The organism is Bradyrhizobium sp. S3.7.6 (assembly GCF_054061875.1).
The window spans coordinates 2,192,296-2,249,586 of sequence record NZ_JBSSEQ010000001.1 but is presented as its reverse complement, the minus strand read 5'-3'; the positions used below and the strand labels follow the sequence as shown (position 1 = coordinate 2,249,586).

50 protein-coding genes and 3 pseudogenes (1 of these 53 only partly in view) are annotated in these 57,291 nt (G+C 62.6%); 24 read left to right on the top strand and 29 right to left on the bottom strand.

All coding sequences use genetic code 11. The features are described 5' to 3' along the window. Positions 1-769, top strand: partial view of an ATP-binding protein gene (locus ACVJ5M_RS10675; RefSeq protein ID WP_063981256.1) — the 3' portion only. It extends 743 nt beyond the left edge of the window; 769 of the gene's 1,512 nt are visible here — the last part of the coding sequence; its start codon lies off the left edge, out of view; its stop codon occupies positions 767-769. A 6-nt stretch (positions 770-775) separates the two neighbouring features. Here ACVJ5M_RS10675 and ACVJ5M_RS10670 read toward each other — a convergent pair whose 3' ends face one another. From ACVJ5M_RS10670 to ACVJ5M_RS10620, 11 genes and pseudogenes are all read right to left on the bottom strand, one after another. Then, positions 776-3,091: a TonB-dependent receptor gene (locus ACVJ5M_RS10670; protein ID WP_063986109.1), complete on the bottom strand. Its 2,316-nt coding sequence runs from the start codon at positions 3,089-3,091 to the stop codon at positions 776-778. Continuing rightward, positions 3,072-4,145: a HoxN/HupN/NixA family nickel/cobalt transporter gene (locus tag ACVJ5M_RS10665; RefSeq protein ID WP_063981255.1), complete on the bottom strand. Its 1,074-nt coding sequence runs from the start codon at positions 4,143-4,145 to the stop codon at positions 3,072-3,074. Before ACVJ5M_RS10665 ends, ACVJ5M_RS10670 begins: the two co-directional genes overlap by 20 nt. Positions 4,146-4,399: 254 nt before the next feature. Further along, the gene (locus tag ACVJ5M_RS10660) at positions 4,400-5,140 is read right to left on the bottom strand and encodes an ABC transporter ATP-binding protein (protein ID WP_063981254.1); all 741 of its coding nucleotides are present in this window, start codon (positions 5,138-5,140) and stop codon (positions 4,400-4,402) included. Beyond that, entirely contained in the window at positions 5,137-5,985 is an 849-nt protein-coding gene (locus ACVJ5M_RS10655; RefSeq protein WP_063981253.1) for an ABC transporter ATP-binding protein, read from the bottom strand. Before ACVJ5M_RS10655 ends, ACVJ5M_RS10660 begins: the two co-directional genes overlap by 4 nt. After that, positions 5,985-7,809 (bottom strand): annotated as a pseudogene (locus tag ACVJ5M_RS10650) (ABC transporter permease). Before ACVJ5M_RS10650 ends, ACVJ5M_RS10655 begins: the two are co-directional and overlap by 1 nt. A 56-nt stretch (positions 7,810-7,865) precedes the next feature. After that, positions 7,866-9,023, bottom strand: coding sequence for an ABC transporter substrate-binding protein (locus ACVJ5M_RS10645; protein ID WP_063981251.1), 1,158 nt, complete (start codon positions 9,021-9,023; stop codon positions 7,866-7,868). A gap of 55 nt (positions 9,024-9,078) precedes the next feature. Further along, the gene (locus ACVJ5M_RS10640) at positions 9,079-9,663 is read right to left on the bottom strand and encodes an alkylhydroperoxidase domain protein (RefSeq protein ID WP_063981250.1); all 585 of its coding nucleotides are present in this window, start codon (positions 9,661-9,663) and stop codon (positions 9,079-9,081) included. Between the two features lie 12 nt (positions 9,664-9,675). Beyond that, a complete protein-coding gene (locus tag ACVJ5M_RS10635; RefSeq protein WP_063986108.1) occupies positions 9,676-10,299 on the bottom strand; it encodes a CMD domain protein in 624 nt (207 codons plus the stop codon). 37 nt (positions 10,300-10,336) lie between these two features. Next, a complete protein-coding gene (locus tag ACVJ5M_RS10630) occupies positions 10,337-11,371 on the bottom strand; it encodes a putative FMN-dependent luciferase-like monooxygenase (RefSeq protein WP_063981249.1) in 1,035 nt (344 codons plus the stop codon). A 123-nt stretch (positions 11,372-11,494) separates the two neighbouring features. After that, a complete protein-coding gene (locus ACVJ5M_RS10625) occupies positions 11,495-12,289 on the bottom strand; it encodes a MetQ/NlpA family ABC transporter substrate-binding protein (RefSeq protein WP_028153283.1) in 795 nt (264 codons plus the stop codon). Between the two features lie 410 nt (positions 12,290-12,699). Then, the gene (locus ACVJ5M_RS10620) at positions 12,700-14,145 is read right to left on the bottom strand and encodes an MATE family efflux transporter (protein WP_063981248.1); all 1,446 of its coding nucleotides are present in this window, start codon (positions 14,143-14,145) and stop codon (positions 12,700-12,702) included. Positions 14,146-14,287: 142 nt separating this feature from the next. Between ACVJ5M_RS10620 and ACVJ5M_RS10615 the strand changes: the two genes are divergently transcribed. Then, the gene (locus ACVJ5M_RS10615; protein ID WP_063981247.1) at positions 14,288-14,866 is read left to right on the top strand and encodes a TetR family transcriptional regulator; all 579 of its coding nucleotides are present in this window, start codon (positions 14,288-14,290) and stop codon (positions 14,864-14,866) included. A gap of 23 nt (positions 14,867-14,889) precedes the next feature. Here ACVJ5M_RS10615 and ACVJ5M_RS10610 read toward each other — a convergent pair whose 3' ends face one another. Beyond that, on the bottom strand, positions 14,890-15,444 hold the full coding sequence (locus ACVJ5M_RS10610) for a hypothetical protein (protein ID WP_187387932.1): 555 nt from the start codon (positions 15,442-15,444) through the stop codon (positions 14,890-14,892). 263 nt (positions 15,445-15,707) lie between these two features. On the opposite strand from ACVJ5M_RS10610, the gene ACVJ5M_RS10605 reads away from it, so the two are divergent. Then, on the top strand, positions 15,708-17,495 hold the full coding sequence (locus ACVJ5M_RS10605) for a peptide ABC transporter substrate-binding protein (protein WP_063981245.1): 1,788 nt from the start codon (positions 15,708-15,710) through the stop codon (positions 17,493-17,495). Here the strand turns inward: ACVJ5M_RS10605 and ACVJ5M_RS10600 are convergent. After that, positions 17,458-18,435 carry an AraC family transcriptional regulator gene (locus ACVJ5M_RS10600; protein WP_187387931.1) on the bottom strand — a complete coding sequence of 326 codons (978 nt, stop codon included), beginning with the start codon at positions 18,433-18,435 and terminating at the stop codon, positions 17,458-17,460. The genes ACVJ5M_RS10605 and ACVJ5M_RS10600 overlap by 38 nt on opposite strands. Positions 18,436-18,655: 220 nt before the next feature. Here ACVJ5M_RS10600 and soxC point away from each other — a divergent pair, with 220 nt between their 5' ends. From soxC to ACVJ5M_RS10565, 7 genes are all read left to right on the top strand, one after another. Next, a complete protein-coding gene (gene soxC / locus ACVJ5M_RS10595) occupies positions 18,656-19,927 on the top strand; it encodes a sulfite dehydrogenase (RefSeq protein WP_063981243.1) in 1,272 nt (423 codons plus the stop codon). Next, positions 19,914-20,462: a c-type cytochrome gene (locus ACVJ5M_RS10590; protein WP_063981242.1), complete on the top strand. Its 549-nt coding sequence runs from the start codon at positions 19,914-19,916 to the stop codon at positions 20,460-20,462. Before soxC ends, ACVJ5M_RS10590 begins: the two co-directional genes overlap by 14 nt. 10 nt (positions 20,463-20,472) lie before the next feature. Further along, the gene (locus ACVJ5M_RS10585; protein WP_063981241.1) at positions 20,473-20,940 is read left to right on the top strand and encodes a DUF302 domain-containing protein; all 468 of its coding nucleotides are present in this window, start codon (positions 20,473-20,475) and stop codon (positions 20,938-20,940) included. A gap of 32 nt (positions 20,941-20,972) precedes the next feature. After that, positions 20,973-21,308, top strand: coding sequence for a hypothetical protein (locus ACVJ5M_RS10580; RefSeq protein ID WP_063981240.1), 336 nt, complete (start codon positions 20,973-20,975; stop codon positions 21,306-21,308). 153 nt (positions 21,309-21,461) lie between these two features. Beyond that, the gene (locus ACVJ5M_RS10575; protein ID WP_456679282.1) at positions 21,462-22,523 is read left to right on the top strand and encodes an HlyD family secretion protein; all 1,062 of its coding nucleotides are present in this window, start codon (positions 21,462-21,464) and stop codon (positions 22,521-22,523) included. Then, positions 22,520-24,850, top strand: a complete 2,331-nt coding sequence (locus tag ACVJ5M_RS10570; protein WP_283017536.1) for an ABC transporter permease — start codon at positions 22,520-22,522, stop codon at positions 24,848-24,850. Before ACVJ5M_RS10575 ends, ACVJ5M_RS10570 begins: the two co-directional genes overlap by 4 nt. Further along, a complete protein-coding gene (locus ACVJ5M_RS10565; protein WP_063981237.1) occupies positions 24,837-25,811 on the top strand; it encodes an HlyD family secretion protein in 975 nt (324 codons plus the stop codon). The genes ACVJ5M_RS10570 and ACVJ5M_RS10565 overlap by 14 nt, the downstream gene beginning before the upstream one ends. Positions 25,812-25,927: 116 nt before the next feature. Here the strand turns inward: ACVJ5M_RS10565 and ACVJ5M_RS10560 are convergent, their stop codons facing one another. Next, positions 25,928-26,074 (bottom strand): hypothetical protein, encoded by a 147-nt coding sequence (locus tag ACVJ5M_RS10560; protein ID WP_187388109.1) that lies wholly within the window; start codon positions 26,072-26,074, stop codon positions 25,928-25,930. Between the two features lie 383 nt (positions 26,075-26,457). Here ACVJ5M_RS10560 and ACVJ5M_RS10555 point away from each other — a divergent pair. Further along, positions 26,458-27,051 (top strand): annotated as a pseudogene (locus tag ACVJ5M_RS10555) (GAF domain-containing protein); the annotation flags it as partial. Positions 27,052-27,627: 576 nt separating this feature from the next. Beyond that, entirely contained in the window at positions 27,628-28,440 is an 813-nt protein-coding gene (locus ACVJ5M_RS10550) for a sigma 54-interacting transcriptional regulator (protein WP_283018934.1), read from the top strand. A 94-nt stretch (positions 28,441-28,534) separates the two neighbouring features. On the opposite strand, the gene groEL is transcribed toward ACVJ5M_RS10550, so the two are convergent. The 10 genes from groEL to ACVJ5M_RS10500 all read right to left on the bottom strand — a co-directional run bounded on the left by groEL (position 28,535) and on the right by ACVJ5M_RS10500 (position 38,451). After that, complete coding sequence (gene groEL / locus ACVJ5M_RS10545) at positions 28,535-30,163, bottom strand: molecular chaperone GroEL (protein WP_354099872.1); 1,629 nt, start codon at positions 30,161-30,163, stop codon at positions 28,535-28,537. Positions 30,164-30,240: 77 nt separating this feature from the next. Further along, complete coding sequence (locus tag ACVJ5M_RS10540) at positions 30,241-31,029, bottom strand: metal-sulfur cluster assembly factor (RefSeq protein ID WP_256376462.1); 789 nt, start codon at positions 31,027-31,029, stop codon at positions 30,241-30,243. Between the two features lie 5 nt (positions 31,030-31,034). Beyond that, positions 31,035-32,078, bottom strand: coding sequence for an amidohydrolase family protein (locus tag ACVJ5M_RS10535; protein WP_354099871.1), 1,044 nt, complete (start codon positions 32,076-32,078; stop codon positions 31,035-31,037). A gap of 111 nt (positions 32,079-32,189) precedes the next feature. After that, positions 32,190-32,546: an MmoB/DmpM family protein gene (locus ACVJ5M_RS10530; protein ID WP_028150059.1), complete on the bottom strand. Its 357-nt coding sequence runs from the start codon at positions 32,544-32,546 to the stop codon at positions 32,190-32,192. Positions 32,547-32,592: 46 nt separating this feature from the next. Further along, a complete protein-coding gene (locus ACVJ5M_RS10525) occupies positions 32,593-33,696 on the bottom strand; it encodes an aromatic/alkene monooxygenase hydroxylase subunit beta (protein WP_063981232.1) in 1,104 nt (367 codons plus the stop codon). Between the two features lie 49 nt (positions 33,697-33,745). After that, positions 33,746-34,786, bottom strand: a complete 1,041-nt coding sequence (locus tag ACVJ5M_RS10520; RefSeq protein ID WP_063986107.1) for a 2Fe-2S iron-sulfur cluster-binding protein — start codon at positions 34,784-34,786, stop codon at positions 33,746-33,748. Between the two features lie 105 nt (positions 34,787-34,891). Beyond that, positions 34,892-36,562: an aromatic/alkene/methane monooxygenase hydroxylase/oxygenase subunit alpha gene (locus ACVJ5M_RS10515; RefSeq protein ID WP_028156528.1), complete on the bottom strand. Its 1,671-nt coding sequence runs from the start codon at positions 36,560-36,562 to the stop codon at positions 34,892-34,894. 150 nt (positions 36,563-36,712) lie between these two features. Beyond that, a complete protein-coding gene (locus ACVJ5M_RS10510) occupies positions 36,713-36,982 on the bottom strand; it encodes a hypothetical protein (protein ID WP_283017538.1) in 270 nt (89 codons plus the stop codon). Next, complete coding sequence (locus tag ACVJ5M_RS10505) at positions 36,979-37,350, bottom strand: hypothetical protein (RefSeq protein ID WP_187387930.1); 372 nt, start codon at positions 37,348-37,350, stop codon at positions 36,979-36,981. The genes ACVJ5M_RS10510 and ACVJ5M_RS10505 overlap by 4 nt, the downstream gene beginning before the upstream one ends. 57 nt (positions 37,351-37,407) lie before the next feature. Further along, a complete protein-coding gene (locus tag ACVJ5M_RS10500; protein WP_063981231.1) occupies positions 37,408-38,451 on the bottom strand; it encodes an NAD(P)-dependent alcohol dehydrogenase in 1,044 nt (347 codons plus the stop codon). A 336-nt stretch (positions 38,452-38,787) separates the two neighbouring features. Here ACVJ5M_RS10500 and ACVJ5M_RS10495 point away from each other — a divergent pair, with 336 nt between their 5' ends. From ACVJ5M_RS10495 to ACVJ5M_RS10455, 9 genes and pseudogenes are all read left to right on the top strand, one after another. After that, the gene (locus ACVJ5M_RS10495; RefSeq protein ID WP_063986104.1) at positions 38,788-40,665 is read left to right on the top strand and encodes a sigma-54-dependent Fis family transcriptional regulator; all 1,878 of its coding nucleotides are present in this window, start codon (positions 38,788-38,790) and stop codon (positions 40,663-40,665) included. 99 nt (positions 40,666-40,764) lie between these two features. Next, on the top strand, positions 40,765-41,187 hold the full coding sequence (locus tag ACVJ5M_RS10490; RefSeq protein WP_063981230.1) for an SseB family protein: 423 nt from the start codon (positions 40,765-40,767) through the stop codon (positions 41,185-41,187). A gap of 137 nt (positions 41,188-41,324) precedes the next feature. Continuing rightward, positions 41,325-41,925, top strand: a pseudogene (locus tag ACVJ5M_RS10485) (transposase); the annotation flags it as partial. 286 nt (positions 41,926-42,211) lie between these two features. After that, positions 42,212-43,213, top strand: a complete 1,002-nt coding sequence (locus ACVJ5M_RS10480; protein ID WP_354099870.1) for an autoinducer 2 ABC transporter substrate-binding protein — start codon at positions 42,212-42,214, stop codon at positions 43,211-43,213. A gap of 112 nt (positions 43,214-43,325) precedes the next feature. After that, complete coding sequence (locus ACVJ5M_RS10475; RefSeq protein ID WP_063981229.1) at positions 43,326-44,810, top strand: sugar ABC transporter ATP-binding protein; 1,485 nt, start codon at positions 43,326-43,328, stop codon at positions 44,808-44,810. Further along, complete coding sequence (locus ACVJ5M_RS10470) at positions 44,803-45,807, top strand: ABC transporter permease (RefSeq protein ID WP_063986103.1); 1,005 nt, start codon at positions 44,803-44,805, stop codon at positions 45,805-45,807. Before ACVJ5M_RS10475 ends, ACVJ5M_RS10470 begins: the two co-directional genes overlap by 8 nt. Continuing rightward, a complete protein-coding gene (locus tag ACVJ5M_RS10465; RefSeq protein ID WP_063981228.1) occupies positions 45,804-46,811 on the top strand; it encodes an ABC transporter permease in 1,008 nt (335 codons plus the stop codon). Before ACVJ5M_RS10470 ends, ACVJ5M_RS10465 begins: the two co-directional genes overlap by 4 nt. A 6-nt stretch (positions 46,812-46,817) precedes the next feature. Then, positions 46,818-48,233 (top strand): carbohydrate kinase, encoded by a 1,416-nt coding sequence (locus tag ACVJ5M_RS10460; protein WP_354097134.1) that lies wholly within the window; start codon positions 46,818-46,820, stop codon positions 48,231-48,233. After that, positions 48,230-48,943, top strand: a complete 714-nt coding sequence (locus ACVJ5M_RS10455; RefSeq protein ID WP_063981226.1) for a class II aldolase/adducin family protein — start codon at positions 48,230-48,232, stop codon at positions 48,941-48,943. Before ACVJ5M_RS10460 ends, ACVJ5M_RS10455 begins: the two co-directional genes overlap by 4 nt. 90 nt (positions 48,944-49,033) lie before the next feature. Here the strand turns inward: ACVJ5M_RS10455 and ACVJ5M_RS10450 are convergent, their stop codons facing one another. Together ACVJ5M_RS10450 and ACVJ5M_RS10445 are read right to left on the bottom strand one after the other, a co-directional pair. After that, positions 49,034-49,210 carry a hypothetical protein gene (locus ACVJ5M_RS10450; RefSeq protein ID WP_167768162.1) on the bottom strand — a complete coding sequence of 59 codons (177 nt, stop codon included), beginning with the start codon at positions 49,208-49,210 and terminating at the stop codon, positions 49,034-49,036. 427 nt (positions 49,211-49,637) lie between these two features. Continuing rightward, positions 49,638-50,477: a DUF1194 domain-containing protein gene (locus ACVJ5M_RS10445; RefSeq protein WP_283017540.1), complete on the bottom strand. Its 840-nt coding sequence runs from the start codon at positions 50,475-50,477 to the stop codon at positions 49,638-49,640. On the opposite strand from ACVJ5M_RS10445, the gene ACVJ5M_RS10440 reads away from it, so the two are divergent. Continuing rightward, positions 50,469-51,488, top strand: coding sequence for a hypothetical protein (locus ACVJ5M_RS10440; protein ID WP_187387929.1), 1,020 nt, complete (start codon positions 50,469-50,471; stop codon positions 51,486-51,488). The genes ACVJ5M_RS10445 and ACVJ5M_RS10440 overlap by 9 nt on opposite strands. Before the next feature lie 45 nt (positions 51,489-51,533). Continuing rightward, entirely contained in the window at positions 51,534-53,165 is a 1,632-nt protein-coding gene (locus ACVJ5M_RS10435) for a winged helix-turn-helix domain-containing tetratricopeptide repeat protein (protein ID WP_187387928.1), read from the top strand. Between the two features lie 1,758 nt (positions 53,166-54,923). Here ACVJ5M_RS10435 and ACVJ5M_RS10430 read toward each other — a convergent pair. After that, the gene (locus ACVJ5M_RS10430) at positions 54,924-55,109 is read right to left on the bottom strand and encodes a hypothetical protein (protein WP_063981223.1); all 186 of its coding nucleotides are present in this window, start codon (positions 55,107-55,109) and stop codon (positions 54,924-54,926) included. A 1-nt stretch (position 55,110) separates the two neighbouring features. After that, positions 55,111-55,362 carry a hypothetical protein gene (locus ACVJ5M_RS10425; RefSeq protein WP_135215647.1) on the bottom strand — a complete coding sequence of 84 codons (252 nt, stop codon included), beginning with the start codon at positions 55,360-55,362 and terminating at the stop codon, positions 55,111-55,113. A gap of 824 nt (positions 55,363-56,186) precedes the next feature. Here ACVJ5M_RS10425 and ACVJ5M_RS10420 point away from each other — a divergent pair. After that, on the top strand, positions 56,187-56,378 hold the full coding sequence (locus ACVJ5M_RS10420; protein ID WP_028150075.1) for a ParB N-terminal domain-containing protein: 192 nt from the start codon (positions 56,187-56,189) through the stop codon (positions 56,376-56,378). A 515-nt stretch (positions 56,379-56,893) separates the two neighbouring features. On the opposite strand, the gene ACVJ5M_RS10415 is transcribed toward ACVJ5M_RS10420, so the two are convergent. Beyond that, the gene (locus ACVJ5M_RS10415) at positions 56,894-57,082 is read right to left on the bottom strand and encodes a hypothetical protein (RefSeq protein ID WP_223153873.1); all 189 of its coding nucleotides are present in this window, start codon (positions 57,080-57,082) and stop codon (positions 56,894-56,896) included. Positions 57,083-57,291: the final 209 nt, after the last annotated feature.

Genomic DNA, 57,291 nt, shown 5'->3' with positions numbered 1-57,291 from the left:
TTTGCATATCGGCCCGACCGACACCCACGCGCGCAATTCCACGCCGCGGCTGATGCCGATGCCGGAAGCCGCACTCGAGGATATGCGCGCCGTGATCCTGGCCGCACCGCCGCCCGATGCCAGCCGCCCGCAGCGCCGGCCCGCGCCCGATCTGCTCGAGCAGCTCCGCGCCGCGAAGGCGGCCGCGCCGGAGATCCGGCCTGAGGTGACCGAGGTGCCGATCAGCGCCGAGGAGCTCGCCGAGCGGCGCGAGCGCGTCGATCGTACGCTTCGCGCCGTGCTCGCCGAGCCCGATGCCGGCTTCCGCGCCGTCGGCGTGCTCTATCAGGAGTTCGTGGTTCGCTGCCGAATCGAGGGCCTCGGCTCCGCGGTGCCCGATCTGAACGAATTCCGCCGCATGCTGACACGCGCACGCGCCGGGCTCGGCGCCGAGCATGCCGAGGACGACGTCTGGCAGGACGTGTCGCTGCGCGCCTCGATCCTGCCCGACGACATGCAGGGCGTGTTCATGATGATCGCACGCGCGGCGAAGGAAGGCTGGCCCTGTCCCGGCGACGCCGCGATCGCGCGCGCCTACGGCTCGCATTCGCTGCGCCGCGCCCAGCGCCTGCTCGGCTATATGGAGGAGCAGGGCCTGATCGTCTGCCAGCTCGACGGCGCCGGCCGCCGGATCGTGACGCTGGTGGAGCTGGCCTGGGCTACCGCGCCGGGTGATCCCAACGGCGACGATCTGCCGGCCGAGCCGGTTCCGAGCGCGGCCTCGGCTTGAGATCGCCTAGAACGTCCCGGCGACAGTCAGGCGAAAGGTCAGCGGCTCGACCGGGTGCAGCACGTAATCCATCACGCCATTCTGGCAGACCGCCGTCGGCGCGACGCCGCCGGTGCAGAGATTGTACAGCGTGTCGGTCTTGAGCAGCAAGCCATAGGCATAAGTGATCTGGTTCGCCTGCGTGTTGAAGAGATTGAGCACGTCGAGCTGGATGCGCCAGCCATTGTCGATGCGATAGCCGAGGCGGCTGTTGAAGATGCTGGTCGCGGACGAGCGGAACGCATTGTCTTCCGTCAGCGGGCTCGACGCCAGATATCGCCAGCGCAAAGACCCGAACCAGCCGGTCTTCTCGCCGAGCGTGATGCCCGCTGAGGCCACCATCGCCGGCGCGTTCGGAATGTAGTTGCCGGGCGCGTTGCCGATCTGCGCTTCGGGATAGCCCGCGAGCGAGGCATAGACCTCCGCCTGCTCGCTGTCAGTGCCGCGGAAGCGCGCATGCGTCATGGCGAGATCAGCATCGATGTCGATCCACGAGCGCGGACGGTAATGATTGGTCCACTCGAAGCCGTAGCGGCGGCTGGCGCGGGTCGCCGAGGTATCGCCGGCATCGCCGGAGAACAGGATCTCGGAATCCTGATCGAGGATGAAGAGGCTGAACGAGGTGTCGAGGCCGGGCACGATCTTGCTGCGGACGCCAACCTCCGCGCCCCTGGTACGCACCAGCAGCGGCGACGGCGTCAGTCGCGTGGCGGGATCGCTCGGATCTTCCGTCGTGGTCGCGCCGCGCGCGTCGTTCGAGTGCATGCCGGTGCCGGCGCCGAGGAAGAATTCGGTCTGGTTGAACGGGCCGAGCGCCACGCGGAATTTCGGGCTGCCGAGCGCGGCGTCAGTGCGGCCGGAATTGTTGGCATTGAACAGCGAGGTGACGTCGGCCGCATAGTAGTCGCCGCGCAGGCCGACAGTGGTCCTCAGCCAATCAGTCCAGCGCACGGTGTTCTCGGCGAAGACACCGACGCTGCCCTCGCCGACCTTGTCGCTGCGAATGCTTGAGAGGAAGCCGCGCTGGAACGTGTTGCTCAGCGCCAGATCGATCGAATCATAGCGCGATTGCAGGCCGATCGTGGTCTGCATCGGCAGGCCGGCGAACGAGCCGTTCAGCGTGCGCGAGATGTTGGCGCCCGCCATCAGGCGGTCGTCGTGCTGGTGGAACTGGTCGCCGAGCACGGGATCGCTGAGGAAATAGGTGAAGTTGTTGAAGAGGTCGAGCTGGCTCTTCACGACATAGGCGTTGGCCTGCCACGACCCCACATCATCGCTCTGCGCGGTGCGGCCCGAGAGCGCAAAGCGGTTGGTGTTGCCGCCGTCGCTCGGATCTTCCGAGCCGAACCGATCGAGAAAACCGCCGGTGATCGCGCGCTGCGGCACCTGGTCGGTCGAATTCCATTTGTTGGCATAGGCCATGCCGGTGATGGTCAGGCCATCCGTCGCGGTGCCCCGGCTGTAGCGCACGAGACCGTTCAGCTTGCGCACGTTGTCCGGATTTTCCCAGGGGCCGTTGTAGGTGCCGAGCTCGCCGGCGACGAGCAGCGAACCGTCACCGACTTTCGCTGAGTCCATGCCGAGAAGACGACGATAGCCAAAGCTGCCGGCGGTCACCTGCGCGAGACCCTTTTCGGTACGGTCGATCAGGCCGATGCGCACGCTGCCGACAGAGGCGAAATCGCTCTCGTCGGCGAAGTACGGCCCCTTGCGCACATCCATCGCGCTGATGGTTTCCGGGATCAGCCAGTTGAGATCGGCATAGCCCTGGCCATGCGCGTGGGTGCGCATGTTGACGGGGACGTCATCGACATAGATGGCGAGATCGGTGCCGTGGTCGAGATTGTAGCCGCGCAGAAAATACTGGTTGGCTTTGCCTTCACCGGAATGCTGGGTCACGATCAACCCCGGCACGACTTCGAGCGCCTCACCCGGCCGCATGAAAGGGCGCGCGTTGATCTCATCGCCGGAAACGGTGATCTCGCTCGCCATGCCTGGCGGGCCCTTTGCGCCGGAGGCGACGCTGCGGGCGTCCGAGGCCGGGGCTTGCGTCGACTGAGCTACGTGACGGCGATTGGCCGGGACCGGCTTGCTGGCTCGCCGCGATGCGGGCAGTCGCTTGTGAGGCTTCGTCTCGCCGCCGGAGACCTGGATCGGCGGCAGTTCGCGCGAGGCGCCACTGCTCTGCGCGAAGGCGCTGCCGTCATCCGCGAGAAGCATGATGGCCGAAAATGCCGTCAACGCTCCGCGACGACGGCCAGACTCAGGCCGCCTCGGTCGCATCGGCGCCCCGAAGTACATTCGCGCGGGACGCGGCGCCCGCAAACATGCGGCGATAGAGCACGATCGAAACGAGCCAGGCGATCGCAAACAGCGCGATCACGGCGAAGCCGACATTGGCGAGCGACTCGTTGAGGCCGTCGACCAGCGCCCACACGCCGCCGGTTCGACCAAGCCGATCGGCGATCAGGCCGAGCGCCTCGATGCCGCCGATCAACAGCGCCACCGCGACGGACGCGCCGGTGATGGTGAGGTTGTACCAGAGCTTTCGCAGGGGATCGACGAAGGCCCAGCGATAGGCGCTGACCATCAGCGCCGAGTCGGCGGTGTCGACCAGCGCCATGCCCGACGCGAACAGCGCGGGAAAGACCATGACGTCGACGAGCGAAGCGCCGCGCGCGGCTTCCGTCGCGGAGATGCTGAGCAGGCCGATCTCGGTCGCGGTGTCGAAGCCGAGCCCGAACAGGAACCCGAGCGGGAGCATGTGCCAGGGCTTTGTCACCAGGCGGAACATCGGGCCGAGCAGGCGCGCCAGGAATCCGCGGCTCGCCAGCAGCGCGTCGAGCTGCGCGGCGTCGTGGATGCCCTGCGCGCGCGCGATGCGAAACGTCCGCCACAGGCCGACGAAGATGGCGAGATTGATGGCCGCGATCACGAGCAGGAACAGCGCCGACACCGATGTGCCGATGAGGCCGCCGATATCCCTGAGCAGGCTGTCGCCGCCGAGGCTTACCACCCCGAGTGCCAGCAGCATGGTCGCGACCACGACCACGGTGGAATGGCCGAGGGCGAAATAGAGGCCGACGCTGCGCGGCGCACCGCCCGCATGCATCAGCTTGCGCACGACATTGTCGATGGCGGCGATGTGGTCGGCATCGACGGCATGGCGGAGGCCAAACACCCAGGCCAGCAGCGCGGTCGCCATCACCGTCGGCCGGTCACCGAACGCCGCGAAGGCCCAGGCCCATGCGGCGACGTTGGCGGCGATGAGCCCGCCGAACAGCAACACGGTGGCGGGCTCCACCGCCCGTAGGGACCATTTCGTCACGACAATCATTCCGTTCGCACGCCCCTTCGCGGCAACGGTATGATCTTTTCATAGAATGATCACACTAACCAATGCAATTCCAGGGGGCCGCTTTGCAGGAATGCTTGTAACCATCCTTCGAGACGCCCACTGCGCGGGGTCCTCAGGATGAGGCCTGGATTCGCGGCCACGTTGCGAGCAGACCCTCATGGTGAGGAGCCCGCGCAGCGGGCGTCCGGACGATGCTCTGCATCGCCGGGCGAACCATGCAGGCCGAGATGGTGCTACGCGGCCTCGGAACCACCAAGATAGGCATCGCGGATGCGGGGGTCGTCCTTCAGCGCCCGCGCCGGGCCTGAGAGCACGATCTTGCCGGTCTGGAGCACATAGGCCTCGTGCGCGATCTCGAGCGCGAGGCTGGCGTTCTGTTCGACCATGAAGACCGACACGCCTTCCTGGTTGATGGTGCGGATCAACTCCAGCACGCGGTCGACATAGAGCGGCGACAGGCCCATGGTCGGCTCGTCCATCACGATCATCCTCGGACGGCTCATCAGCGCGCGCGCCATCGCGACCATCTGCTGCTCGCCGCCGGAGAGCGAACCGGCACGCTGCGACAGCCGCTGACCAAGCTTCGGGAACAGCGTCAGCATCTTGTCGAGATCCTGCGCCACCGCATCGCGGTCGTTGCGCACGAAGGCCCCCATCAGGATGTTTTCGCGCACGCTCATGTCCGCGAACAACCGCCGCGCCTCGGGAACAGATGCGATACCACGGCGGACGATCTGCGGCGTGGTGAGCCCGAGCAGCGAGGCACCGTCGAAGGTCACGTCACCCGAGCGCGGTTTCACCAGGCCCAAGATGATCTTCATCGTGGTCGACTTGCCGCTGGCATTGCCGCCGAGCAGGCAGACGATATGGCCGCGGCCGACCGTGATCGACAGGTCGAAATGCACCTGCGCCTGGCCGTAGAAAGTGTTGACGTTCGAGAGCGCCAGCAGCGGCTCGGATGCGCCAGTCGTCATACCACGCTCTCCCGCTCCGGCGTCTCCGACAGGCCATGGCCGAGATAGGCCTCGATCACCTTGGGATCGCCACGCACCACTTCACCCGGCCCTTCCGCAATCTTCTTGCCCTCGTCCATGACGATGACGCGGTCGGAGAGGCGCATCACCATTTCAAGCTTGTGCTCGATCAGGAGGATGGTCAGCCCCTCGGCCTTCAGCTCGGCGACGAGGCCCTGCATCTCCGCGGTCTCGGTCGGGTTCATGCCGGCGGTCGGCTCGTCGAGCAGCAACAGGCGCGGCTTCAGCGCAAGCGCGCGCGCGATCTCGACGCGGCGGCGGTTGGCATAGGACAGGCTGTAGGCCGGCTGGTCGATCCGCGGCAGCAACCGCTCGCCGAAGCGTGCGAGAATAGTCTTCATCTCCTCGCGCAGCCGTTCCTCTTCGTCCCTGACGCTGGCCGGACGCAACAGCGCCAGCCCCAACTCCAGCAGCGGGCCGATCACCGGCACCGCGGGCTTCACCGCGCGCAGCCGCGTGTGCGCGCCGATCAGGACGTTGTCCATGACGCTGAGATTGCCGAAGACACGGCCGAGCTGGAACGTGCGCGCGATGCCTCCGGCCGCGAGCCGTTCGGGCGAGAGACCCGTGATGTCCTGCCCTTCGAAGTGGACATGGCCGGCATCGGGCCGATCGAGCCCGGTCACGAGGTTGAACAGCGTCGTCTTGCCGGCACCGTTCGGGCCGATGATGCTGATGAGCTCACCCCTGGCGAGATCGAGGTCGATGGCATCCACTGCAGTCAGGCCGCCAAAGCGACGCGTCAGCCCGCGCAGGGACAGCATGGGTGTGTGCTGCTCTGCCATCATATCGTTCCCAACAGGCCCTGCGGCCTGAACCGCACGAGCAGCAGCAACACGATGCCGTAGATCAGGATGCGATACTCCGCCGCGATCCGGAACACCTCCGGCAGGCCGACCAGCGCGACCGCTCCGACGATGGCCCCGACGACGTTGCCGAGGCCGCCGAGGATCACGACGGTCAGCGCCAGGATGGATTGCTGCGTGTTGAAGGTCTCGTGGTTGATGTAGGAATAAAGATGCGCGGCGATGCCGCCGCTGACACCGGCCGCGAAGCCGCCGAAGATGAAGGCCAGCGACTTGTAGCGGTTCAGGCTGAGGCCATAGGCGCGCGCGGCGATGTCGTCGTCGCGGATGGCGCGGAAGCTGCGGCCGAGATGCGAGCCGAGCAGCCGCCCCTGCAGCAGCGCCAGCACGACCATCACGACAAAGCTGAACCAGTAGATCGAGGTCGGGCTGACCAGATCGTAGCCAAACAGCGACAGCGGCGGAATGCCGGAGATGCCGATCGGGCCGCGGGTGACGCTCTCCCAGTTCAAAATCACCAGCGACACGATCTCGCCGATGGCCAGCGTCGCGATCGACACATAATGCCCGCGCAGGCCGAACGACGGCGAGATCAATGCCGTGCCGAGCGCGGCACTCATCAGGCCGCCGGCGATGATGGAGAGGCCGACGGGGACGGAGAAATTCAGCGACAGCAGCGCCGAGGTGTAGGCGCCGATCGCGAGCAGCGCGGCATGTCCGAGCGAGACCTGTCCCACCGTGCCCGCAACCAGCGTCAGGCTGAGCGCGAGCATGCCGAGTAGCCAGGCGTTGATCAGGGTCTGGAGCACGTAGAAGGACACCGGGAAGAACGGCAGGATCGCGAACACGCCAACGGCGACCAGCAGCGCCCAACGCGGAATCCGCACCGGGCGGCTCGGCGCGATGAAAGTGCCGGTGAGCGGCTCGGGTGGCGCCTGCCGCGCGCTGGCGAACAGGCCGTTCGGACGCAGCACGAGCACGACGACCAGCAGCAGGAACGCGAATAGATTGCGGTAGCTGGTGCCGAACACGGCGACGCCGTAGCTCTCGACCAGCCCGAGCAACAAGCTGCCGATCACGGCGCCCGGGCACGTTGCCGGCACCCCCGACCACTTCCGCAACGACGCCCTTGAGCGTTGCCTGCAGGCTCATCGCGGTGTCGATCTGGTTGTAGTACATGCCGACCAGCAGGCCGGAGACGCCACCGAGCGCCGCCGCAATGCCAAATACGGCCTGATTGACGCGGTTGACGTCGACGCCCATCTGCATCGCGGCATCGCGGTCCTGCGCGGTGGCGCGCACCGCCCAGCCGAGCTTGCTGTAGCGCAGGAACACGAACAGCAGCAGCGCGCTGGTGAGGCCGACGCCGGCGATCAGCAGATCAAGAGGTCCGATCGTGCCGCCACCAACCTGGAAGCGAACGTCGGGCAGCTGGCTCGGCAGCGCGCGCGGGTTGGGCGAGAAGGTCAGCATCACCAGCTGATCGAGCACGAAGCTGATGCCGATGGTCGCGAGCAATGGTGCGATGCGCACGGAGTTCTGGAGCGGACGCAGGCCGAACCGTTCGATGATCAGTCCGACGATCGCGGCCGCCACCGCCACCACGATGATGGTGAGCGGCAGCGGCGTATGCAGCTGCACCACCGCGACCCAGCCGATATAGGCGCCGACGAGATAGATCGAGCCCTGGGCAAAGTTGATCAGCCGGCTGACGCCGAAGATCAGCGCAAGCCCGACCGCAACGAGCGCGTAAACATTGCCGACGATCAGCCCGTTGATCGTGTAGTCGAGCCAGGAAGACACGCTGATATCACCACGTAGAGAGGAAAGCGGCCGGAGCCCCCGCTCCGGCCATCATGTCAGGTCGGCTTGCCGTCCCAGAGCGCGAACTGGCCCTTGCGCACGACGAGCTCGGCGTTCATGGCGCCCTTGACGCGGCGGGTCGCGACGTCGAACGTCGCGGCGCCGAAGATGACGCTCGGCACGTCCTTGACCTTGGTGAAGGCGTCACGGACCGCCTTGCGGTCGGTGCCGCCGATCTTCACCACGGCAGCCGCCATGTTCATCGCATCATAGGCGTAGGCGTTGAAGGCGTCGGGCTCCAGACCGTTGTACTTCTTCTTGAAGCCGGCGATGAACTTCTGCACTTCGGGCCGCGGGTCTTCCGGGAAGTAGCGCGTGCCGACATGGACCTCTTCGACGGCCTCGCCGCCCAGCTCCAGGAATTTCGGCGAGTAGACCGAGCTCGCCGCGCAGATCACCTGCTTGAGCCCGACCTGTCGCGCCTGACGCGCGATCAGCGCGCCGTCGGAGTAGTAGGAGATCAGGATCAAGCCATCTGGGTTGGCGTCGCGGACGCGCACCAGGGTAGAGCGGAAGTCGCGCTCCTCCGCGATATAACCCTCGGTGACCGCGATTTCCGCGCCATATTCCTTTGCAGCATTGACGAAATAGTCGCGGCTGGTGCGGCCCCAATCCGTGTTGAGGTGCAGCACCGCGAGCTTCTTCAGGCCAAGGCGCTTCACGGCATAGGACGCCAGCAGCGGCTGCTCGTCGGCCTGGCTGACCGAGGTGCTCCACATGAAGTCGCCGCCCTTGGTGAAGTCAGGATGCGAGTTGGTGAAGCCGAACTGCACGAGGCCCGCGCGCTGATAGATCGGCGAGGCCGCCATCGAGGCCGGGCTGGAGAAGTCGCCGAGCTCAAGGACGATGCGGGGATCGGAGACGAATTTCTGCGCGATCGCCACCGACTGGCGCGGATCGCTCTGGCTGTCCTCGAAATTGTAGGTGAGCTTGCGGCCGTTGATGCCGCCGGCCGCCTGGATCTCGTCCAGCGCGAGGTCGAAGCCCTGCTTCCACTGCGTGCCATATTGCGCGTTCGGCCCGGTCAGGGGGCCGCTGACGCCGAGCAGGATCGGCTCGGAGGATTGCGCGAAGGCGCCGCGCGAACCGGCCGCTCCCGCCATCATGGCGGCGAGCGAGCCCTTGACCAGGGTACGACGATCGATGTTGCTCATGCACGGCTCCATCCAGTGTTGAAACAAGCAGCAATTCTTGTGCCGGTGAGATCGCCTATTTCGAGGGCTCACCGAGTGACAGCATCAGCCGGTTCGCCCAATTGAAGAACGACGCGCCGTTGATGACGTCGACGATCTCGGCATCGTCGAGGCCGGCGCGGCGCAGCTCTTCGACATTCTCAGGGCCGAACGCGATCGGCGTCGCGGCCAGCGCGACCGAGGCCTTGACCACCGCATTCCAGCGCTCGCCAAGGTCGGCCTTGACGCCTTCGTCGAGCAGACGCTGCACGTCGTCACGGCGCTTGGAATAGGTGCTGGCGAAACGCGCATGCACGGAGGCGCAATAGATGCAGCCGTTGTAGCGCGACGTCGCGGCCGCCGCGAGCTCACGCTCGGCGCGCGGCAGGCCGTCGGCGACGTTGTAGAAGATATCCTTGTCCGTCTTGGTGCGGGCTTCCAGCACCTCGGGATCACGCACGAGAAGGCGGAAGTATTCGGACTTGGCACGGGAGCGATCGACCAGGCCCGCGAAATGCCGCTCGGCCAATTCGGCCTCGGGCAGCGGGTCGATCCACGACACCCAGCCGAGCTCGTCCTGGGTGAAGACGACGGGCGGATTGACGTTGTTTGCAGCGCTCATGATGCAGTCTCCTTACGCGCCAGCCGCCGCGCTTGCGGTGCCCAGCGAGGCGCCGAGCACGCGCAGGCCCGTGACGACGCGCACCTGGAACGACAGGAACGCGACGAGCTGAGAGAAAGTGACGATGCCGGTGTCGGACCAGCCGGCGGCCAACAGCGCCTTCATATCGGCGGACGCGGCATCGCGCGGGCGGAACACCAGCAGATGCGCATGCTCCAGCGCTGCGGCGAGCCTGGCGCCAAGGACGGACTTGCCCTCCGCGCTCGCGCGATAGATCAGGCCGGCCGTGTTCTCGACTGACAGCGGTCCGGCAGGATACGCACCGTACGGGCCTGACGTCTCGCCGCGCCCGATTTCGACCTCGATCGCCTTGGCCAGGCGCGCACCATCGGCGGTCGCCGCGAGCTTCGCCCGGTAGAAGGCGGCCATGGTGGGCTCGCGGTGAAGGCCGATCACGAAGAGCCCGACTGCGGCGCGCTCCACAAGCGAAAAATCGCCGGCGTCGATCGGCTCGAACAGCGAGAGATAGCTCTTCTGCGCGTTCTCGCGCGCCTGCACGCGGCGTGCCCGAATGCCATCCAGAGCCGTGCCCGGTTCGATCCCGGCGAGCGTGTCGATGATATCTTTCGTAGCCATCATTCAGCCTCGTGCAACGCGATCATGTTCGCTCCGATCAGCCCGCCAGAGCCACGTCAGCCGCCGTCCGGGTCCAGCCCAGCGCCGGCGCGACCTTCTCCGCGACAAGCTCGATCGAGCGCAGGATATGAGGATGCGGCGCGTCCACCGAATGCGCCTGGAAAACGAGGTCGGTCACCCGCTCCAGCGTGGCGTCGGCGCGGAGCGAGGCGATGACGTCGTCGGCCGCGCCGACATGCGTGTCGAATGCGGTGATCATCTCCTCCAGCGTCTCGCCAGGCCTGGCGTGACCGCCCTTGAGGAACTGCGGCAGCGCGCGCCGCAGCCCGATGTCGGCAAGGCGCATCGCTTCAGTCCGGTCGTCGGCGACGAAGACGCTGCGTGAGGCCATGATCCGGGGCTCGCATCCCGGCGGCAGCGCTTCGAGATAGGCATCGATGACCGGATTCTGGATCTCGGCGAGCGTGGCCTTCGGCGCCTCCTTGGTCCGGGGCTGGGTGCGCGACAGCAGCAGGCCATCGCCGGCCTTGCCCGCGCGCGCACCACCGGCGACCGAGAACGTCGCCTGCCAGATCCGCTTGTCCAATTGGGGCCGTTGCGGATACAGCGTATCGCCACCAGTGAGCGGCTTGCCGACCAGGGCGGTGCGGACCACGTCAAGATTGCGGGCAAAGATCTCGTTGCGCAGGGCACTGTCGAGGCCGAAGGCGGCAAAGGCCGACGGATTGCCGCCGGTGCCGACGCCGAGCTCGAAGCGGCCGTTGCAGAGCAGATCGAGCACGGCGGCATCTTCCGCCACCCGCACCGCATTCTCCAGCGGCAGCGTGACGATGCCGGTGCCGAGACGGATGCGCGAGGTTTGCGCCGCGACGTAACCGAGGAAGGTGAAGGGCGACGGCAGGCCGCCCTCGCGTTCGTGAAAATGATGCTGCGCGATCCACGCGGAATCGAGGCCCGCTTTCTCTGCGCGCACGATCTGCTCGGCGGCAAAGCGGTAGCGCTCCGCGGGCGGGGCTTCATCGAGGAGGCGCGTGAAGAACCCCAGTCGTTTCAGGTTTGCAAAGCGTTTCATACGACCCCTGTCGGGCGAGGATGGGCCCCGATGATGTCGGTTGCCGCAGCTCCAGACAAGCGGGCATTGCGCAAGGCTGCCCGCCGGATCGCCCCCGCGCTGGACCTTGGCTAGGCAGATTGCCTACCAGCTCGGCAGCACCGCGCCCTTGAACTTGGTCAGGACGAACTCCTTGACCTCGGGCGTATGGTAGCTGTCGACGAGGATCTTGACCCAGGGCTTGTCCTTGTCGGCGGCGCGTACCGCGATCAGGTTGACGTAGGGGCCCTTCGGGTCCTCGCGCAGGATCGGATCCTTGACGGGATCAAGGCCCGCCTGGGTTGCATAATTGGTGTTGATCGCGGCGGCATCGACATCGTCGAGCGCGCGCGGCGCCTGCGCCGCATCGACCTCGATGAATTTCAGCTTCTTGGGATTCTCCGTGACGTCGAGCACCGTCGGCTTGAAGCCCGTGCCGTCCTTCAGCTTTATCACGCCCTTGTCGCGCAGCAGCAGCAGCACGCGGCCGCCATTGGTCGGATCGTTCGGGATCGAGACCTTGCCGCCTTCAGGGATATCGGCGAAGGCCTTGTGCTTCTTCGAATAGACGCCGATCGGGAAGTTCACGGTCAGCCCGACGGATTCGATCTTGTAGCCGCGGTCGGCCTTCTGGTTGTCGAGATAAGGCTGGTTCTGGAACGAATTGGCCTGGATCTCACCGGCATCGAGCGCGGCATTCGGCACGACGTAGTCGGAGAACTCGATCAGCTGAATGTCGAGGCCCTGCTTGGCTGCGATCGGCTTCACCGCCTCGAAGATCTGCGCATGCGGGCCCGGCGTCACACCGATCTTGATCGTCTCGGCGGTTGCTGCGGCCGACCAGGCGGCAAGCGCGGTTGCGAGGATCAGGGGGAGGCGAAACGACATCTTGGTCTCCATCACGCGGGCGGCAATCAGTGGAACCGTATTCGCTTCTCCGTGAGGCGAAATCAATGAAATGAAAATCCATAATGACTACCGGTGGCGGACTCTCGTTCTCCATTTGGCGCAAAATAGGAAACGAATTCGCAGGTCATGGGGCGCGTTGCGCAAGCGTGATGGGCATCACGGCAAAGTGTCACCCCGGATGCGAGATAAGTAGCAAGGCTAGCAAGGAGCTCAGCCATGACCGCCCTCGCCGCCCCGAAGTTCGCCAGCCCGAAGCGCCTCGGAGCCTCTATGCCCTGCTCCAGGGCGTGCCGTTCAATTCCGGCGTCGCCCTGACGATGAAGCTGATCAACGCGTCGTCGCTCAAGTTGCTGAGCAACTTGCTGCTGCTGTCGGCGCTACCGGCATCCAGTGATGCCTGTTTACTCGGAGCGCCACGTCCACGGTGACAGCATGATCAGGACGCAGATCGCGGCATAGGCGGCGAGCGAGGCCGTGACCATGGTGGCGAGACCCGCCATGCCCGCGCCAAAGCTCGCCACCGCGATCCAGCCGCCGCCGGCCGCGATCAGGATGCGCGCAAAGGACGAAGCGAGCGGCCCCATCGCTCGGCCGGTGCCTTGCACCGCGAACGAACTGACAAAACCGAAGCCGAGCGCGGCATAGGCCGGCGCGACGATGCGCAAATAGGTCATGCCCTCGCTGACGACGTCCGCGTCATGGCTGAAGAGGTGCAGCCAGGCTGTCGGGAAGATCGCGACCAGCAAGCCGATCGTGCCGGTCATGATCATGCCGACCACACCGCTGATCCAGCCGATCTTTCGTGCCCGCGCGGTCTGGCCCGCGCCCATGTTGACGCCGACCATGGTCAGCGTCGCCGTGCTGATCCCGAACAGCAGCGGAATCATGATGTAGTCCAGCCGCGAGGCGATGCCGTAGCCGGCGAGCGCGGAGGTGCCGAACAGGCCGACCGCGCCGGTGACGAGAATGACGGTGAGGTTGGTCAGCACCGCGTTGAACGCGGTGGGGATGCCGACCTTCAGCATGTCGCCGAAGATTTTTGCGCGCAACGGCACGATGTGCAGCTTCAGGCCAGTCGCGCCCGTCGACATGTAGCGCAGCAGGAACAGCATCGCCGCGCCGTAATAGAGGCCGAAGGCTATGCCGGCGCCGCCGATGCCGAGCCGCGGGATCGGCCCGAACCCGAAGATCAGTGCCGGCGAGACCGGAATGGTCACGATGGCGCCGACCAGAGTCACCAGGGCCGGCACTTTGACGTTGCCGGCGCCGCGCAGCGCGGCAGCCTGGAGGTTGACGATCCACACCGGGATGGCGCCGGCGAACAGATAGTTGGAATAGGTGGTGGCAGCGCTAAGCGCACCGTCGGTGCCGCCGAGGGCACGATAGAGATGCGGACCACCGAGGACGACGCCGAGCGTGAACACGCCGCCGGCAATGATCGCGAGCACCACGGCATGAAACAGCGCCGCCTCGGCATCGGCGCGGCGGCCGGCTCCAACCGCGCGCGCCACCGAGGACGCAACGCCGGAGCCGAACCCGCCGTTCGACATCATGGTCATCAGCATGAAGATCGGGAACACCAGCGCGGCGCCGGCGAGCGCATCGGTGCCGAGATAGCCGACATAATAGGCCTCCGCGATGTTGACCGCGGTCTGCGCCACGAGGACGGTCACGGTCGGCAGCGCGAGCTTGAGCAGCGTGGGCAAGATCGGCGCGGTCAGGAGCGCGGCGCGTCTTTGCTCAGCCGCGCTTGGTGCGGGCGTAGCCGCCTGGCGAAGCGGCGCCGCGGCGTGGGCCACGAATGGCGCGGCGGACAAGGCCGGCGCGGCGGCATCTTCGACGGACATGGTTCGATCCTGTGGTTCCCTCGGACCGCCCGGTCGGCCGCCCATTGCATTATGATCATAATGTATTAGTATGAACGTAATGCAATAGGACAGACCTCACGATTTTGTGGCATAGGGGGCGGCGGGTTCGCAGGAGGCGGAATTGGCGCGCTATGACAAGGGACACAGGGACACGACGCGGCGGCACATTCTCGATGTCGCATCATCGCAGTTCCGCGAGAGCGGCATCGCCGCGGTGGGCCTCGCCGGCATCATGGCGGAAGCGGGCCTGACCAACGGCGCCTTCTACACGCACTTCGCCTCCAAGGAGGATCTGGTGCGCGCGGTGCTGCTCGACGCGCTGGAGCGGCGCGAGCAGCGGCACAAGGACAATCTCGAAAACGGCGTCGCGCTCGAGACCGTGATCCGCGACTATCTCTCGCCCAGGCATCGCGATCGCGCGGCGACCGGTTGCCCGACCGCGGCCCTCGTCTCCGAGATCGCGCGGCATCCGAAGGCGACGCGCGAGGCCTTCACCGGCAAGATGTCCGACATCCTCGCGCTGATGGCAGCGCAAATGCCTGAGGGCACGCCGGCGGAACGGCGCCGCCGCGCCATCGCGGCCTACGCCACCATGGTCGGCGCGCTGCAATTGTCGCGCGCGGTGAGCGACAGGCAATTGTCGGAGGAGATTCTCGAGAACGCGGTGGATGCCGCGCTGGCGCTTGCGAAGGGGCGCTAGCCCCAGGGCGGCCTGCGTGTTGCTCAGCTCCTCGCGTCGAGCTGGCTGCTGCGACCGGACGAACTTGCTTGCGAGGCATAAGCGGAAGCTGCGGCCGACGCCGGTGAATAGTGCGACAGCGATTCGGCGAGTTCTTCGGCAGCCTCGGTGAGCTCCTTCAGGACGGCGTCGCTGTCCGTGGCATGGCCGCCGGAGGAATGCAGCACCTCGAACGAGATTCCGTTCGGAAGATCGACATGAACCTTGTCGATCCCGACGGCGTCGGGCGTGTCGCCGTTCTGCGCCTGGTCGGCGCTGGACGCCGGATCACCTGATATCTGCTGGCTCGCGAGCTTCTGCACGAAATCCTCGATGGACTTGAGCGCGCTGCTGTCGAAGCCGCCGCCACCGAAATGGACGATGCCGATCGACATACCATTCGGCAGGCTCACCTTGACCTCGTCGTAGGGCGTGCCGCTCTCCAGCAGAGACGAGAACATCGAGGCGCCGTCTTGTGAACCCGCTGATTTCGACTGGCTGGTGGATGAAGGCGACCCCGCCGCGCTTCCACCGATGCTGCTCATGCTGCTGACGCTCATACCCGCACTCCACTGTCATTGCGAACGCACGCTTTGCGTGCAATGCGCATGCCAGATGAGAGCCTCATTGCCATCAAGGGCTTATCGCGAAATCCGGCCGGCATCCCTTTCACGCCGGCAACAATGTCCCGGCAGAAGCTGCCCATCTCCACGTTCGCCATTTCGTCGCAGGGCCTTGCGGCCTCGCCGGCATTGCCGCCTCGTGCATGATGCAACATGATGGGGTGCCGAAGACGATTTTTCTTCGAGGTGGGGGTCATTCGATGAACGAAGACGAGATACGCAAGTCCATCGCGGAGGTGAAGCAAGGCACGCTGTCGCGACGCTCGTTCATCCGGACCATGGCTGCGGCCGGGATCGCCGCGCCGGTCGCGAGCCAGATCCTGCTCTGGAACGACGTCGCGATGGCGGATGCCACGCTGCCATACAAGCCGACCAAGGCCGGCGGCGGCGGCCCGCTCAAGATCCTGCTGTGGCAGGCCCCCACCCTGCTCAATCCGCATTTCGCCATCGGCACCAAGGATCAGATCGCCTCGCGCATCTTCTTCGAGCCGCTGGCCGGTTGGGACAAGGACGGCAACCTCATCCCCTGCCTCGCCGCCGAGATTCCGACCAAGGCGAACGGCAGCCTCGCGGCCGACGGCATGAGCGTTATCTGGAAGCTGAAGCAGGGCGTGAAGTGGCATGACGGCAAGCCCTTCACCGCCGACGACGTCGTCTTCACCTGGACCTATGCGGCGGACCTCGCGACCGCCGCCTACAGCACGGGATCCTACAAGGACATCACCGTCGAGAAGATCGACGACCACACCGTCAAGGTGCTGTTCAAGGCCCCGACCCCGTTTTGGGCCGACCCCTTCGTCGGCTCGGTCGGCCAGATCCTGCCGAAGCACCATTTCGGCGACTATGCCGGCGCGAAATCGCGCGAGGCGCCGGGCAATCTGAAGCCGGTCGGCACCGGCCCGTACAAATTCGTCGAGTTCAAGCCGGGCGACCTGATCCGGGCCGAACGCAACCCCGACTATCACGTCAAGAACCAGCCGCATTTCGACACGCTCGAGGTCAAGGGCGGCGGCGACGCGGTCTCCGCGGCGCGCACCGTGCTCCAGACCGGCGAGTACGACTATGCCTGGAACCTGCTGGTGGAGGAGGAGGTCCTCAAGCGCATGGAGGCCAGCGGCAAAGGCAGGGTCGACATCACGCCGTCCGGCAACGTCGAGTTCATCATCCTCAACACGACGGACCCCTGGACCGAGGTCGACGGCGAGCGCTCCAGCGTCAAGACCAAGCACCCGACGCTGTCCGATCCGGTCGTCCGCCAGGCGTTCAACCTCCTGATCGATCGCGAGGCGATCCAGAAATTCATCTACGGCCGCGGCGGCATCGCCACGGCAAGCTTCGTCAACCAGCCCCAGCAGTTCAAGTCGGGCAAGCTGACCTACGCATTCGACGTCGACAAGGCGAACAAAATCCTCGACGAGGCCGGCTGGAAGCGGGGCGCGGACGGCATCCGCGAGAAGGACGGCAAGAAGCTCAAATACGTCTTCCAGACCTCGATCAACGGCCCGCGCCAGAAGACGCAGGCCATCATCAAGCAGGCCTGCCAGAAGGCCGGTATCGACATCGAGCTGAAGTCGGTGACCGCATCGGTGTTCTTCTCGTCTGATGTCGGCAACCCCGACACCTACTCGAAACTCTATTGCGACATGGAGATGTACAACACGACGCAGCCGCAGCCCGATCCGGAGCGGTTCTTGAACCAGTGCGTCTCCTGGGAGATCGCCAACAAGGAGAACAAGTGGCTCGGCCGCAACATCTCGCGCTGGTCCGATCCCGAGGCCGACAAGGCCTACAAGACCGCGCAGCAGGAGCTCGATCCGGTCAAGCGCGCCGCGCTCCTGATCAAGGTCAACGAGATCTTCTGCGAAGCCAATATTCTGGTGCCGCTGCTCTCCCGCAACATCGTCGGCGCCGGCGTCAATAACCTCATGGCCGACATCTCGGGCTGGGACGTCACGACCTGGAATTTGGGGAGCTGGTATCGGGTCTGACGACCGGCGCGCGAGGACCCGGCTCCCTCAAGGCGCCGGGTCGCATGCCGTATCTGCGCATGATGGCTTTGCTCAGCGCGCCTTCGGACGCATAGCCGACCTCGCCGGCGATCTTCGCGATCGGATCGGAGGTGCCGGCCAGCCGCTTGCGCGCGACCGTCAATCGCAAATCGGACAGGAACGTCATGGGCGCGACCCCCGCGCGCTTTTGAAAAGCGCGCACCAGCGTCGCGCGCGAGGCGATCGCCACCGCCGCCATGTCGTCGAGCGTCCAGTCCCGGGCGAGATCGTTGAGGATCGCCGACACCACACGGGCCGTCACGCGGTCGCGCAACAGCGATACCGTCCCGTTCCCGGAGGCATCGTCCGAAAGATGGTCGCGGAGCATCATCACGAACAACGCCCTCGCGAGGTCGGCCGCGACCACTTCCGATCCAACCCGTCCAGCGTCCAGTTCCTCTCGGATGTCGATCAGCAGGCGCCGAAACCGTTCCAGCAGCGGCTCCTCCGCTGTGCGCAGGATGATCTCGTCGGGAAGCGCGGCGATCAACGGATTATCATCCGACGTTTCGAACAGGAAACGGCCGCACAGCAGTTCGGTATCGACCTCGGCCTCGACCGTCGCGCGCTGGCGGACGCCATTGCGGACCTCGGTCGTAACACGCCTGACAGCGCCGCCCGTCCGGCTTCGAACCGCGTGACTGTCGCCATGCGGCAGGAGAAGGATGTCGCCGGCTTCCAGCCGCTGCGGGCCCAGGCCCGGCCGCTCGACCACGCAAGCGCCGCGCGTGACCATGTGGAACTGCGCCCACCCCTTGCCGTTCGGCGCGTGTAGCGACTCCCAGCTGCCGCCAAATTTGCAGGAATCCTCGAATATTGGACGGATCCTGAACAGCGGCACCATCGCCTTCAACAATTCCGCCGCGTCCGCCTCCGACATCCCTCTCCCCTTGATCCGCCCGGACATGTCTCCGAGCCGCCCGGCCATTCCATGGAACAGCCAAGCGCATCTACCATAGAAGAGGGCCGTCCCGCGCATGAGTGGACCAGTACTCATGGCTTTTAACACATCCTAACGAGCAATCCTCACGGTGTTCGGTAATGTCACGGCATGAAGGCGGCAGGGATTTCCAAAAACACGGTCATCACGGGGAGATCATATGACGTCCAAGACGCCAGTTGAGTTGTTGCCACGGCCTGCGAATGTGTCGCGCCGCGGCTTCGTGGGAGGCCTGTCGGCGGGCATCCTTGGCGCGGTGGCGTCCGAGGCGGCGGGCGCCGAGACGCTCGCCGACGTCCCCGATCGCGGGCCCGGCGCTGATCTGAGCGCGCACAGCGAACGCTCCCGGTTTGCAAAACTCGATCGCATCCCCGAGGCCACGCCGGGCAAGCGCAACGTCGATCCCGGCGATGCCATCAATTCCAAGACCCCGCATCAGAAACTGGTAGGCAACATCACGCCGACGGACCTGCATTACGAGCGCAGCCATTCCGGCGTGCCCGATATCGATCCTGCCCAGCACAGGCTGCTGATCCACGGCATGGTCGGCAAGCCGCTGGTGTTCAGCGTCGAGGATCTGAAGCGGATGCCGTCGGTGACGCGCGTCGTGTTCATCGAATGCACCGGCAACGGCTGGGAGAACTGGAAAAAAGCCGATCCTGACGTGACGGTGCAGAACACGCATGGCCTCGTCAGCACCAATGAATGGACCGGCGTTCCGCTCAAATTCCTGATCGACCTCGTCGCCAAGGACAAGGGTTCGAACTGGATGCTGGCGGAGGGCGGCGACGGCGCGGGTGTCGATCGCAGCATTCCCCTCACCGACGAGATCGTGAACGAGGCTTTCGTCGCCTACGGCCAGAACGGCGAGCCGCTGCGGCCCGCGCACGGCTTTCCGATGCGGCTGGTGATGCCGGGCTTCGAAGGCAACCTCAACATCAAATGGCTGCGCCGCCTCAAGTTCGGCAGCGAGCCCTGGATGACGCGCTGGGAGACGGCGCGCTACACCCAGCTGCTGGCCAACGGCAAGGCGCGGCAGTTTCAGCTGCGGATGGAAACCAACTCCGTCATCACGCAACCATCGGGCATGATGCAGATCCAGCCGGGCTATAACCGCATCTCGGGTCTTGCCTGGAGCGGTCATGGCAAGATCGCCAAGGTCGAGATCTCCACTGACGGCGCCAAGACGTGGAAACCCGCGCAATTGAGCGAGCCGGTGCTGTCCAAGGCGCAGGTGCGCTTCCAGATGGATTGGGTCTGGGACGGCAAGCCGACAAAAATCGTGAGCCGCTCGACCGACGACCAGGGCAACGTTCAGCCGGACCGGCAGTCCTTCATCGCCGCGATGGGGACCAACGCGCTGTTTCACTACAACGCCCAGCAGACCTGGAGCATCGACGAAGCCGGGAGGGTCCGCAATGTTCTCGCATGACAAGCTGTTTCTCGCCGGCATCCTCGCCGCCGGCCTGTTCGCCGCGCCCGCGCTGGCGTTCGATTTCGGCCGTCCGGCAACGCCGCAGGAAATCAAGCTATGGGACATCGACGTCGGCCCCGACGGCAAGGGCCTGCCCGACGGCAGCGGCACGGCGGTGCAAGGCAAGCAGATCTTTGCCGACAATTGCGCGGCCTGTCATGGCGACAACGGCCAGGGCGGCATCAAGGATCGTCTCGCCGGCGGACAGGGCACGCTCGCCTCCAACATGCCGGTCAAGACCGTGGGCAGCTTCTGGCCCTATGCGACGACCCTGTTCGACTACATTCATCGCGCGATGCCGTATCCGACGCCGGGCTCGCTCAGCACCGACGAGACCTATGCCGTCACCGCCTACATATTGAGCCTCAACGGCATCGTTCCCGCCGACGGCAAGGTCGACAAGGAGTCCTTGCCGAAAATCAGGATGCCCAATCGCGACGGCTTCATTCCGGAGCCGGAATTCGACCCGGCGCGATTATTCCGCAAGAAGTGAGCCTGACATCATGAGGCTCTTCACACTGATCCGGATCTCCGCGCTGGTCGCGACATGTTTCTGGGAGACGCAGGCAATGGCTACAGACGGACTTATCACCATCAAGAGCAATTTTGGCCCGCAGGACACGATGACGCGGCTCGAGACCGAGGTGAAGGCCAAAGGCCTCACCGTGTTTGCCCATGTCGATCACGCCGCGGGCGCTGCCGCCGTCGGCATGACTCTGCGGCCGACCGATCTCCTCATCTTCGGCAACGCCAAGGGCGGCACGCCGTTGATGCAGCAGGCGCAGACCGTCGGCATCGACCTGCCGCTGAAGGCGCTGGTCTGGCAGGACGAGCAAGGCGCGACCTGGCTGTCCTACAACGATCCGGCCTATCTCGCCGGCCGTCACGGCGTCGGCGAGCCGGCCAAAACCGCCATCGGCGCGATGACCGCCGCACTGCATGCCATCGCGGCCAAGGCCACCGCACCGTAAGCGCGCCGCGACGGCCGCGCGAGGAGAGGTTCATGAACGTGACCAGCGGGCAACCGGCGCCGCCCAAGGCGCAAGACGGCAAGCTCGCCAGATGGCTGGTCATCGCGGCGTTGTGCGCCATGCTCGTCGCCGCGAGTGTTCTCGGCTATCTCGGCTGGACCAGCACGGATACCAGCGTGCCGGCGTCCGGCTATGTCGCGCTGGTGCTCGGCGTGGTGTTCTCGCTGGTTGTCGGCGTCGGCCTGATGGCGCTGGTGTTCTACAGCAGCCGCAAAGGCTATGACGAACCGGTGGTGCTGATCCGGGAGCCGGAGAGCGATTCGGAGGATGGACAGAGCGGCCCGCGCGAAGCCGCAACAAGGGGTTGACGGGGTGACGGGTGTTTTGCCCGACGAGCAATCCGAATAAGATGGCCGCCGGCACGTCGCGGAGTATTGAAAGTACCGCACCGCTTCGCGATTGCGACTGGGCCTGGCAACCGAATAGAGTGGGCCATCCCGTCACGAGAAAGGGAGTCAGGCATGGACGCGCCGAGCTCTGACAAGGACATTCAAAACACACCCGACGAGCCGGCTAACGAACAGGCGAAAGCCGCGCACAACCCGACACGCACGCCCTCTATCATCGTCGGTGTCGTGGCGGCTGCTGTCGTCGGGCTTTCCGTCTTCTATCTGTTGCGCCCGGAGCCCTTGCTGGTTCAGGGCGAGGTCGATGCAACGCGGCTCGATATCGCGGCGCGCGTGGACGGACGGGTCGGCAAGATTCCCGTCGAGCGCGGCCAGAACGTCGCTGCGGGCGCGGTGCTGGTCCAGATCGACAATCCAGAGACGCTGGCCAAGCACGAGCAAATGAAGGCGGCCAAGGCCGTCGCGGACGCCCAGCTTGCCAACGTACTCGTCGGAACGCGGGTGGAAGTGATCGCGGCACGGAAGGCGGAAATGGAGCGCGCCCAGGCGGCGCTGGTGCTGGCGCAAAAGACCTTTGACCGCACACACACCTTGACCGAGCAAGGCAATGCGCCGCAAGCCCGCCTCGATCAGGCCACCGATGCGCTGCACGAAAGCGAGCGCGCCGTCGACCAGGCCAAATCGGCCTATGACCAGGCGGTCAATGGCTACACCAAGGAGGAGCGGGCCATTGCCAATACCAATGTCGAAAAGGCCAGTGCCGATATCCAGAGTGTCCAGTCGATCATCGACCAGCTCGTGGTTTATGCGCCCGTAGCCTCGCAGATCTATCAGCGTAATGTGGAACCCGGCGAATACGTCTCGCCGGGCGTCCCGCTCGTCACCTTGATCAATCTCGCGGACCTCTGGGTGCATTTCGATCTGCGCGAGGATCTCGTCAAAGGCCTCAAGGTCGGCGATCGCTTCGATGTCCGCATTCCCGCCCTCGGCGACCGCTCGGTGACAGTCGAGGTCAAGCTCATCGCGACCAAGGGCGAATATGCAAGCTGGCGGGCCACGCGTGCTTCGGGTGATTTCGACCTGCGGACGTTTTCGATCCGTGCCTATCCGGTGCAACCGGTGCCCGAGCTGCGACCGGGAATGAGCGCCTATCTCGACTGGCGGTCGCGGCCATGAGGCCGGCGCCAAAGCCCGGATTTCTGCTGGTCGCGCGGCGCGAGTGCCGCTGGCTGCTTCATGACCGCGTGGCGCTGCTCCTGATCTTCGGCGTGCCGCTGTTCGCGTTCGTGGTGCTCACCACGGTCTTCAGCCATCCAGTCATCCGCGGGCTCGGCGTGACTGTCGTCGACGAGGACAAGTCGGACGCGTCGCGTGCCCTGGTGGAATACATTGCGGCGTCGCCAAGCCTGAAGATCGTCGACCGCTCCGGCACGCTGTCCACGGCCGTGCAGGACATACGCTCCGGCAAGTCGATTTCGGCCGTCCACATTCCGCCGGATTTCGAGCGCGACCTGAAGGCCGCGCGCCGCCCGCAGATCGTCGGGTTTTATAACCAGCAGTTTTTGACTCCCTCCGGGATCGCATCCTCGGGTCTGAGCGATTCACTTTCCGCAGCGGCAGCGGTGGCCGCTCCCGCCAGTCGCGCGGCACCTGCGCCAGCGTCCCTGGGTGCGCTCAAAGCGGAGACCATGGCGCTCGTCAATCCGCAGAAGAACTACGCGCAGTTCCTGCTGCGCGCGCTGCTGCCGACCATCATCCATGTGGTGATGACCCTTGCCGCCGGCTATTCCGTCGGCTCCGAATTCCGCCGCCGCGACGCGCGGGCGTGGCTCGAAAGCGCCGGCGGCGATCCGCTTGTCGCGCTGGCCGGCAAGCTCGCGCCGCTGTTCTGCATCTTCATTTTGATCATGCTGGCCGAGCCGCTGTTCCTGGAGGGTGTGCTGGAGATTCCCTTCAAGGGCGACTTGCCGTTGATGATCGCTGCGGCCTCGCTGCTGATCATCGCCTATCTGTCGCTCGGCGCCCTGCTCCAGCTTCTGGTCGGCGATCTCGCCACCGGACTCGGGCTTGCGGGCCTCATTGCCTCGCCCGCATTCGGCTATGCCGGCGTCGGCTTTCCCACCATCGGCATGAATGCCTTTGCGCAGACATGGAGCGCGATCCTGCCGCTTCGCTGGTACATGGCCGTCCTGCTGGGACAAGCCGCGCGGGGATTGCCGGTCGCGGATTCCGCTATTCCCTTCGCTGCACTTGCCGGCCTGGCGCTGGTCTTTGCCGGCCTGGCGTGGATGTGCATGGCGAACGTCACCCGCAAGGGCTGGTTCGCAACAGCGCGGCCTGCCGAGCCACACGAGGTCATCTCCACACCGCGCGGCGTCGGCGGCGCCTTCGTGGCGGAGTGGCGGCGTGTGCTGGGAACGCGGGGCGCCTTCGCTCTGCTGTTTCTCGCTCCCCTGGTCTACGGCATCTACTATCCGCAGCCCTATCTGAACCAGATCCTTCGCAAGCTTCCGATTGCGGTCGTCGATAACGATCTCAGCAATCTCAGCCGGCAGATCGTCGAGACGCTGGACGCGAGCGGCGCATTAAGCGTGACGGTTCGCGCCCGAACGCTCGCCGAGGCGCACAGCGCGATCGATCGCGGGCAGGCCTTTGCCGCCGTCGAGATTCCACCCGACACCGAACGCGACGTGCTCAAGGGCATCACCGCCCACATACCCGTCTATGCGGACGCAACCTATCTGTTCATCTTCAGATCGAGCGCCAGCGGGGTCGCCACCGCTATCGGAACCTTGACGTCCGAGCTGGTTTCGCGCGGCGCGCGCTCGGATGGCAGCCTCGTCAAGGCGAAGCTCGCGACGTCGAGCCCGGCCGACGTGTTGCTGCAGCCGATCTTCAACCCGGTGGGCGGCTATGCGAGCTACGTCGTTCCGGCGGCGTTCATCCTGATCCTGCAGCAGACCCTGCTGATCGGCGCAGCGATGCTGACCGGCACCGCGCTGGCGAGCGGAGGCGCAGCCTTTGCCGGCGTGCTCGGCCGCGGCATCGCGCATCTGACCGTCTACCTTCCTGCGCTCGCGCTCTATCTCATCGTGCTGCCGCGGATCTACGGTTTTTCGACACTCGGCCATCTTCCGCAGATCCTCGCGCTCGCGAGTGTCTTTCTGCTGGCAACGAGCTTCATGGGGCAGGCTGTCGGGGCCTGGTTCACGCGGCCGGAGAACGCAACCATCCTGCTGCTGGCGACGAGCCTGCCGCAGTTCTTCATGGCCGGCTTCGCGTGGCCGCGCGAAGCAATTCCGGACGTGGCCCTTGCGTTCGGCCGGTTATTCCCGGCCGACTCCGCGATCGACGGCCTCGTGCGCGTCAACCAGCTCGGCGCCGGTATCTGGGAGGTTGCGCATGACTGGCTCGCATTGTGGTGCCTGGCGCTCGGCTACTTCGCGCTCGCGGTGATCTCGGCATTTGCCGTCAGGAGGAGACAGGGACATGTCCAACCTTAGACCTGCCGCCTTCGTCGCGATTCCGCTCGCGCTGGTCGCGGCGGGCGCGCTGCTCTATGTCATGCGCCACGCGGCACCACCCGCCGCCATCGTCGGCGTCGTGCGCGCGACCGAGATCAGGGTCGAGCCGGAGGTCAACGGCCAGCTGGTCTCGATTGCGGTCGAGAAGGGTGCCTCTGTGAAGGCCGCCGACGTCGTGGCGCGGCTCTCGGCGGTGGAGTTGACGGCGCAGGCGGACCAGGCGCGTGCCGTGCTCGCGTCCGCCGTCGCAAGCCGCAACAACGTCTATGCCGGCGTGCGCCGCGAACAGGTCGATTCGCTGAAAGCCGCCATCGCCAAGGCCGGCGCCCGCCTCGACTACGTGCAGGCTCAGCTCACACGGACCAGCACGCTGGCGCGCCAGAGCTTCGAATCCCAACAGTCGCTCGACCAGGCCGAGAATGACGTTGCAAGCGCGCGTGCCGGCGTGGCGGAGGCCCAGGCCAATTACGATGCGGCCGTGGCGGGACCGACCCGGGAAGAGCGCGCGGTCGCCGACGCTCAGGTGCAGGCTGCGGCCTCCGCGGTCACCGTGCTCGAGCGCCGCCTCGACAAGATGGTGTTGCGCGCGCCGGCCGACGGCGTGGTCAGCGTCATCGCCGCCGAGGTCGGCGAAAATGTTCGCGCGGGCCAACCGATCCTGATGGTCGAGGCCGCGGGCAGGCAATGGCTCTCGTTCAACGTGCGCGAGGATCATCTCGATCGTCTCGCGATGGGAGAAACAGCGAACGTGATGCGGAACGGCGCTAATGGCGCGACCAAGGCGGTCATCACCGAGCTGCGGCCGCTCGGAACGTTTGCCACCTGGCAAGCTGAGCGGGTCATCGGCGATCACGACCGCAACACGCTTCGCCTGCGCCTCGACCCGAAGGGAGAGTTAGCAGGCCTTGAGCCGGGCATGACCGTCTGGATCGGCCCCTAAACCCCGGTGATTTGAGCTCGCGGAACCAAGCGGTTCCGACCGTCTGCAAAATGAAGCCCCAGCAGTCATTGAGACCACTGGGGTTTTTCAACAGCCTTGCGGAATTCGAATTCAGCCTAGCTGGTGACGGCGGCTTCGGTGTAGGGCGCCGTATTCTTCGCGCGGTTGTCGATGCTGAGAGCGCCCGCACCGAAAGCCGCGATCTGGAGCAGTCCGCCCGCCATCATCACGTTCTTCAGGAAGTGAATCACCCCGATGTCCATAGCTGCGGCCCATGCGGATGACCGAAGATACTAGCGCGCGCCGCCCAATTCCCTGATGCTGCGCCGCACTACAGCGCGCCTAGCCCGGACTTTCGAACAGATCGAGCCGCGGCCCAGCGGAACTTCGATCGCTACCTTTGCTAGAACCATTCAAAATGTATAGGCTGATCCGGTCAACGGGCTTGAGAGAAAGGCCTGGGACGTTCGGGACGTGGAACGCTGAAGGGGTTGCTTGATCGGAAGGCGCGGTCGTCTTCACGGCGGGTGCGACGGATATGGAATCCGATTCAGACGGCCGTCACGGCGGCCGGGAAGGGTCTTACCGTCGGACTTTACGTGAGCGAACCGGCAGTTGCGGCAGGCACTCCCCCGCATTCAGGTGAATGATCGCAGGGCCCGTCATGAGCGGGTCCAGCACCTTTCACGTCGGAGGAGCCGGGATGGACCAACGAGAAGTGCTGGCGGCGTGGGAGAAGTTCGTCGAGCGCGGAGCGTTGTCATCCGACTTGAGATCATCGGTCGCAGCGTCGTGGCAGCGATCCAGGAACCATCACGTCACCGTCGACCGTGCGCGAGCGCCGCTGGTCGCGGACGCCGAGTTGTTTCGTCATCGCTCCAAATACGCCTCGCTCCGTCATGCCGCCCGCTGCGCTCTCGAGAACTCAAAAACATTTCTGCGCGATGCAAACTCAATCATGATCCTCACCGATCCGAGTGGGCTGATCATCGATACGCAGGGCGACGACAGGGTCATCGACGCCGGCCGCGCAGTCCATCTCGAACACGGAGGACGCTGGAGCGAGGCCGACATCGGCACCAACGCGATTGGCGCCGCGATAGCGGAATCGAAACCTGTCCAAATTCACGGTACAGAGCATTTCTGCTCGGAGGTGCAGCGGTGGACTTGCGCTGCCGTCCCGGTTCATGACCCGACCGATGGCGAACTGCTTGGCGTGGTCGACATCTCGGGTCCTGCAAGCACCTTCAATCCGCAGAGCCTGGCTTTGGCCGTCGCGGTCGGCCATCACGTGGAAAGCGTTCTGGCCCAATCGGTCCGACAGGAACACGAGGAGTTGCTGTGCCGCTTTCTCGGCAGGAGATCGCAATGGGCGAACGATGAATGCATCGTGCTCGATCGTCGTGGCACGATCCTCCACGCCACCGAGCGTGCTCTGAACGCACTCCAGCATGATCGCCACGGCATTTACAACGACGCGCCAACCCGCTTTTTGAAGACGGTTCCCTTCGATGAGTGGCCGAGCAGGTTGAAGGAGCTGCTTCCGAACGCGAGCTTCAACTTCGTCGAGAACGAACGCTCCGGCATCGGCGCCATCGTGGTGCTGCATGCGCGACGACGGCAGTTGACCACGCATCGCGACGTCCATAAATCGAGATCCGAATCTGACGGTCGCGAGACCGCGAGCTCATCATCTGCCCGAAAGGATTCAAAGCCGGAACCACGGTCTCTTCAGAGCATGGCCGCCGGCTTCGTTGCGGACGACCCCGCGGTCCGAGCCATCGTCCGTCAAGTCGAGACCGCGGCAGCACGCAAGATGCCCATCCTCATCCGAGGCGAGACCGGAACCGGCAAGGAACAGCTTGCCCGCCACGCCCATATGGCGAGTGGGCGGACCGGCGCGTTCGTTCCAGTGAATTGCGCCGCCCTGCCGGAAAGTCTGATCGAGAGCGAGCTGTTTGGCTATGCCGCCGGAGCATTCACCGGGGCGCGGCGCGGCGGCGCGATTGGACTGGTCAAGGAGGCCGACGGCGGCACGCTGTTCCTTGACGAGATCGGCGACATGCCCGTCGCGCTGCAGGCGGTGCTTCTGCGCCTGCTCGACGACTGGACCGTGCGCCCCGTCGGCGGCGTCAGATCGAAGGTCGATGTCTTTCTCATCTCCGCCACCAATGCCAGGTTGGACAAGGCCATCGCCGAAGCCCGGTTCCGATCCGACCTGCTCTATCGTCTCAATACGCTCGAGGTCAACCTGCCACCGCTCCGGGATCGCAACGACTTTGATGCCATCGTTCGCCATCTGCTCAATGCGATCGACCCGAATTGCGAAATCACGCGGACGGACATTGCGCATCTCGCCGCACGTCCCTGGCCTGGCAACGTCCGCGAGCTCCGCAACGTCCTGGCGCGATTCACCCTTGCCGCTGCGGACGGCTCTATCAGCGAAGCCAGCGCGGAGAGCATCGTTCAACACCCCGGAGCGGAGTCCGGATCGCTCCACGACATCCACCGCGCGCGAATCCTTGTGGTGTATGCCGAGACCGCCGGAAACGTCAGCGAAACCGCGCGACGCCTCGGCGTCTCAAGAAACACCATCTATCGCGCACTGGGGCAGAAGAAGCCCGAGTGATGCCATAGTGCCTCGAATCGCCGATGCTACGAGTATCGCAGCATGCCCTACTATGGACGGAGCGCGGTCGCTTCGAACCGATGATCGGCTCCGCTCAAAGCAGCTCAGCTCCACCACCCCGGGCCGGGCCAGCGGTCGGATCGTAGTCATCCGGCTTCTTGGCGATCAAGGTCTGAGTCGTCAGGATCAGTCCGGCCACCGATGCCGCATTGCGAACCGCGCTGTAGCAAACCTTGACCGGGTCGATGATGCCAGCTTCGACAAGATCGACCGCCGAGCCATTGCGCACGTCGAGCCCGTAGCCATTCGTGGCCTTGGCAATTCTCGCAACTTCCGCCTCTCCATTCAGACCGGCATTGGCGGCAATGTAGAAAAGAGGCCGACTGAGCGCGCGCTGCAGCAGCTCGGCGCCCTGCCTGGCGCCTCCGTCCAGACGGTTGATCAATTCGTCGAGCCTTGCAGCGATCCTGAGCAAAGCCACTCCGCCGCCCGGCACAATGCCTTCTTCGATCGCGGCGCGGGTCGCGTTGATCGCATCCTCGATCAACTGGGTCCGGCGTTTTTGCTCGACCGGCGTCGCGCCGCCGGCAAGAATCATCGCTGTGCCGCCGGACAGTTTTGCGATGCGCTCCTGGAACTTGTCGCGCTCAATATTTTCGGGAGCGACATCGTATTGGCGCAACACCTGCTCGCGTCGCGCCGCGATGGCCTTCTGATCGCCACCTCCCGCCGTGATCAGGGTCTTCGAGGCGGAAATGCGCACTTGGCGCGCGGACCCGAGGTCGTGCAGCTCCACCTTCTCGAGCCTCCCGCCGAGATCGGCCGAGATAACGCGCCCTCCGGTCGCGATCGCGATATCCTCGAGCATCGCCTTGCGCCAATGGCCGAACTCCGGCGGATGAATCGCGGCAACCTTGAAATTGGATTTCTCCCGACGCGCCAGCAATTGCATGATGACAGATGGCGCCACTTCCTCGGCGATGATCAGCAAAGGTCGCCCGCTCTTTTCGATGAGCGAGATCACACCAGCCAGTTGCTCCCCGGTCTGGATCTTGAGATCGGTCATGACGATGAACGGACTGTCGAGAACCACCTGCATTTTCTCGACATCGGTGACCATATGATGTGAAAGATAGCCGCGATCGAAGGCCATGCCTTCAACGATTTCCAGCGTCGTCTCGACCGTGTTGCCAAATTCCACCGCGACGATTCCGTGATTGCCGGCACGTTCGAAGGCTTCGCCGACCATATCGCCAAGCGCTGTGTCGTTGGCGGCAATGCTCGCAACAGCCCGCAGGCCAGCAGACCCCTGCAGCGGTCTCGCCGACCGTCGTAACGCCGTGATGGTCTCACTAACCGCCAGCTCCAGCCCTTGAACCAGCTCGACCGGATTGGCGCCGGCCGCTAAACATTTCAGGCCTTCCTGCACAAGAACATCGGCCAGCACGGTGGCCGTGGTGGTGCCGTCCCCGGCTACCTCATTGGTTCGCGCTGAAACCTCACGCAACGCCTGCGCGCCCATATTCTCAAACGGGCATTCAAGTTCGATTTCGCTGGCAATGCTGACGCCATCGCGCGACACGATCGGTGTGCCGATCGGTCGGTCCATGATCGCGTTCATGCCCCTCGGACCCAGCGTTCCGCGTACCGCCTTGGCGAGCTTGGCGACGCCCCGGCCCAGCGCGGCCCGCGCAGCTTCATCGTGCAACATGATCTTCGGCATTCTATATCCCGACTTTGCCTTGAGGTCGTCTGGTCTGGACTTGTTATCGATGCTGCGCACCCGCATCACGGCACCTGTTACGTGCCCGGCGACGCCGGCATCGTCCTCGATTTCGGTACGAACGGTGTGTCGAGGTCGAACCGCGCGGCAAGCAGGCCGCGGCACAGTGCGCCGTTGAATTCAGCATTGATGCCCACGCGCCGTAGATTCGACAGGTATGCGGCAAGGCCGTCGGCTTTCAGCCGCGCTCCGTTCGCATCGACAAAGGCGGGTTCACCACCGCTTGCCGGACCTACGACGGCACGTCGCTCGAGATAGCGCTGAATCAGCGTCTCACCTGCATCGTCGAGCGGCAGGCAACCGAGCTCCGTCAACGTCAGGCTCACGATCTCTGCCGCCGATTGCCCCAGCGCGACGAGGTGACTGAGTAGCGCAACCTGCCGGCGCTGGAACGCCTTGACGAGGAATGTCTGACGCAGATCATCGAGGCTGCCATCGGCCTCGGCGCCGAACGTTTCCTGGAACGAGCGCCCCTGCGCGAGGCCCGCATTAATCTTGTCGGCATACATGTGCTCACCCAAGACCACGCTGACGCCCTTGACCCAGTCCAACGCGCTGATGGACCGGCGCATGTCGTCCGCCATCAGGAACGAAAAGTTGGCAGCGCACCAATAGGTCGGCAAGCGGAACTCGATGTGGACCCGATCCTTCGCGTCGACATCGGCCCTGGTCACGAAATTCAGGTCGATGACGGACTCGTCGAGTTCCGGGTCCATCACGTCTCGCAGGCAGGCCCATATCTGCGCCTGCCTGTCATCTGACGAATGGCTTCTCGGCCGCTCCCTCCCCTCAACGCCACGCTTCATGGCCATCACCTCGGCGCGTGAACAGCTTCGGGCAAGTGGGCATAACCGCCGCCCGCCTGGATCTTCTTCTTCTGCGCTTCGACATCGATGCCGTAGATACGCGCGGCATTGAGACCAAGGATCTTGATTTTCGTCTCCATCGACAGCACCGAACCGGTCTCCTTGGTGACGTCGGCCGGAATTTCAAATGCCATGAACTTGTCGATCAGCCATTTCGGCGTCCAGATGCCATAATCGCTGCCGTAAAGGATCTTGTCCGGTCCGACCCAGAATAGCAGTTCGGAAATGACGTGGGCGAAGTACCCCGGCCGCGAATGGATGAAGGGCAACGCCACCGCGAGGCCGGCATAGACATTGGTTTCCTGGGTCGCGATCCAGCAGAAGTCGTCAAGGCGCGGCAAGCCACAATGCTCGACGATGAAGTTCAAATCCTGGAACGAGGTGGCGACGTCATCGATATCGGCGACATCGAACGCATCCCGGTTCAACGGGATGATCGTTGGCCCCTTGTGGACGTGGATGTTCTTGATCCCGAGCTTCTGCGCCGCCTCGAGATACTGGTAGGACGCCTTGTCGGTGAGCTTGTAGCCCTTCGACTCGCCACGCCATTCGGCGGTGTAAAGCTTGACACCCTTCAGCTTGTGCTTCTCGGCGAGCGCATGAAGGTCTTCGACTCCCTTGGTACCGTCACGCGGGTCAAAGGCGCCGTTCAGGATGAAGCGGTCCGGATGGTTTTTCTTCATCGCCGAGTTTCGTTCGGTGGTATTGAAGCCGTTCTTGTAGAAGTCGGTGAGATAGGTCGGCTGCAGGATCGCCATGTCGTCGTAACCGGTGACGAACAGGTCGTCGAACATCGTCTTGGCGTCGTACTTCTCGAACTTCTCCTTCTCCCATTTCTCCGACGGTGGGCTCAGATTCGAGTGATAGGCGTAGAAGCAGTCGATGAACTGCTTGCCGTGGATGTTCTTCTGGTTGGCCGGGCTACCATCCCAGAAATGCGTATGCCCATCGATGACAAAAATCTCTTCACCCTTGGCCGTCCTGTACATGGCGTTACTCCCGCTCCGCTGGATATTGCGTATTGTTGTGAGGCGCGATTGATGTCGTCGAAATGAGCCCGGCCGGCTCTGGTGCCGGCCAGGCTGGTTCGCTGGCGATCATTAAACGATGTATTTCATCATCTCGTTCATGTCGCCGAACAGCATGACGGTGTTGTCATCCGTCATGACCATGCGGCCGTAATGCGTCGAGGTTGAAATCTCGAAGAGATGCGGGGTCATGACGCGGCCCAACTCCTCGGAAATCTCATCCATCTTGAATTCCATCTTGCCGTCGCCATCGATACGGATCATCGCCGGCATGTAGGTCACCTTGATGTGTTCATGACGGCTCATGACTTCGGCGATAGCGCGCGCCTCGACGCTATCGTTCATTGTCACTCCGCATTGATGCGACACCGTGTCCTCGAACGTGATGTCTTTCATCGATTTGAAGATGTTGTCATTCTCGTGCAGCATGTCGGTCTCCAGAAGGATTGAGTGTGAGGGCGTGAAGCGATGCCGATTACGACGCCAGTCCGGCCGGAACCGTCAGGCCAAGCTCGGCGGCGATACCCCTGATACGATTCTTCGCGTGTGCCATGGCATCGGCGAAAGCCGCGACCTTGACCCGAGGCTGCGACCAGATGGGCTGCAAATGATTGGCGGCATCGAGCGCGAGATCGGCATGATTGGCCAACCATTTGTTGAACAACGCAAGGTTCTGCGCCCCGAAGGTCGGATCAGTGCCGAGGATGTGGAACAGCTCGACGGTGTTGGCGAGATTGCGCTCATAGTCGGCTTCCGCAGCGGAGACGACAGCCGGAGTGATGAAGTCGTTCTGCGCAGACGCCGCCTGCATCAGGAAGCCTGAGCGGAAGAGTTCGCCGACCAGCGGCTCGAACACCGCATTGGTCGCAAAATATTGCTCGAGATAGTCGTTTGAACCCATCACTGATTCAACCGACTTGCGCACGCCTTGCCAGATCGGATCTTCCAGCCAGTGCTTCTTGCCGGCGGCAATGTCGAAGCCTGGAAGGTCGAGGCCGATTTCGCTCAGATAAAGAGTGATGTCCTGCGCGAAGCGAAGCTTGTAGGACGAGTTGGTCAAGATCGCATTGTTGACCATCTGCGTGTAGCCGTAACGCTGCGCCTGCATCGTCGAGGTGCCGAGACCGAACTCGGCATGCTTGTAGGCTCCGAGATGGTTCTGCAATATCTTCACCCAGGCGGGATCGAAGCGGGTCGGCGCGCCCGATTTCCGGCCATTCTCGATGGTGTTCTGCACCATGCCGCAGATCGTCGACTGGCGCTGGTAATGGGTACGCTCCCACTCCTGGTCGACAGCCCGGAATTTGTGCCAGTTGGAGCTTTTTGCCGCCGTCCAGTCCTTGGAGTAGGTCGGCGTTCCGTCAGGGAATGAGATGATCCAATCCTGCAGCAGATAGCGCTCCGGATCGGGTTGAACATCGACCGTCATGTCTTCGTAATGGGTCGCCTTGCGCCCCTTCGGTTCGAAGTAGTTGTATTTGCGGCTGTCGGAGCCCGGGAAAACCGCGGCCCCCGCGGCTCCGGATTTGACGATTGCCGCAGGCTTGGTCGCTGCTGCTCTGCTCGTTTGCGCGCTCATTGCTTACTCCCTTTCTGCCATTTTGTTCTGCGACGAACCTCGAACGCCGTCATCGCACCGCCGGCGTAAACTTGTCGAAATAGATGTGGTCCGGCTCGACGCCGTTCATTTGCAGCACGGGCAATACGGCGTCGATCATCGGCGTCGGCCCGCACGCGTAGGCGTCGATGGCGCCGCTCAGCTTCTCCTCGCGCAGATGGCGCAGCACGACCTCGTGGATCAGTCCGGTCTCGCCGTCCCAGCCGTCACCCGTCTCCGCATGCGACAGTGCCGGCACGAATTTGAAATCGTTCAGCCGCGCCGCGATGGCCGCGAGTTCATCGAGGTAGAACAAGTCGGCGCGGGTACGCGCTCCGTAGAAAAACCGGACCGGTCTCTGCTCGCCACTCCCGATGTGATCGGCCAGGATCGACCACAACGGCGACATGCCCGAGCCGCCGCCGATCAGCAGCATCGGCCCCGGACGTTCTTCGCGCCGGAAGCAGGTGCCATACGGCCCCTTGGCGATCACGGCGTCGCCGACGGCCAACTTCCCATCAAGCTGGGACGAAAACGCCCCGTTCGGATATTTCTTGATGATGAAGCGGAGATTGATGCCTTCTCCGGGCGGGTTCGCCATCGAAAAGGCGCGGGTGATGGTGCCATCCTGAAGCGTCAGATCGACGTACTGGCCGGCCCAGAACTTCATCGGCCTCTCGATCTCGATCTCCAGCAATCTGATGTCTGACGTCAGCGCGCTAATCCCTGCCACGCGGCCGGAAAATGCCTTCACCGCGATCGAACGGCTGAGCAGGTCTTCGTCATAGTTGAGCAATTCAACACTGATGTCGCTGTAGACATGCGTCCGGCACAGCAGGATGTGGCCGGTCTCGCTCTCGTAGTCCGGCAGGGCGAAGGTCGAGTATTTCAGAAGCTCGATGTCCCCCTCGACCAGCTTTGATTTGCAGCTGCCGCACTGACCTTCCTTGCAGCCATGCATCAGCGAGATGCCCTGACGAAACGCGGCATCCAGGACGGTCTCGCCCTCTTCCACTTCCATCTCGATACCCACTGGTTCGAAACGAACCATGTGAACCCGCACGTCCGTCATGATCCCGGCCCTGTCGTCGTGGCAGTTGTACAGAACGATCGGCAAACCGTTGCCGGTCCCGGCAAGAGGGGCCGCCAAAGGCGGCCCCTCCCCCTCATCATCTGCTTAGTGGCAGGGATTGATCTTGAAGCCCTTACGGTATTCGGCCGTCGCCACCTCGCGCTCGATCGGCGAAAGCGCTCTGAAGCCACGCAACGGACTACCAAGCGTGTGTCCGCGCACGTGATCGAGCGTCCACATGTCCTTGGAGTCGAAGCGCAGATGGGGTTGCGCGATCATGGTCTTGCCGTCGGGCCGGACAAAACCGAGATCCTTGATCGCGTCGGCGACGTCCCAGCCGTGATAGCAGTCCTCCCATTCACGGCGACCGCTGAAGCGGCCCATTGCCGGCGTCGCGCGGCCCTCGTATTCCGCGGCGAACGCCACCTTGTGGGTCCAACGGCAACCTTCGGAGCAGTAAGTGTAGATCTTGCCGTCGACCTCGTCGCAGACGAAGTCCTCGCGGATCAGGCAAGGGACCATGCAGCTCCAGCAGCGATGCGGGTATGAATAGCCCACCTCGCTGTTGAAGAGGATGTTGGTCTCGCCGGGCACGCTGAGCTTGGCGTGCCATTTCCAGAAATCGCCGAATTCGGCGTACCAACCCGGATATTTGTGCTCGAACCACTCGAAATCACGCTCGGTCTGGGCCTCGATCCGCCAGAAGTTCACCGACCATCCGACCGTGAAGAACTGCGCGGTCTTGTGGACATAGTTCTTCTTGACGATCCGATCCCAGGCGGCGGCGACGTCATCGTGATGGATCTTGATGCCGTACTTCTCGAGCGGCAGCATGTAGGTCCGGTAATAGTCTTCGTAGATCCAGCGATGCCAGAGCTCGGCGTAGGACTCCTTGTTCTTGTCGCGGTTGGTCGTGCCGTACTCGATGAACGTCCCGATCGCGGCATCGACAATCGCGTGATTCTGCCAGAAGGCGTATTTCAGATCGCGCTCCAGCAGCTGGTGGTTCGACGGATCGTTGATCATCGCCATCAGCATCGAGTGACCGTTGCCGATATGACGGGATTCGTCCGACTGGACCGACAGGAACACGGTTGGCAATGCATAGTCGCCGTTGCGCGCCGCTTCCGACGGCATCGCCACGAACAGAGTATTGGTGAAGGCGGTTTCCGCGACGACCGTCAGATAGACGTTGGCCGCGGTGATTGCGTCACCGGTCAGGAAGCCCTCGGCGAACTGGCGGCCGATCGTGGTCGCATAGCATTTGCCGAACGCGGCTTCCGTGATATCGAACCCGGCTGGATCGATGTAATTCTCCATGTACCACTTCTTGAGGTTCATCTGGATCGTCGAGTGCCGGAACTCGTCGACCATCTGCATGGTGAATCCGGTGCGCAATTCCTCGCCGGGCGCCAACCGCCCGACCATCGCCATCGAACGCGCCGCCGAGATCTCCGGGAACGGGATGATCGCCAGGAACAGCTTCATCCACTCGACCCATCGCGGCTCGACATTGCGGAACATGTCGCCGCGCAACGCCGCATCCAGCGCGCCATAGACGCGGTTGTCTTTCTCTTCCTGCATCGGGAAGTATGACCGCAGGACCTGCTTCATCGGGTCGCGCGGTGTCTTCGAGATCTTGTAGTCGGTCGGGAACGTCATCGCCTCCTGCACGTAGCTTGGCGTCCAACCAAGGTCCGCGACGCGGTTGGCCGCTTCAGCGATGCTGATCCCCTTCTGCGCGGTGATCTTGTTCAGTGTCAGACTTGCAGACATTTCCAGCTCCTTTGAACGTTGCGTTATCTTCGGCATTCTCGCTTCGGTTCCGGGTCAAACCCCTGGATCGCGTTGTTGAAATTCTCCGCCGCAAAACACACTTTAAGTCCGTTAAATGGATTGATTGATCTGCTGACTCGTCGTTTCGCGTCAGCCCGATTTCTCGGCGCTGACGGTCTCGTCACCTCCGTTGGCTCGTTTGATGAGAGGTTTGCCTTCGGCAACGAATTTCGCCGAGAGGACCAACGCACCAGTAGCGAAATCCCTGCCGTGCGCGGCGATCATGGCCTCCGCGATCTCGGCCAGCTGAATGAAGAAGGCGTCTTTCGACCCGGCTTCCTCGCTCATGTCCGGTTGCGGAGACGGCATTTGTGCCTGTTGCTTTGATGCAATCATGGTTGCGTTGTTCCTGCTCATCATGCGTGCCCCGAACGTTGGTGGTCGCCGGACGAAGGACCGTTGTCGATCTCCAGCAGGGACGTGTCGAGCCATTCACGCTCGGCCACCAGGCGTCGATGCTCCTCCCGGAGCATCTCCAGGCGCGCGATCGCTCGCTCCAGTTCAGCATGCGCGTCGCTTCCGGCGTCGGCGCGCGCCGCGCTACGCACGGCGCACGCGAATTCGATTTCGGCTCCGCCGCGCGCGTACTCATTCTTGACTTGCATCTCGTTGTTATCGACCATCTCGTCGATCAGCCTGTCCCGGGCAATCATCCGATCGCGGGCGCGCTGCAATTCAGCGGCTTCCTCGGCGGTGATCGGTGGCCGGCATCGGCTGTCCTTTGTCACTCGCGCCACTCTCGTTCGATGATCTGGACCGAGGCTTTGCATGTCGCGGCACATGCCCTACGGGATCAGGACCGCACGGCCATGAATGCGTCCATGATGCAGATCATGAAGCGCGTCATTGGCCTGGCTCAGCCTGTATTCCTTGGTGTGGAGTTCGACGAGGCCGCGATCCGCGAGCGCCATCAGCTCCACCAGCTCGGCGTATGTGCCGACCAGGTTGCCGACGATGGTCTTTTCCGATGTGATCATGTCGATGGTCGGGATATCGATCTTCCCACCGTACCCGACGATGTAGTAGTAGCCGGCGTTCGCTGTCATCGACAGGCCCTTGGCGATAGCGTCACCCTCGCCAACAAAATCGATCACGGCCTCCGCGCCGCGCCCGTCGGTCAGCGCCAGCACCGCCTCGACTTCGTTGCCGTCTGCCTTCACGACATGATGTGCACCGCACTTCTTGGCGAGTTCGAGAGACTGTTCGGCGCGATCGACGACGATGATTTCCGCCGCGCAGAGCGCGGCGAGAACCTGGATGCCGATATGGCCCAGCCCACCGGCGCCGATCACCGCGACATATTCGCCGGGCAACAGATGACGGGATGCCTTCTTCGCGGCGCGATAAGCCGTCAGCCCGGCATCGGTGTAGGGAGCAACATCCTTCGGTGCGAGCGACTTCGGCAGCTTGATCAGGGAGCGCAGTCCCGTCAGCAGATACTGCGCATAGCCGCCATTGGCGTTGATGCCGGGAAACGAGCTGTCCAGCGCATGCATGTCGTCGCCGCGCCGGCACGCGAGACAATGCCCGCTGGTCACCAGCGGATGACAAATTACGCTGTCGCCAACCTTGATCCCTTCGACACCCGGGCCGATCGCTTCGACCCAACCGGCGTTCTCGTGGCCCATGATGTATGGAAGCTTGACGTCGACCTTGCTGCGCCAAATGCCCTCAACGATGTGCAGATCGGTGCGACAGACGCCGGCACCACCGATGCGCACGATCACGTCCATCGGGCGCGAGATCTTCGGGTCAGTTACGTCATCGAACTTGACGAACTCCTTGGCCGTCAGCTTCTCGTCGAACTCATGAAGCACCGCCGCTTTCATTAAACGCCTCCCCGGCAAAATTCTTATTCTGTCGATCTGACGCGATCGCCATCCCGCTGAACAGTTGAGCAAGGGCTGTGCCACGCGCACAACGGCCTGATCTTTCTATTGTTCTTGCGATCTCGGGAGTGCTCGCGCCGATCCGCCTCGGAGCAGATTTTGCGAGCGACTGTTCCGAGACGGAACAGTTCGACGGCTGCGACAGCGGGTGAGCAGAAATTTGGATTTTTGATTGTTTGATCTATGATCGTGAGAACCGCGCCACGCGCGAGAACGACCCGAACCGGGCTACGACCAAGAGGAAATCGCCAAGCCGCGACTCCCGGAGGAGCTATGATGCTGACCGCCAGCCGACGCATGGACAATGCTTGGATGACGCTCGATCAGCGCGGCGCGCCGCCGGCAGAGCTTCTATCGGCCGATATCTACGACAGCTGGATGCGCTGCATTTCGCTTGGTCTCGATACATTGCGCCCTCCTTCGCCCGAATTAGTGAGCGCCGCTGTTTTGCGCCAGGAGCAGCAGCGCTGTTCACTGATTCGCGGCTTGGCGCTAGCGGAGATGCACACGCTGCATCAGCAGATTGCCGGCTCCAATTTCATGATCGCCTTTGCAAATGCCGACGGCTTGCTGCTCGACATCATCTCGGACTCGAGCTTCAGTGATGCCTCGAACGCAGCGAGCATTCGGCCCGGCACTATCTGGACTGAAGCCATTTGCGGTACCAACGGCCTCGGCACCGCTGCGTATCTCAAGCGGGCTATCGTCGTTCACGGGGGCGAGCACTTTTTCTCGCGCTACAACAATCTTACTTGCATCGCGGCGCCAATCTTCGCGCCCGATGGCGAACTGGCCGGAATACTGGACGCGTCATCGGACTGCATGTCGAGGCAGGCGCATACCCAGGCGCTCGTCGTGATGGCGGCAACCCAGATCGAGAATGGTCTGTTCCGTGAACATCACCGCGGAAACATCCTGATCGCTTTCCATAACCGCGGCGAGTATCTGCATACGTTGAGCGCGGGCCTGCTGGCCGTCGACAACGAGGGCAGGATCCTTGCAGCCAACAGGGCCGCAAGCGTCCTGCTGCACGGTCTGCCAGCCTCACCGGGTCGTCGCTTCGCCGACGTCTTTCGTACGAAATTCAACGCCTTTGTCGATGAAGGCCGGCGCAAGGAACGCCAGCGCCTCGAGGACGAGGTCGGTAGCCAGTTCGTCGCAACAATCGAGAACGCGCGCCAGTTCTCGATGATGCAAGCCATCTCGCGGCCTCGGCCGTCGGCGCCCAAGGACGTCCTCACCCAGTTCGTCTCCGCCGATCCGGCGATCGCTTCCGTTGTCCAACGGGTGGGAGTCGCGGCGGTCCGCAAGATGCCGATCCTGATCCGTGGCGAAACCGGCACCGGCAAGGAGCAGCTCGCCCGCCATGCTCATACTGCCAGTGGACGGGCCGGCGCTTTCGTCCCGGTAAATTGCGCAGCCCTCCCTGACAGCCTGATCGAGGCGGAGCTGTTCGGCTATGCCGAAGGCGCTTTCACGGGAGCAAAAAAGGGCGGGGCGGCGGGACTGTTCAAGGAAGCGGACGGCGGAACGCTCTTCCTCGACGAGATCGGCGACATGCCGGTGACGTTGCAGGCCGTGCTGCTGCGCTTTCTGGACGATTGGACTGTCCGGCCGGTCGGTGGCACCAAACGTCAGGTCGACGTTCTCCTGGTGTCTGCCACCAATGCCAATCTCGACGACTCGATTGCGAAGGGCCGGTTCCGATCCGATTTGCTGTTTCGTCTCAACACGCTGGAGGTGACGTTACCGCCTTTGCGCGAGCGTTCCGATTTCGCCGAGATCGCACGCCATTTGATCCACAAGATCGATCCCTTGATGGATTTGACCGCAGGGGCGATCGATCGTTTGGCCGAACTCGATTGGGATGGAAACATCCGCGAACTGCGCAACGTGCTTTCCCGATTGTCGCTGGCCGAGCCCGGAGATCTGATCGACGAGACATCGGTCGAGTCCGTACTTGCACATTCAGGCGGCGAGCGCTTGACCGGCAAGGCGGTGGGTGGTGGGCTCAAGGCCAATCTGCATGAGATTCAGCGCTCGCATGTGCTGACCGCGTATGCGGAAACGGGCAACAACATCAGCAAGACCGCGCGCCGCCTGGGCGTGTCGCGCAATACGATCTATCGTGCCCTGCGCGGCAACAAGGATTAGCACAATCGTGGCGAAGGCTCTGCGGCGACCGCGCGATCTGCGCTGTAACTGGAGGCGTTGAAGTCCAGCCCCTCGTCGGGTTCAATTGGGAGTGTCGCCATGTTTGAACCGGAAAACAGTCTCGAAGCCCTGATGCAGGCTGCCGCAAGAGACACCAGCGTCGTTCCCGCGTTCTATCGCGCGTTGCTCGAGACGGAGATCTACATTCTGACGCCGGAAGCGCCGATGAAACCTGGACGCCGTCGCTCGCTCAAATTTCAGGAGGAGATCAACGTTGCAACGGTCGATTTCCAGAACATGAGATGGCACCCCACCTTCACCTCAAAGAAACGCATCTACGACTATATAAAGCAGCCTGAGGTGTGCCTTGGCGCCGCTGCGCGCAATCTGTTCGAAATGTTGCCTGACTCTAATTTCTGGCTCAATCCGTTGTCCGAATGTCAGAAGCCACTGCCCGCCGCCGAGATCGCTCTCCTCATGAGCGGCGAGATCTTTGACATGCCGATTAAGTCCGCGCGATAGGCGCAGACTTCCTGCCAGATGCTGTCGGCCAAGCGGAATTATTTCGAAAACGGCGCAGCGACATTAGTTCACTAGACCATCTGCCTGATTTCCTGAAGTGTGCCCGCAAAGGCTCGTGGCGAGCCGGGCGGATGGGAATTCGCCAGGCCGAGGTCGGAGCGGCGAGGACAATGATCGAATGAACAGAGGAGCGCTTTGGTCTCAAGCCGGAGCGGCTTGCCGGGGATACCGCTTACGGGGCTGCTCCGATGCTGAACTGGCTGGTCGAGGCGAAGGGCATCGCACCACATATCCCCGTGTTCGACAAGTCGAAGCGAGATGACGGTACCTTCTCGCGCAGCGACTTTCGATATGATCCGACCGGCGACGTCTACCACTGCCCCGGCCGGAAAGCGGCTCGGGACGAGCGGCACCGTGCACGGGGGCAAAACGCTTTTGTATCGTGCGAGCAAGCTCGACTGCGACGCATGCCCGCTTAAACCGCAGTGCTGTCCAAAAGAACCATCGCGCAGGATCCCCGCGCAACATACATGAGCACGCCCGGGACGTCGCCCGGTCGTTCGCTGGCACCGAGGGATTCGAGACGTCGCGACGTCAGCGCAAGAAGATCGAGATGCGGTTTGCGCATTTCAAGCGCATCCTGAGGCTTGGTCGGCTTCGGCTTCGTGGCCCACGGGCGCCCAGGACGAGTTTGTTCTTGCTGCAATCGCTCAAAATCTGAGGCGCCTCGCGCGTTAGGGTCGGCGGATCAAAGCCGGTCGGCCTTACCGAATGGCCGAAAGACATCCGTCGGTTACAGCCGACTTTTGCAACAAAATCGGCCATGCCCGGACATCGCCACAGGCGGGGCTAGCTGACACGTCGCTTGCTTGACACCTCTCGTAGCGTTGGTCTCTAATCCCCAGGCAAGTCCTGAGGCTGGAGGCGAAATTTTCGCCGCCAATCAAGAATAAGGCCAACTGCTCCGCCAGGCGAGTGCCGGGTAAAGGAGCAGAGGCCAAAAATAGCTTCCTGGGAGGGAACAATGGACAGACGCCAGACAATCAAAATGCTTGGTGGTGCGGCGGCGATCGCCGGTACCGGTTTTCCGGGGTTTGCTTTTGCGCAGGCTCAAAAGGAAATGGTCACGGTCGTGAAGATCGCCGGCATTCCGTGGTTCAACGCTCTTGAAAAGGGAATCCAGAAGGGCGCCAAGGACTTCAGCATCAATGCCACCATGGTTGGACCGGCGAACGTCGATCCGGCACAACAGGTAAAGCTGCTCGATGACCTGATCGCCAAAAAGGTCAACGTGATCGGCTTGGTGCCGCTGGACGTCAAAGTGTGCGAGCCGGTGCTCAAGCGCGCCCAGGCGGCCGGCATCAAAGTCATCACCCATGAGGGCCCCGAACAAGAAGGCCGTGACTGGAATGTCGAATTGATCGATTCCGTTCGCTTCGGTGAAGTGCAGATGGAGCGTCTCGCCAAGGACATGGGCGGCGAAGGCGATTACGTGGTTTATGTCGGGACGTTGACGACGCCGCTTCACAACAAATGGGCCGACGCCGCGATTGCCTATCAGCAGAAGAATTTCCCGAAAATGAAGCTCGTCGCCGACCGTTTCCCCGGCGCCGACGAGATCGATACCAGCCAGCGCACGACGCTTGACGTGATCAAGGCCTATCCGAACCTGCGCGGCATTCTCGGCTTCGGCTCGAATGGGCCGATCGGGGCCGGCAATGCGGTGCGTCAGCAACGCCTTGGCAAGAAGATCGCCGTGGTCGGCACGGTGCTGCCGAGCCAGGCGAAATCGCTCATCGTGGATGATACCATCCGCGAAGGTTTCCTGTGGAATCCCACCGATGCAGGTTACGCCATGGTTGCAGTTGCCAAGCTCGTGCTTGATGGCAAGCCAATCACGGATGGCGTCGATGTTCCCGGCCTCGGCAAGGCTGCGGTCGATGTGGCCGGCAAGCAGATCAAGGTCGACAAGATCATGCGGATCAACAAAGAAACCATCGACGGACTGATCGCCGGAGGACTCTAGAACTACACCGGTCCCAGCCGCCTCGTCGCGCTGCATTCCCGGCTTTCCGACCGGGAATGCGATCCTCGTCGAGGCGATCGCTTGACGAGCGGTCCCATTACAGGACGAAGCCTTGACGACTTTCCTGAAGATGTCCGGCATATCAAAACGTTTCGGCGGCGTGCATGCGCTTCGCGACGTCGATCTGACGCTGGAGGTCGGAGAGGTGCATTGCCTTGTCGGCGAAAACGGATCCGGCAAGTCCACGCTGATCAAGATCATTTCCGGCGTCGAGGCGCCGGAACCAGGAGGCCGGATCGTCATTTCCGGCAAGGAGTACCCAAAACTAAGCCCGGTCTACTCCACCCATTGCGGCATTCAGGTCATCTATCAGGATCTATCGCTATTCTCCAACCTCACCGTCGTCGAGAACATCGCCATGGCGCACCATCTTGGCGGCGTCCACACGGTGAACTGGTCCTCTATGCGGGCCATCGCCATGGCCACAATGGCGAAGGTCGGCGTTGAGGTCGATCCAGAAACAAAAGTCTCCGAACTCAGCATTGCCGGACGCCAGCTGGTCGCGATCTGCCGGGCCTTGGCGGCGGATGCCAAACTTCTCATCATGGATGAGCCGACGGCGTCGCTGACCCGCCACGAGGTCAACACCTTGATCAAGCTCGTCAGCGACCTGAAAAGAAGCGGTATCTGCGTCGTATTCGTGAGCCATCGCCTCGACGAGGTGCTTGAGATTGCCGAACGCGTGACGGTGTTGCGGGACGGCGCCAAGGTAGGCACCTTTGCCGCAGCGACCATCAACGGCAGCAAACTCAGTCACCTGATGACCGGGAAGGCTTTCGAGTATCAGAAACAGGTGCCCGACCTTGCCGTGGGTGCGGTTGTTCTCGAGGTCCAGGGGCTTGGCCGCGATGGTGACTACGACGATGTGAGCTTGCAATTACGCGCCGGAGAAGTCGTGGGCCTTACCGGATTGCTTGGATCGGGCCGAACCGAGCTCGCACTGTCGCTGTTCGGCATGAACCCACCCGATCGAGGCACCATGGCGCTTGACGGCCACCGCATCGCGCTGAACACGAATGCAGACGCGATCCGTCGAGGCATCGCCTACGTATCTGAAGACAGGCTTACGCTTGGCCTCATCCTTGACCAGTCGATCACGTCGAACGTCACGCTGACTGTGTTGGAACGTCTCGCCGGCGCGTTCGGCCTGATTGGCGCACGCGCGCGGCAAAGCCATGTTGCGCGATGGGTCGCCGAACTCGGAATCAAGGTCTCTGATCCCAACAACCCGGTCAAGACGCTCTCCGGCGGCAATCAGCAGCGGATCGTGCTCGCCAAATGGATGGCGACCAACCCACGAGTGCTTATCCTTGATAGCCCAACGGTCGGTGTCGACATCCGCGCTAAGGATGGGATTTATGAGATCATCCGGCGGCTGGCCCGCGAGGGCGTCGCAGTGCTGATGATATCAGACGAAATCCCCGAGGTGCTTTATCACAGCCATCGCGTGCTGGTGATGCGCGAAGGGCGTTTGACTACTGACGTGATGGCCGCAGACACCTCCGAAGATGCGCTTCGGCAGGCAGTCAATGCCTGAATCGCGGTTTGCTTCATTTGGCAGGTTTCGGCGCAGCCATGAGTTCTGGCTGTTGATCGTGATCCTCGTGCTCTGCGTCAGCCTGGGCGCGGCGAACGGCCAGTTCCTGACCATGCAGAATCTGTTCGACCTGCTGACCTCCTACGCATTCGTAGGCATCCTCGCCCTCGGGCTGCTCGTGGTGCTGATCGCCGGCGGAATCGACATCTCCTTCACGGCGACGGCATCGGTGGCGCAATATGTCACGCTTACGGTGGCGAACGCATACGGCGCGAACTGGATCTGCGTTTTTGCGATCGCGATCGGCATTGGCGGTGCGCTCGGCGCCCTCAACGCGATCTTCATCCAGAAGCTTCGGATACCATCAATCATCGTGTCCGTCGCAACGTTGAACATTTTCTATGGGCTGCTGATTTTCTTCACGGGCGGTAAATATATCTATTCGTTACCCGACTGGTTCGCGACCGGGATATTCTGGTTCGAGTTCGATTGGGGCAAAGATACGTCCTACGGCGTCAACCTGCAGATCCTCGCGCTCGGGTTCTCATTTCTCTTCACCTGGCTCCTGCTCAATCGTAGCAATATCGGTCGTCAAATCTACGCCATGGGGGGCAATACCGATGCCGCGCAGCGACTCGGCTTCCATGTCTTCGGCCTCAACATGTTGGTCTATTGCTACATGGGGGTCATGGCCGGTATCGCCTCACTGGTCCAGGCGCAGCTTGCACAGTCCGTCGCTCCGACGGTGCTGGTGGGCAAGGAGCTCGATGTGGTTGCGGCCGTCGTGCTCGGCGGCGCCAGCCTGATGGGCGGCGTCGGCACCGTTCTCGGCACGTTTCTGGGGTTGGCACTGCTCGCCATCCTGCAGAATGGAATCATTTTGCTTGGCGTTTCGTCCTACTGGTCGCCATTTTTTGTCGGGTTGGTCATTCTGATCTCGGTCTCGGCAACAGCCTGGTCGCAGCGAGAACGGCGGACCCGGAGCGCGCGGCCATGAGAAATGAGTCCACCCTCGCCCTTCGCGGACGCCTGATCCGTTTTGCCGGCAGCGGGACGATCGCAACCCTGATGCTGTTGTTGGTCGCGCTCTGGTTGGTGTTCGCCATTACCATCGGCGACCGGTTTTTCTCCGTCAACACGCTGCAATCGATGGCCTTCCAGATGCCGGAGCTCGGCATCCTTTCGCTTGCGATGATGCTGGCCTTGTTATCTGGAGGCCTCAACCTTTCCATCATCGCCACCGCTAATCTCTCTGGACTGACCATTGCCTTCCTGCTGACGCACTACATTCCGGGCACTCAGGGCATTGCCTGGGTCGGCGTACAGGTGCTGGCGATTGCGGCAGGGTTTGCCGTCGCGGCACTGGTCGGCCTTGTCAACGGATTTGTCATCGCCTATCTCGGCGTTTCGCCGATCCTCGCAACCCTCGGCACCATGACACTCTGCAAGGGACTCGCGATCGGCCTGACGCGCGGCAATGTCATCTCCGGATTTCCGGAGCCCATTGTTTTCATCGGCAATGGAACGGTTCTCGGGGTGCCTTTTGCCCTGATCGTGCTGGCGCTCTGTGCGTTGCCGGTCGCGCTCATGCTAAACGCAACGCCCTTCGGGGCAAGGGTTTACATGATCGGCTCGAACGAGAAGGCAACCCGCTACTCCGGCGTCGATACCCGCGCCGTCCTGCTCAAGCTATATGTCCTCTCGAGCCTGCTCGCCGGTGTCGCAGCGGTCGTCATGCTGGCACGTTTCAATTCAGCCAACGCGGCATATGGCGAGAGCTATCTGCTCGTCACCATTCTTGCAGCAGTGCTCGGTGGCGTCGATCCATTTGGCGGCTTTGGCAAGGTCGGCGGATTGCTGCTTGCGCTGATAATCCTTCAGGTGATCTCCTCGGCGTTCAACCTTCTCAATCTCAGCCAGTTCCTCACTCTGGCGATCTGGGGGGGCATCCTGATTGCCGTTGCTGCGGTTCCCCATCTGGGCGGCAAAGCGCCCCGGTAGACAACGATGACAAGATCGGAAGCCTCTCCCCGGATCGCGGTTCTCGACATTGGCAAGACGAATCTGAAACTGCTGGTCGCGAGTGAGGACGGCTGGCCGCTCGAAGCACTTTCGATCCCGAATGTGCCGACCACGGCAGGACCATACCCCGCCTATGATCTTGCCGGGCTGGAAGAGTGGTTCCTCGACACTTTGGCCGTGGTGACGCAACGCCACACCATCGGCGCGGTGATCGCGACCGCGCATGGGTGTGGCGCCGTTCTTGTCGAAGGTGACGAGCCAGTGCTGCCGATGATGGACTATGATGCGGTCTCGCCGCCTGAGATCGACCAGACCTACGCCCGGATTGCGCCTGCCTATGATGAAGTGTTTTGCGGTATCAGCGGCGCGATGCGGCTCGGCAAGCAATTGCTCTGGCAGGAAAGCGCATATCCCACCGAATTCGCCCGCGCGAAAACCTATCTTACGACTGCGCAGTATTTCGCCTTGCGGCTCGGCGGGTGTGCTGCAAGTGAAATTTCACAGCTCGCGGCTCAGAGCCATATCTGGGACCTTTTCCACCATCAGCCTTCCTCCCTGATGCGCAAGCGCGGCTGGGACCGTCTTCTGCCGGAGCGGGCATCCGCCGGTGCGGTGCTAGGGAGGATTTCGGAGGCCGTAGCCAAGCGTACCGGCCTGGCGCGCTCGACCGAAATCCTCTGCGGCGTGCATGATTCCAACGCCAACCTGTTCCGCTACAAGGCCGCCGGCATGGCCGATACCTCGATCCTATCAACAGGCACCTGGATGATCGGCTTTCAGCGCGGCCTCGCGCTAGACAAGCTCGACGCCACACGCGGCATGGTGCTCAATATCGATGTCGACGGTGAGAACGTACCCTCCACGCTGATCGCGACAGGCCGCGAATACGACTTGATCAGCAGAGACCACGACGCTTCTGATGCAGCCGTCCTCACCGCATTGCCGAGTCTACTGGCCCTTGGAACCCTGGCACTCCCCTCCTTCGTTGGGGATGATGGACTGTTCCCCGGTGCAGCTCACCGCGGACGCATTATCGGACCGCGGCCCGAGACGCCAGCCGAATGGCAGGGGTTGGCAGTCCTCTACGCCGCATTCAGCGCAAACCGCTGTCTAGATGCGCTTGGCAGCTCGAAACACATCGTCATCGACGGTGGCTTCGCCGCCAACCTGCCCTTCGCGCGCGCTCTGGCCGCGTTGCGGCCATCGCAGAGCGTCTCCGTGAGCCAATCTCGGGATGGAACGGCGCTCGGCGCGGCGCTGCTGTGGCGGAGATTTTCGCGTACGATTCCGGTTTCGAGCGTGGTGCTTGAAGCTGTCACGCCGCTCGGCGAGGATGAGTGCAAACGCACCCTTTCCGCCGCCTATCAATCCTGGATTTCTTTTTCGGAGCACCCATCATGACAGACCGCAATCATGCCGATCTCCGCCAGGGCATCGTCGATACCTGCAAGGAGATGAACCGAAACGGTCTCAACCAAGGGACTTCCGGCAATCTTTCGCACCGGATTCCAAACGGCATGCTAATCACACCGACAAGCTTGCCCTACGAGCGCATGCGGTCAGAAGACATTGTCGCGATGGATTTTGCCGCGAATTACCAGGGCAACCATCGCCCTTCTTCAGAATGGCGTTTTCATCGCGATATTCTGCGAGCGCGGGCCGACATAAACGTCGTGCTTCATACGCATTCCACCTTCAGCACCATTCTCGCCGTGCACGAGCGTGGCATTCCCTGCTTCCACTACATGGTCGCGGTAGCCGGTGGCAACGATATCCGTTGTTCGCCTTATGCCTGCTTCGGCACACAAGCGCTGTCGGATTATGCCGTCGATGCGCTCGAAGGACGAAATGCCTGCTTGCTCGGCCATCATGGCTTGATCATAACGGCGCAGACATTTGAAAAGGCGCTTTGGCTTGCCGTGGAGGTGGAGACCCTGGCGAAGATGTATGTCCACGCGCTGGCGATCGGCGAACCTCCGCGCCTCAGCGAGACCGAAATGGCACAGGTCCACGAACAGATGAAACGCATGGGCTACGGCCAGGCGCCCGATCTTGACGACGTCGGTGATGTTCCACGCGCCATGCCTCAGTCGAAACTGGCGCCACATTGACTCAGAGTGTCGTTGAACGCGGCTAGTCTTCTCTTCGCTAAGGAAACTTGCAAGCAACTCTACCAGCCGCTGGTGATCAATCGAAAATTGTCAGACAGCGTGCCAATATCCCTTGTGAATATCGAACTTCACGGCGCCGTCGTCACGCATCTTCAACAAGAGCGATTGGCAATCGTCCTCATGCTTTATGTTCACGCGCTTCATGATTTCGAAAACCTTCAGAGGCTTTTCGCCAAGGGCAATCAGAATCTTGTCTCGATCAGTCATTGGGGCTCCTTGTATCGGCATCGGCGACGGTACGCGCTGTGCAGATCGTCTGCAACGGCCGCGTTCGCTTGACGAGGTCCGTTCCGGGTCACCAGGCCCGAAGCTGCCGCGCCAATACAACAGCACGGAGCGAGCTTCGCTACCCCCAGCGCGACGACCACACCGGATACGTGCTCTTTTCGTTCGTGCACAGCCCGCGAGGGTGTTAGGCAAGCTCGCCTGCTGATGAGTGGGGGGGACAGCATCCACGATCCTTGCCTTTCCGGTCGACGGAAGCGGTTTCCGCATTTGATGATGAAGTCGGACATCTCCGGTAAAGCGGAAGTCAGCCATAACGCCAATTATGTCGGCTGAGGGCCGTGAGCAGACGTACTACGCTCGTTCAACGCGGATCGAACTGTGCGCCTTCCAAAAGGTACCGAAGCGCTCACCACCGGCTTCGTTTCGCCCATATTGCCTCACCAATGAGGCAGGATATTCGTGGCTCCCTTTCGGTCACCGAAACGATCCGGTCCCTGGGCACGCCGCCGGCAACCTCGAGCACGAGCTTTGTTCGGATCGCCTCCTTGAACCCGTCACGGCTTCTGATCGTCACCATAAACGAGCCTGACCCGCCAATCACACAATCCTCGTAATAGAGATCGAGGTCGTCGATGTCCATTTGCGACGGAAGCCTTCCTTCGAGCATGATCGGCAATCCGTTGATGGTAATGCCCCTTGCCAGCGCCGCATCACGTGCGATGGTAACTGGGCTTCCGTCGTTGTTCACGCCATCGCCGGAAACGTCGATCACACGCCGCAGTCCACGATACGGATCCGCATCGAACAGCGGCAATGCGAAATTTATCGCGCCAGAGATCGAGGTGCGTGAGCCCATGCGAACCGGCGCTTTCGCGATTTCCGCCGCCACCGCAGCTGCAGATTCGCGGCTGTCGATCAATCTCCACGGCACGATGATTTTCTGATCGTTCGGTCCAGACCATTCCACATAGACCAGGGCCAACCTTCGGTTCGGCCCGGCCTTGAGCGCCTGGAGAAATTCGTTGGAAACGATGGCCTCCGCGTAACCCTCGCGCTGAAGCAAAAGCTCGCCAGGATCCATTGAATAGGAGACATCAACAGCAAGAACGAGTTCGACATCAACCGATGGCTGCTCGCTGCCGGCAACCACTCGGTACCCCGAATTGAGGGCGGCCGTGTTGGCGACTTCACCTCCGGCGATCACTCCGGCGATCAATGCCGCTGCGATGGAGACACGATGAAGCATGGTGGCCTCGCTGCTGGTTCCTCTTCATGGTGGCAGAAACGCCGCTGCCTGATCGATCGGTCCAGTGCCGGGTGCGGATTGATGCGAGCGCGCGAAGACGAACCGAGATGTCACATGTATTTCGGAGGCGGCTTTGCCGTCCTGGCCGATGAGGATCAATCCGGCGCCGCCATTTGCTACATTCAGAACAATCGGCTCGCCACTCCACGTCTTGATTGGCTCCATTCCGATGATGAGAAATTCACCGATAGGCTGGTCAAGATATTGGATGCGCAATTGCGGGCCGACTTCGGCTGCCGCGAGTTCGAAGCCGAGCTGTCGAGCACGCGCGTAAACATCAGCCAAGGTCACAGTATCGGACGTGAATCCAAGCTGGGCTGGCGATACGAGGATAAGCTCCACGTCTGTCTTGCGAGAGCCAAGGATGAATGTCGGTCGAGCAAGTATTTCAGCGGCCTGCCCCCCGATACCGCAACCCATGCCGTCCAGCTTATTGCGCAGTCCAAGCGGATCAGCGAAGGTACCAATGGTAATGGTCTTCCATGTCGCCACATCGCGGCCGGACTGAATGAGTTGCTGGGACACTTCGGCGGGGCGCGTCTTGAGCTTCAGCTGGTTTTGCAAGACATCGCGAGCCGTGCATTGAGCCCGCGCTGGATTGGTTGCGAACTGAACGATGCAGGCCGCGCACAGTATCGACACAATGAAGTAACGGCTGCCCCGGCGCGCGCGCGAATGACGGTCGGCTCCGCCGCAATGCGCCCTTCCCGCTGTGATGGCTATCGAAAATCTCTTCCGCATTTGCAATCTCGCGAGAAGAAAGAGACCACCGTCTGGCACTGGACACACTCTGCGCCCTGTGAGCGCGGTGCAGCTTTCTCGGTATCGCGTTATTCGGTTACCGCGGGCTCAGGGCAGCGGCTCTCCGGTTGTCAACGTAGTGCAGGTCTGCGGGAAAACCGTACGAAAAGGCACGATAAAGGACGAAATCGGGCTCTGCCGCTGCCTTGAGACGCACTTTCCGTTCCGCTAAGATCAATGGCGGGAGGTGTGCGCATGACCTGCCTGCGGCTGAACGGATACACGCTCAATTTGGATCAGGCGCAGTTATTTGACCGGCACGGCCAGGCCGTTGAGCTGCGGCCTCAGGCTCTGGCAGTGTTGCTTGAATTGGGGCGCCGTCCCGGAGAGCTGGTTACAAAACTCGATCTCGGTGCGCGAGTGTGGCCGGGCGTTTCGGTCACCGACGACTCGCTCGTGCAATGCGTGGTCGAGATCCGGCGCGCGCTCGGTGACAGCCGGCAGCAGGTCGTGCGGACGATGCCACGACGTGGTTACCTTCTGATCGTTGACGCAGCCGACACGGCGCCGCGCGATGTGCGAAGATTCTATCGCCTTGCCGCCGCCCTTGCGATGGTGGCAGTCGCGATCATGCTGGTCTGGCAACTTCTACTGCCCGGCGCCGGCTCCGGGCCCCCCAAGGTACACAACAGGATGGTGGCCGACGTTGCGGTTCTACCCCTGCGCGTACTCAACACCTCTCAGGAAGGCAGTCCGGACGGCAACGGATTAGCCTACATGATTGCCTCCGAACTTGCGCGCAACCCCGACCTGCACATCGTCTCAACCCTCGCCACAGCCGAGCTTAGCGGCAAGAACCTGTCGCCGGCCCAGATCGCCGCGATGACCCGCGCTCGCTACCTTGTGGATGGCAGCGCAGAGAGACGCGGCGACCGGCTGCAGCTCCACGTGCAATTGATCGATTCCGGCAACAACCGCATCGTCTGGAGCGGCCGGTTCGAGCCCACTGCGCAGGACCTGCCCGACGTTACTGAAACGTTGATCTCTCGGATCAGCGCCTCGCTTGGTGCAACCGTGCGCGAGTCGGACCGGGCGGCGTTACGGAGCCGCGCGCCGGCCTCGCTTGATGTGCATGCGCGCGTGCTGCGCACGCTTGCGCTGACCATGGCACCAAGTTCCGAGAGCCTCCGCCAAGCGCGGCAGGAACTCGAACTGGCGGTCCGCCTTGATCCGAACTACGCGCCCGCGTGGACGGGACTCGGACTAGTGAAGAAGATGCTGATTTTTGGCCATCACGATCCTGGGCTCAGTCGTCAGGACTTGCCGCAGGCGATCGCCGACGTCAGGCGCGCGATTGCGCTGGACCCGCTGCGTGCCAGTTCGTGGCGAGTGCTGTCCTTAGTAACCGACGCAGGTCAGGACCCTGAGTCAGCGGTGAGCGCGGCCGAGCGGGCGATCGAGCTCGGCCCTGGCGATCCGGACAACTGGGTCGTCCTTGCCGGTGCATTGCATTATGCCGGTCGAACCCAGGCAGCGATTGAAGCCTTCGAGAAGGCGATCTCCTGGAACCCGGTACGCCCAGCACACTACGCGCTCTACGGGGCAAGGCTGCGCTATTCCGTGCAGGATTACGAGGATGCGCTGCGTTTCGCCCGCGAATGTATGGATCGAACACCTGCGATAGGCGTCTGCAAGGCGGTCTGGCTATCGTCGCTTATTCGTACCGGCCATGCCGCCGACGCGGAGGCGGCGTGGCCCGCTTTGGTCGCGGCCGCCCCCTCTTTGCAGACGTACCGGATGACGCCGCGGAATACGCCGATGGCTCTGGCGGTTGATGAGGACCTCGACAGACTTCGCAAGAGCAACACCACGGCAATGGCCCAGTAAAGCTTCAGGCGCGTGAACCTGATGTGATCATTCCAAGTTGGCCTTTTTCGGCGCAGAAGCGGCTTCGAGGCTGTTCCGGATGGAGTGATCCGCGTCGCTTTGCCGTTTGAGGCCGGTGTCAGCTCGTTCTAAGGGCCAACAGGCGACGTCCAGAAGCTACCAACTGAAGTGGGCTTTATTCAACTGCCTCTCTTCAATTTCGACATGACATCATCTCCGCCCGTGAGAACGTATCGAAGCGCGTACCCGATCAGCCAAGACGCCGCCGCTAGGCCCAGGCCAACCATTGCTAGATAGATGTTGATTCGATCCCAGGCGAAGCCAGCGGCAATAAGCGTCATCCATGCTTGCGCTACCGGCCTGCCGCAGGTGCATGCCGCGCCTACGCGCGCCCAGGTGCTCTTGGCGGCCGAGGGGATGCGACGCAGATCGCGCGCTGCTCGAACTGTGGCTGGACGATGCGGTAGCCTGATGAGGCATTCGCGAATTTGTGTGCGTGTCAGTCGCGGAGATCGCCATCAATATCTGGACTCTCCGGTTCCACGCGCCATAATGAGGCGATGGACGGGATATCCAAAACCTTAAATTGTGCGCGTTGCGGCAAGCCGCTGGTCCTGATAGCGCGACCGGATGGCAAGGGCCCACTCCGGCCGACATGCTTGCATTGCGAGGAAGCCGATCCGATCACGTCGCCCGAGGTCGCCAGGTGGTTTGCTGGGGAATTGCAGCCGCCGAAGGGATAGGCCGTGAGGATCGCTGCCATGGCCGTGACTGCCGCATAGTGCCGAGCTTGAGATGCTCGGGGACGACCGTCGTTGGCCTCAATTGTGTCGACAAATTACGGTACTGATTCGCCAGTGAGCCAGCGTCTCGCAATCGGTTGGTCCTTTGGCCTCTGAACTCACAAGTCACCGACGCGAGTGGCGTGCAATGGGGCCCGGCCCAGCCGGGCCTTTTGTCCTTTGTGAATTATGTGCACTCACTGCACCCTGGGCCCATCGCGACCGAGGACCCTCGTTGGCGCGAACTCACAAATATTCGGCCTGAACTGCCAAGATACAAACTGCCCTTTTTACTATGGCGACCCAGTTGGCCCAACGCACGGGGTGCACTTCGACCGGGGATCGATGACCAATGCGCGTTTTTTTTAGTTGCTTGTTTTGCGGGACGCTTCACAGCGCTATCCAAATAAGGCGGCCGGTCGTGGCAAGCGGGCGCTTCGATTGCAAAGCGTGCGGGCAGACACTGCATCGATGGTGGGCCGTATACGACTTTACAGATTGGAAGGGGCCGCTCGACCAGTAGCGGGCGCGGCCAATCCGGGTCGCCGCACCTTGCCGGCCCCGCTCAAATGCGCCTATGCCCGTCCTCACCCGCCGGCGCGATCCGCACCGCAGCGATTGCTGGCACATCCACTTTGACGACATCACGTCGGCAGCATAGCAAAAGCCGTCGGAAACCCCAGACTCGTCCGAGGTTTGGCAATGGCAGTGCGGCTTCTATCCCGGCTCGAAGCCCGGCAAGCACCGCAAAGGCTCGGCGCCGTCGTTCGAGGCGGCTCCCGCGCGGCGTTCGAGGTGGCATGGAGCGAATATCTGCCCAAAAGCACAGAGGCCAATTTCCGGGCCTCGCGCGTTCATGAGGCGTGGACTCGCGAGAAATACGCGCGCTTTGATTGCGGCGAACGGATACCGTCGGACTGGCGTCAGCATGGCTGAATCCGATGGTTGCTTACGCCGCTTTGACACTCGGATCGTGCTACCCAGCGGCACCGAGCTCATCACGTTGCCCGATGCGATCCGGCACTTCAGCGAGACGGTGCCGAAACGCGAGCACAAGCACCCGCGCGTACTTCTCGCCGCCACCGCGCTGACCGACGCCGCCGAGGGCCGAACCGCGCAGCGATTGCCTCGGATACCGCTGCGCGCCTCTTATCGTCCGCATCTCAACATATCCTCGGATTGTCGCCATTGTCGCAAATGCGGCCGGGCACGCCCCGGACCGACGGACCGAACCATATTGGAATGCCCTCCCAGACAATCCAGCAGCCGCCGGGGCCGGTATTGAATATATGACAGGGCTTGCCGTACACCGTGATGCGCGTTGGCCCGGCTGCGAATTTCTCGCGAGCCACGGCGGTCGTTGTAAGGACGGTGATCGCGATCAATCCAGTCGCCAAGAACTTGATTGTGGTCATCGAGCTTGTCCTTTTGACCCTTGATGGGGGCTGCAACCTTAGCCTGTTTCCTGGGCCAGTGGAGGACCGGATGCGCTTGCTCGTTCGCATCCTGCCTGACGAAGCTCACAGTAGGTAACGGCAAGGACCTATTTGCTCAATCGTCGCAAAGAGTGGCGTTTGGCGCCGGAACGAGGACAAGAGCAAGACGCCCCGGCTCTGTGATTTATTGGGCCTCAAGCGCTTCACGCCGCACGATCTCCGCCGAACGGCGCGCGTCGGCGGTCAAGGCGTCAAGTAAAGCGCGAGCCACGCCAGTCGATTAGACTACTAGGCTCGTAAAGAAGGGCTTGGTTATCTCGACGACCGAGGGTTCTCTCTCATCAGGAGTGGCGGCGGTGACAAACTCGCTTTTGCAGTTAAAGCAGCGCCAAAGGTCATGGATTTCTTGGGCATTGACGCGCTCACGCCACTCTAGATGGACCAACCCAGAACCACATTGAGGGCATTTTTCTGGATGGGGCGTCGAGAAGATTGATGCCATGTGGAACCTCCCTCATTTTCGGCGCAGCGTACGACTGTCTGGGCACCTTGGAATTGATCCACAACAAACAATTTGCCCATTTGTCATCGCCGGGCGGCTTCCAGGTCCGGGACCGTCGAGTGCTGGCGCGCGCCCTCCGCAATCGGGCCTTGCCAGTTGGTACATAAAGGGCGGCGATGTGGCGCATGTCGAATACGGAAGCCGTGATCTTCATGGGTTGGAACGCCCAGGGCCCGCATAAGGTTAGATAGATTGCGCACCATCGCGGCGGCCTGGCCGCACGCTGGATTGGAGGCAGCACATGAAAATCGTGGACGAAGACGGCGAGATCATCGCAACAGCATCCGATGACCATACTTTAATCGGCGGCCACCACCGCCTCGCAGTGGCGGCCAGCCTCGGTAAAAGACTGTTCTGGCGAGATACCGGCGAACCAGTGAAGCTTGATAACTTCTTCAAGCATTATGGAAGTTCTCTTCGACATACAGCCTGAGCCGCTCGCCGAGCGTACATTGTTCGGCGCATCGCAACAACGCCAACGAGGATTTTTGCCATCGCGCATTCCTGGTTTAATTTTTATGCGGTCCCGTACACAAAGGCGGCGCGCCATGTGGCGCAAGTGCGACAATCGATCACCCCCGTTTGGCCCTGGTCTCCGAGGGACCCCGGAAAGCAAATAGGGGCATCGTTGGTTCGCGTCTGACCGCTCTTGCCATCAGCCCGCTCCATTTAAGCTCTCCCTCCCTTTCCCACGCGCCTCTGGCGTGATCGAGGCGGTCGAGGCGGTGCGGCCGGCGGCACTGGCGCAGAGGCGATGCCGCAACGAAGGTTCGAGCGAAAGAAATCAACTGCGACATCTGCCGCAGTTGGGAAGCGCACGGGCAAGAATGGTAACGCCCGCAAGGTGCCGGTCGAGCGGCGCGCCTTGGCCGCCTGGGTCGAGCCTGTGTCACGTCGCGAGATCTGGTCACTTCAAATGACCAATTGCGCGGGCCCGCCGCCGATCTATCAGGTCTGCCTCTTCACGATTTCAAATCCGTTTGCGTGCAATTCCAGCAGTATGCCCTGTGCCAAGTGCGTGCACTCTTCAGACTTGATCCAGTGCGGACTTCTCCAATCCGGGTCGTCTTCCTTTGGGTAACTGGTGAAGGCGGAGCGAATGGCGGCTTCGATCACGTCGATGGGATTGTCCGACATCTGCATCCCTCACGCATTTGGCGAAATAGATCAAAATCCTGGGAATTAAAGAACAAGCCCAGCCGAACACTCACCCGGCGGCCCTCTCCGTTCAGAAGAACGTCACCGCCATCAATGGTTTGATCTAGGTCAACGCTGTGCCTCGGGCTCAGGCACGTGAACGGATCTCACTAAATTTAACGCGGTATGATGAATTGCAAATATATTCA

Coding starts and splice junctions, on each gene's coding strand:
- ACVJ5M_RS10415 (WP_223153873.1), bottom strand. CDS start 57,082: ATGTCGGACAATCCCATCGACGTGATCGAAGCCGCCATTCGCTCCGCC.
- ACVJ5M_RS10610 (WP_187387932.1), bottom strand. CDS start 15,444: ATGAGCGTCAGCAGCATGAGCAGCATCGGTGGAAGCGCGGCGGGGTCG.
- ACVJ5M_RS10465 (WP_063981228.1), top strand. CDS start 45,804: ATGAGAAATGAGTCCACCCTCGCCCTTCGCGGACGCCTGATCCGTTTT.
- ACVJ5M_RS10460 (WP_354097134.1), top strand. CDS start 46,818: ATGACAAGATCGGAAGCCTCTCCCCGGATCGCGGTTCTCGACATTGGC.
- ACVJ5M_RS10430 (WP_063981223.1), bottom strand. CDS start 55,109: ATGCGGACGATAAGAGGCGCGCAGCGGTATCCGAGGCAATCGCTGCGC.
- ACVJ5M_RS10625 (WP_028153283.1), bottom strand. CDS start 12,289: ATGGAGACCAAGATGTCGTTTCGCCTCCCCCTGATCCTCGCAACCGCG.
- ACVJ5M_RS10535 (WP_354099871.1), bottom strand. CDS start 32,078: ATGTACAGGACGGCCAAGGGTGAAGAGATTTTTGTCATCGATGGGCAT.
- ACVJ5M_RS10420 (WP_028150075.1), top strand. CDS start 56,187: ATGAAAATCGTGGACGAAGACGGCGAGATCATCGCAACAGCATCCGAT.
- ACVJ5M_RS10530 (WP_028150059.1), bottom strand. CDS start 32,546: ATGCTGCACGAGAATGACAACATCTTCAAATCGATGAAAGACATCACG.
- ACVJ5M_RS10490 (WP_063981230.1), top strand. CDS start 40,765: ATGTTTGAACCGGAAAACAGTCTCGAAGCCCTGATGCAGGCTGCCGCA.
- ACVJ5M_RS10520 (WP_063986107.1), bottom strand. CDS start 34,786: ATGACGGACGTGCGGGTTCACATGGTTCGTTTCGAACCAGTGGGTATC.
- ACVJ5M_RS10600 (WP_187387931.1), bottom strand. CDS start 18,435: ATGTCGGAGGCGGACGCGGCGGAATTGTTGAAGGCGATGGTGCCGCTG.
- ACVJ5M_RS10585 (WP_063981241.1), top strand. CDS start 20,473: ATGAGGCTCTTCACACTGATCCGGATCTCCGCGCTGGTCGCGACATGT.
- ACVJ5M_RS10575 (WP_456679282.1), top strand. CDS start 21,462: ATGGACGCGCCGAGCTCTGACAAGGACATTCAAAACACACCCGACGAG.
- ACVJ5M_RS10560 (WP_187388109.1), bottom strand. CDS start 26,074: ATGGACATCGGGGTGATTCACTTCCTGAAGAACGTGATGATGGCGGGC.
- ACVJ5M_RS10655 (WP_063981253.1), bottom strand. CDS start 5,985: ATGGCAGAGCAGCACACACCCATGCTGTCCCTGCGCGGGCTGACGCGT.
- ACVJ5M_RS10670 (WP_063986109.1), bottom strand. CDS start 3,091: ATGCGACCGAGGCGGCCTGAGTCTGGCCGTCGTCGCGGAGCGTTGACG.
- ACVJ5M_RS10635 (WP_063986108.1), bottom strand. CDS start 10,299: ATGGCTACGAAAGATATCATCGACACGCTCGCCGGGATCGAACCGGGC.
- ACVJ5M_RS10435 (WP_187387928.1), top strand. CDS start 51,534: ATGACCTGCCTGCGGCTGAACGGATACACGCTCAATTTGGATCAGGCG.
- ACVJ5M_RS10480 (WP_354099870.1), top strand. CDS start 42,212: ATGGACAGACGCCAGACAATCAAAATGCTTGGTGGTGCGGCGGCGATC.
- soxC (WP_063981243.1), top strand. CDS start 18,656: ATGACGTCCAAGACGCCAGTTGAGTTGTTGCCACGGCCTGCGAATGTG.
- ACVJ5M_RS10620 (WP_063981248.1), bottom strand. CDS start 14,145: ATGTCCGTCGAAGATGCCGCCGCGCCGGCCTTGTCCGCCGCGCCATTC.
- ACVJ5M_RS10660 (WP_063981254.1), bottom strand. CDS start 5,140: ATGACGACTGGCGCATCCGAGCCGCTGCTGGCGCTCTCGAACGTCAAC.
- ACVJ5M_RS10445 (WP_283017540.1), bottom strand. CDS start 50,477: ATGCTTCATCGTGTCTCCATCGCAGCGGCATTGATCGCCGGAGTGATC.
- ACVJ5M_RS10515 (WP_028156528.1), bottom strand. CDS start 36,562: ATGTCTGCAAGTCTGACACTGAACAAGATCACCGCGCAGAAGGGGATC.
- ACVJ5M_RS10525 (WP_063981232.1), bottom strand. CDS start 33,696: ATGAGCGCGCAAACGAGCAGAGCAGCAGCGACCAAGCCTGCGGCAATC.
- ACVJ5M_RS10510 (WP_283017538.1), bottom strand. CDS start 36,982: ATGATGAGCAGGAACAACGCAACCATGATTGCATCAAAGCAACAGGCA.
- ACVJ5M_RS10500 (WP_063981231.1), bottom strand. CDS start 38,451: ATGAAAGCGGCGGTGCTTCATGAGTTCGACGAGAAGCTGACGGCCAAG.
- ACVJ5M_RS10645 (WP_063981251.1), bottom strand. CDS start 9,023: ATGAGCAACATCGATCGTCGTACCCTGGTCAAGGGCTCGCTCGCCGCC.
- ACVJ5M_RS10495 (WP_063986104.1), top strand. CDS start 38,788: ATGCTGACCGCCAGCCGACGCATGGACAATGCTTGGATGACGCTCGAT.
- ACVJ5M_RS10630 (WP_063981249.1), bottom strand. CDS start 11,371: ATGAAACGCTTTGCAAACCTGAAACGACTGGGGTTCTTCACGCGCCTC.
- ACVJ5M_RS10440 (WP_187387929.1), top strand. CDS start 50,469: ATGAAGCATGGTGGCCTCGCTGCTGGTTCCTCTTCATGGTGGCAGAAA.
- ACVJ5M_RS10425 (WP_135215647.1), bottom strand. CDS start 55,362: ATGACCACAATCAAGTTCTTGGCGACTGGATTGATCGCGATCACCGTC.
- ACVJ5M_RS10455 (WP_063981226.1), top strand. CDS start 48,230: ATGACAGACCGCAATCATGCCGATCTCCGCCAGGGCATCGTCGATACC.
- ACVJ5M_RS10590 (WP_063981242.1), top strand. CDS start 19,914: ATGTTCTCGCATGACAAGCTGTTTCTCGCCGGCATCCTCGCCGCCGGC.
- ACVJ5M_RS10580 (WP_063981240.1), top strand. CDS start 20,973: ATGAACGTGACCAGCGGGCAACCGGCGCCGCCCAAGGCGCAAGACGGC.
- ACVJ5M_RS10450 (WP_167768162.1), bottom strand. CDS start 49,210: ATGACTGATCGAGACAAGATTCTGATTGCCCTTGGCGAAAAGCCTCTG.
- ACVJ5M_RS10665 (WP_063981255.1), bottom strand. CDS start 4,145: ATGATTGTCGTGACGAAATGGTCCCTACGGGCGGTGGAGCCCGCCACC.
- ACVJ5M_RS10540 (WP_256376462.1), bottom strand. CDS start 31,029: ATGAAGCGTGGCGTTGAGGGGAGGGAGCGGCCGAGAAGCCATTCGTCA.
- groEL (WP_354099872.1), bottom strand. CDS start 30,163: ATGCCGAAGATCATGTTGCACGATGAAGCTGCGCGGGCCGCGCTGGGC.
- ACVJ5M_RS10565 (WP_063981237.1), top strand. CDS start 24,837: ATGTCCAACCTTAGACCTGCCGCCTTCGTCGCGATTCCGCTCGCGCTG.
- ACVJ5M_RS10550 (WP_283018934.1), top strand. CDS start 27,628: ATGCCCATCCTCATCCGAGGCGAGACCGGAACCGGCAAGGAACAGCTT.
- ACVJ5M_RS10605 (WP_063981245.1), top strand. CDS start 15,708: ATGAACGAAGACGAGATACGCAAGTCCATCGCGGAGGTGAAGCAAGGC.
- ACVJ5M_RS10640 (WP_063981250.1), bottom strand. CDS start 9,663: ATGAGCGCTGCAAACAACGTCAATCCGCCCGTCGTCTTCACCCAGGAC.
- ACVJ5M_RS10570 (WP_283017536.1), top strand. CDS start 22,520: ATGAGGCCGGCGCCAAAGCCCGGATTTCTGCTGGTCGCGCGGCGCGAG.
- ACVJ5M_RS10470 (WP_063986103.1), top strand. CDS start 44,803: ATGCCTGAATCGCGGTTTGCTTCATTTGGCAGGTTTCGGCGCAGCCAT.